The 56,117-nt window shown below is 65.5% G+C and carries 54 protein-coding genes and 1 pseudogene; 33 read left to right on the top strand and 22 right to left on the bottom strand.

What is annotated here, in order from left to right; all coding sequences use genetic code 11:
• Positions 1-46 precede the first annotated feature (46 nt).
• The 10 genes from B2W22_RS00870 to fdxA form a co-directional block, all read right to left on the bottom strand.
• Positions 47-1,030, bottom strand: coding sequence for a branched-chain amino acid ABC transporter permease (locus tag B2W22_RS00870; protein WP_175122984.1), 984 nt, complete (start codon positions 1,028-1,030; stop codon positions 47-49).
• On the bottom strand, positions 1,027-1,914 hold the full coding sequence (locus B2W22_RS00865) for a branched-chain amino acid ABC transporter permease (protein WP_175122983.1): 888 nt from the start codon (positions 1,912-1,914) through the stop codon (positions 1,027-1,029). The genes B2W22_RS00870 and B2W22_RS00865 overlap by 4 nt, the downstream gene beginning before the upstream one ends.
• Before the next feature lie 99 nt (positions 1,915-2,013).
• Complete coding sequence (locus B2W22_RS00860; RefSeq protein ID WP_056568137.1) at positions 2,014-3,228, bottom strand: ABC transporter substrate-binding protein; 1,215 nt, start codon at positions 3,226-3,228, stop codon at positions 2,014-2,016.
• A 64-nt stretch (positions 3,229-3,292) separates the two neighbouring features.
• Positions 3,293-4,003 (bottom strand): ABC transporter ATP-binding protein, encoded by a 711-nt coding sequence (locus tag B2W22_RS00855; protein WP_062840538.1) that lies wholly within the window; start codon positions 4,001-4,003, stop codon positions 3,293-3,295.
• Positions 4,000-4,773 carry an ABC transporter ATP-binding protein gene (locus tag B2W22_RS00850; protein ID WP_175122982.1) on the bottom strand — a complete coding sequence of 258 codons (774 nt, stop codon included), beginning with the start codon at positions 4,771-4,773 and terminating at the stop codon, positions 4,000-4,002. The genes B2W22_RS00855 and B2W22_RS00850 overlap by 4 nt, the downstream gene beginning before the upstream one ends.
• A 352-nt stretch (positions 4,774-5,125) precedes the next feature.
• A complete protein-coding gene (gene nth / locus B2W22_RS00845; RefSeq protein ID WP_175122981.1) occupies positions 5,126-5,761 on the bottom strand; it encodes an endonuclease III in 636 nt (211 codons plus the stop codon).
• Entirely contained in the window at positions 5,758-6,402 is a 645-nt protein-coding gene (gene rsxB / locus B2W22_RS00840; RefSeq protein ID WP_175122980.1) for an electron transport complex subunit RsxB, read from the bottom strand. The genes nth and rsxB overlap by 4 nt, the downstream gene beginning before the upstream one ends.
• A gap of 78 nt (positions 6,403-6,480) precedes the next feature.
• Entirely contained in the window at positions 6,481-7,707 is a 1,227-nt protein-coding gene (locus B2W22_RS00835) for a polyhydroxyalkanoate depolymerase (RefSeq protein WP_175122979.1), read from the bottom strand.
• Positions 7,708-7,919: 212 nt separating this feature from the next.
• Complete coding sequence (locus B2W22_RS00830) at positions 7,920-8,720, bottom strand: ferredoxin--NADP reductase (protein WP_286935919.1); 801 nt, start codon at positions 8,718-8,720, stop codon at positions 7,920-7,922.
• Positions 8,721-8,763: 43 nt separating this feature from the next.
• Complete coding sequence (gene fdxA / locus B2W22_RS00825; protein ID WP_006218015.1) at positions 8,764-9,087, bottom strand: ferredoxin FdxA; 324 nt, start codon at positions 9,085-9,087, stop codon at positions 8,764-8,766.
• 157 nt (positions 9,088-9,244) lie between these two features.
• On the opposite strand from fdxA, the gene pncB reads away from it, so the two are divergent.
• Entirely contained in the window at positions 9,245-10,420 is a 1,176-nt protein-coding gene (gene pncB / locus B2W22_RS00820; protein WP_175122977.1) for a nicotinate phosphoribosyltransferase, read from the top strand.
• A gap of 72 nt (positions 10,421-10,492) precedes the next feature.
• Positions 10,493-10,843, top strand: coding sequence for a RidA family protein (locus tag B2W22_RS00815; protein WP_056321843.1), 351 nt, complete (start codon positions 10,493-10,495; stop codon positions 10,841-10,843).
• Positions 10,844-10,949: 106 nt separating this feature from the next.
• Here B2W22_RS00815 and B2W22_RS00810 read toward each other — a convergent pair whose 3' ends face one another.
• On the bottom strand, positions 10,950-11,459 hold the full coding sequence (locus tag B2W22_RS00810; RefSeq protein WP_175122976.1) for an NAD(P)H-dependent oxidoreductase: 510 nt from the start codon (positions 11,457-11,459) through the stop codon (positions 10,950-10,952).
• On the bottom strand, positions 11,456-12,289 hold the full coding sequence (locus B2W22_RS00805; protein ID WP_175122975.1) for a zinc-dependent peptidase: 834 nt from the start codon (positions 12,287-12,289) through the stop codon (positions 11,456-11,458). The genes B2W22_RS00810 and B2W22_RS00805 overlap by 4 nt, the downstream gene beginning before the upstream one ends.
• Positions 12,290-12,397: 108 nt before the next feature.
• On the opposite strand from B2W22_RS00805, the gene B2W22_RS00800 reads away from it, so the two are divergent.
• On the top strand, positions 12,398-14,677 hold the full coding sequence (locus tag B2W22_RS00800) for a RelA/SpoT family protein (protein ID WP_286935918.1): 2,280 nt from the start codon (positions 12,398-12,400) through the stop codon (positions 14,675-14,677).
• 96 nt (positions 14,678-14,773) lie between these two features.
• Here B2W22_RS00800 and B2W22_RS00795 read toward each other — a convergent pair whose 3' ends face one another.
• Positions 14,774-16,087 carry an MFS transporter gene (locus B2W22_RS00795; protein ID WP_175122973.1) on the bottom strand — a complete coding sequence of 438 codons (1,314 nt, stop codon included), beginning with the start codon at positions 16,085-16,087 and terminating at the stop codon, positions 14,774-14,776.
• A gap of 190 nt (positions 16,088-16,277) precedes the next feature.
• Here B2W22_RS00795 and argE point away from each other — a divergent pair, with 190 nt between their 5' ends.
• From argE to B2W22_RS00760, 7 genes are all read left to right on the top strand, one after another.
• Positions 16,278-17,429, top strand: a complete 1,152-nt coding sequence (gene argE / locus B2W22_RS00790) for an acetylornithine deacetylase (protein ID WP_175122972.1) — start codon at positions 16,278-16,280, stop codon at positions 17,427-17,429.
• 120 nt (positions 17,430-17,549) lie between these two features.
• Positions 17,550-18,749, top strand: coding sequence for a tryptophan synthase subunit beta (gene trpB / locus B2W22_RS00785; RefSeq protein ID WP_175122971.1), 1,200 nt, complete (start codon positions 17,550-17,552; stop codon positions 18,747-18,749).
• A gap of 2 nt (positions 18,750-18,751) precedes the next feature.
• Entirely contained in the window at positions 18,752-19,615 is an 864-nt protein-coding gene (trpA, locus tag B2W22_RS00780) for a tryptophan synthase subunit alpha (RefSeq protein WP_175122970.1), read from the top strand.
• Between the two features lie 37 nt (positions 19,616-19,652).
• Positions 19,653-20,528, top strand: coding sequence for an acetyl-CoA carboxylase, carboxyltransferase subunit beta (gene accD, locus B2W22_RS00775; protein ID WP_175122969.1), 876 nt, complete (start codon positions 19,653-19,655; stop codon positions 20,526-20,528).
• A 287-nt stretch (positions 20,529-20,815) separates the two neighbouring features.
• Entirely contained in the window at positions 20,816-21,364 is a 549-nt protein-coding gene (locus tag B2W22_RS00770) for an acyloxyacyl hydrolase (protein ID WP_063956455.1), read from the top strand.
• 303 nt (positions 21,365-21,667) lie between these two features.
• Positions 21,668-22,675: a Bug family tripartite tricarboxylate transporter substrate binding protein gene (locus tag B2W22_RS00765; RefSeq protein ID WP_175122968.1), complete on the top strand. Its 1,008-nt coding sequence runs from the start codon at positions 21,668-21,670 to the stop codon at positions 22,673-22,675.
• A gap of 77 nt (positions 22,676-22,752) precedes the next feature.
• Positions 22,753-24,300, top strand: coding sequence for a UxaA family hydrolase (locus tag B2W22_RS00760; RefSeq protein ID WP_286935916.1), 1,548 nt, complete (start codon positions 22,753-22,755; stop codon positions 24,298-24,300).
• 67 nt (positions 24,301-24,367) lie between these two features.
• On the opposite strand, the gene B2W22_RS00755 is transcribed toward B2W22_RS00760, so the two are convergent.
• Positions 24,368-25,303, bottom strand: coding sequence for a dihydrodipicolinate synthase family protein (locus tag B2W22_RS00755; RefSeq protein ID WP_175122966.1), 936 nt, complete (start codon positions 25,301-25,303; stop codon positions 24,368-24,370).
• 171 nt (positions 25,304-25,474) lie between these two features.
• On the opposite strand from B2W22_RS00755, the gene B2W22_RS00750 reads away from it, so the two are divergent.
• Complete coding sequence (locus B2W22_RS00750) at positions 25,475-26,371, top strand: LysR family transcriptional regulator (protein ID WP_175137332.1); 897 nt, start codon at positions 25,475-25,477, stop codon at positions 26,369-26,371.
• 118 nt (positions 26,372-26,489) lie between these two features.
• Here the strand turns inward: B2W22_RS00750 and B2W22_RS00745 are convergent, their stop codons facing one another.
• Positions 26,490-29,588, bottom strand: a complete 3,099-nt coding sequence (locus B2W22_RS00745; protein ID WP_286935914.1) for an Rne/Rng family ribonuclease — start codon at positions 29,586-29,588, stop codon at positions 26,490-26,492.
• 524 nt (positions 29,589-30,112) lie between these two features.
• On the opposite strand from B2W22_RS00745, the gene B2W22_RS00740 reads away from it, so the two are divergent.
• The 4 genes from B2W22_RS00740 (at position 30,113) to msrQ (ending at position 33,528) form a co-directional block, all read left to right on the top strand.
• Positions 30,113-31,075, top strand: a complete 963-nt coding sequence (locus tag B2W22_RS00740) for an RluA family pseudouridine synthase (RefSeq protein ID WP_370647791.1) — start codon at positions 30,113-30,115, stop codon at positions 31,073-31,075.
• Position 31,076: 1 nt separating this feature from the next.
• The gene (locus tag B2W22_RS00735; protein WP_175122962.1) at positions 31,077-31,739 is read left to right on the top strand and encodes an HAD family hydrolase; all 663 of its coding nucleotides are present in this window, start codon (positions 31,077-31,079) and stop codon (positions 31,737-31,739) included.
• A gap of 167 nt (positions 31,740-31,906) precedes the next feature.
• Positions 31,907-32,869, top strand: coding sequence for a protein-methionine-sulfoxide reductase catalytic subunit MsrP (gene msrP / locus B2W22_RS00730; protein WP_286935913.1), 963 nt, complete (start codon positions 31,907-31,909; stop codon positions 32,867-32,869).
• Between the two features lie 11 nt (positions 32,870-32,880).
• On the top strand, positions 32,881-33,528 hold the full coding sequence (gene msrQ / locus B2W22_RS00725; protein WP_175122960.1) for a protein-methionine-sulfoxide reductase heme-binding subunit MsrQ: 648 nt from the start codon (positions 32,881-32,883) through the stop codon (positions 33,526-33,528).
• A gap of 26 nt (positions 33,529-33,554) precedes the next feature.
• Here the strand turns inward: msrQ and B2W22_RS00720 are convergent, their stop codons facing one another.
• From B2W22_RS00720 to B2W22_RS00710, 3 genes are read right to left on the bottom strand one after another with little or no spacing between them, the layout of a single operon-like run.
• Positions 33,555-34,340, bottom strand: coding sequence for an N-acetylmuramoyl-L-alanine amidase (locus B2W22_RS00720; protein WP_286935912.1), 786 nt, complete (start codon positions 34,338-34,340; stop codon positions 33,555-33,557).
• A 2-nt stretch (positions 34,341-34,342) separates the two neighbouring features.
• Positions 34,343-35,053: an SAM-dependent methyltransferase gene (locus B2W22_RS00715; protein ID WP_286935911.1), complete on the bottom strand. Its 711-nt coding sequence runs from the start codon at positions 35,051-35,053 to the stop codon at positions 34,343-34,345.
• Entirely contained in the window at positions 35,050-35,652 is a 603-nt protein-coding gene (locus B2W22_RS00710; RefSeq protein ID WP_286935909.1) for a Maf-like protein, read from the bottom strand. The genes B2W22_RS00715 and B2W22_RS00710 overlap by 4 nt, the downstream gene beginning before the upstream one ends.
• A gap of 72 nt (positions 35,653-35,724) precedes the next feature.
• On the opposite strand from B2W22_RS00710, the gene B2W22_RS00705 reads away from it, so the two are divergent.
• The 18 genes from B2W22_RS00705 to B2W22_RS00620 all read left to right on the top strand — a co-directional run bounded on the left by B2W22_RS00705 (position 35,725) and on the right by B2W22_RS00620 (position 52,753).
• Complete coding sequence (locus B2W22_RS00705) at positions 35,725-36,399, top strand: YceD family protein (protein WP_175123347.1); 675 nt, start codon at positions 35,725-35,727, stop codon at positions 36,397-36,399.
• A 52-nt stretch (positions 36,400-36,451) separates the two neighbouring features.
• Positions 36,452-36,634 carry a 50S ribosomal protein L32 gene (gene rpmF / locus B2W22_RS00700; RefSeq protein ID WP_006218037.1) on the top strand — a complete coding sequence of 61 codons (183 nt, stop codon included), beginning with the start codon at positions 36,452-36,454 and terminating at the stop codon, positions 36,632-36,634.
• Positions 36,635-36,693: 59 nt separating this feature from the next.
• Positions 36,694-37,761, top strand: coding sequence for a phosphate acyltransferase PlsX (gene plsX, locus B2W22_RS00695; protein ID WP_175137337.1), 1,068 nt, complete (start codon positions 36,694-36,696; stop codon positions 37,759-37,761).
• On the top strand, positions 37,761-38,747 hold the full coding sequence (locus tag B2W22_RS00690) for a beta-ketoacyl-ACP synthase III (RefSeq protein ID WP_175122955.1): 987 nt from the start codon (positions 37,761-37,763) through the stop codon (positions 38,745-38,747). Before plsX ends, B2W22_RS00690 begins: the two co-directional genes overlap by 1 nt.
• Before the next feature lie 96 nt (positions 38,748-38,843).
• Entirely contained in the window at positions 38,844-39,779 is a 936-nt protein-coding gene (gene fabD / locus B2W22_RS00685) for an ACP S-malonyltransferase (protein WP_175137339.1), read from the top strand.
• Between the two features lie 3 nt (positions 39,780-39,782).
• A complete protein-coding gene (gene fabG, locus B2W22_RS00680) occupies positions 39,783-40,535 on the top strand; it encodes a 3-oxoacyl-ACP reductase FabG (protein ID WP_175122953.1) in 753 nt (250 codons plus the stop codon).
• Between the two features lie 191 nt (positions 40,536-40,726).
• A complete protein-coding gene (gene acpP / locus B2W22_RS00675; protein ID WP_003813816.1) occupies positions 40,727-40,966 on the top strand; it encodes an acyl carrier protein in 240 nt (79 codons plus the stop codon).
• Positions 40,967-41,149: 183 nt separating this feature from the next.
• Positions 41,150-42,379, top strand: coding sequence for a beta-ketoacyl-ACP synthase II (fabF, locus tag B2W22_RS00670; protein ID WP_175122952.1), 1,230 nt, complete (start codon positions 41,150-41,152; stop codon positions 42,377-42,379).
• A gap of 492 nt (positions 42,380-42,871) precedes the next feature.
• Positions 42,872-43,471: an RNA polymerase sigma factor RpoE gene (rpoE, locus tag B2W22_RS00665; RefSeq protein WP_008161984.1), complete on the top strand. Its 600-nt coding sequence runs from the start codon at positions 42,872-42,874 to the stop codon at positions 43,469-43,471.
• Positions 43,472-43,483: 12 nt separating this feature from the next.
• The gene (locus tag B2W22_RS00660) at positions 43,484-43,990 is read left to right on the top strand and encodes a sigma-E factor negative regulatory protein (protein ID WP_105237797.1); all 507 of its coding nucleotides are present in this window, start codon (positions 43,484-43,486) and stop codon (positions 43,988-43,990) included.
• Positions 43,990-45,078: a MucB/RseB C-terminal domain-containing protein gene (locus B2W22_RS00655; protein ID WP_175122951.1), complete on the top strand. Its 1,089-nt coding sequence runs from the start codon at positions 43,990-43,992 to the stop codon at positions 45,076-45,078. Before B2W22_RS00660 ends, B2W22_RS00655 begins: the two co-directional genes overlap by 1 nt.
• A 38-nt stretch (positions 45,079-45,116) precedes the next feature.
• Positions 45,117-46,601 (top strand): DegQ family serine endoprotease, encoded by a 1,485-nt coding sequence (locus tag B2W22_RS00650; RefSeq protein ID WP_175184246.1) that lies wholly within the window; start codon positions 45,117-45,119, stop codon positions 46,599-46,601.
• 292 nt (positions 46,602-46,893) lie between these two features.
• Positions 46,894-48,687, top strand: coding sequence for a translation elongation factor 4 (lepA, locus tag B2W22_RS00645; RefSeq protein ID WP_175122949.1), 1,794 nt, complete (start codon positions 46,894-46,896; stop codon positions 48,685-48,687).
• Positions 48,688-48,709: 22 nt separating this feature from the next.
• Positions 48,710-49,597 (top strand): signal peptidase I, encoded by an 888-nt coding sequence (gene lepB, locus B2W22_RS00640; RefSeq protein WP_175122948.1) that lies wholly within the window; start codon positions 48,710-48,712, stop codon positions 49,595-49,597.
• Positions 49,598-49,599: 2 nt separating this feature from the next.
• The gene (gene rnc, locus B2W22_RS00635; protein ID WP_175122947.1) at positions 49,600-50,361 is read left to right on the top strand and encodes a ribonuclease III; all 762 of its coding nucleotides are present in this window, start codon (positions 49,600-49,602) and stop codon (positions 50,359-50,361) included.
• Complete coding sequence (gene era / locus B2W22_RS00630; protein WP_056321933.1) at positions 50,358-51,248, top strand: GTPase Era; 891 nt, start codon at positions 50,358-50,360, stop codon at positions 51,246-51,248. Before rnc ends, era begins: the two co-directional genes overlap by 4 nt.
• On the top strand, positions 51,241-51,828 hold the full coding sequence (gene recO, locus B2W22_RS00625; protein ID WP_175122946.1) for a DNA repair protein RecO: 588 nt from the start codon (positions 51,241-51,243) through the stop codon (positions 51,826-51,828). Before era ends, recO begins: the two co-directional genes overlap by 8 nt.
• Positions 51,829-51,844: 16 nt before the next feature.
• Entirely contained in the window at positions 51,845-52,753 is a 909-nt protein-coding gene (locus B2W22_RS00620; protein ID WP_286935907.1) for a LysR family transcriptional regulator, read from the top strand.
• 8 nt (positions 52,754-52,761) lie between these two features.
• Here the strand turns inward: B2W22_RS00620 and B2W22_RS00615 are convergent, their stop codons facing one another.
• From B2W22_RS00615 to B2W22_RS00600, 4 genes and pseudogenes are all read right to left on the bottom strand, one after another.
• The gene (locus tag B2W22_RS00615; RefSeq protein WP_175137344.1) at positions 52,762-53,862 is read right to left on the bottom strand and encodes a pyridoxal-phosphate dependent enzyme; all 1,101 of its coding nucleotides are present in this window, start codon (positions 53,860-53,862) and stop codon (positions 52,762-52,764) included.
• Between the two features lie 3 nt (positions 53,863-53,865).
• Positions 53,866-54,855 (bottom strand): succinylglutamate desuccinylase/aspartoacylase domain-containing protein, encoded by a 990-nt coding sequence (locus B2W22_RS00610; RefSeq protein ID WP_175137345.1) that lies wholly within the window; start codon positions 54,853-54,855, stop codon positions 53,866-53,868.
• A gap of 31 nt (positions 54,856-54,886) precedes the next feature.
• Entirely contained in the window at positions 54,887-55,843 is a 957-nt protein-coding gene (locus B2W22_RS00605) for a Bug family tripartite tricarboxylate transporter substrate binding protein (protein ID WP_175122942.1), read from the bottom strand.
• Between the two features lie 90 nt (positions 55,844-55,933).
• Positions 55,934-56,117 (bottom strand): annotated as a pseudogene (locus B2W22_RS00600) (MFS transporter); the annotation flags it as partial.

Below are 56,117 nucleotides of genomic sequence, written 5' to 3'. Positions count from 1 at the left end.
GGGCCGCGATGCGCGGCCCCGAGGGTCAATCCACCGAAGCGTCAGCTCACGCGCGGGCGGTGCGGCGGCGGTTGAAGAGGGCGCCCAGCTCGCCCACGATGCCGCGCCGGAAGGCCAGCACGCAGATCACGAAGATCAGGCCGCTGACGATCGTGACCGATTCGCCCAGACGCAGGAACCATTCGACGCCGGTCAGGTTGGCCATCATCTGGCCGAAGTCGCCCACCTTGTTTTCCAGCAGCACCACGATGAACGCGCCCAGCACGGGGCCGGTCAGGGTGCCCAGGCCGCCGATCAGCGTCATCAGGATCACCAGCCCGGACATCTGCCAGGTGGCGTCCGACAGCGTGGCCGACACGAACACCAGCGTCTTGGTGGCGCCCGCCAGGCCGGCCAGCGCGGCCGACAGCACGAAGGCCACCAGCTTGAAGCGGTCCACGTCGTAACCCAGCGAGATCGCGCGCGGCTCGTTCTCGCGCAGCGCCTGCAGCACCTGGCCGAAGGGCGAGTTCACCGTGCGCCAGATGATGAAGTAGCCAATGATGAAGATGGCCATCACCAGGTAGTACAGGTTGATGTCCTTGGACAGGTCGACCAGTCCCAGCAAGGTGCCGCGCGGCACGCTCTGCAGGCCGTCTTCGCCGCCCGTGAACTTGGCCTGCAGGAAGAAGAAGAACACCATCTGCGACAGCGCCAGCGTAATCATCGAGAAGTAGATGCCGCTGCGACGGATGGCAAGCGCGCCCATGGCCAGCCCCAGCAGCGCCGCCACGGCCACGCCGAACAGCAGCCCCAGTTCGGTGGGCAGGCCCCAGACCTTCATGCTGTGTCCGGCCGCGTAGGCCGCGCTGCCCAGAAACGCGGCATGGCCGAAGGACAGCAGCCCCGTGAAGCCCAGAAGCAGGTTGAAGGCGCACGCGAAGAGGGCGTAGCACATGACCTTCATGGCGAAGATCGGATACACGCCGGCGAAGGGAAGCAAGGCCACCACGATGGCCAGGACCGCATAGCCCAGGAATTGACGATTCATTTTTCTTTTCCGAACAGCCCGGCCGGGCGGATCAACAGAACAATGGCCATGATGATGAAGACGACCGTGCTGGACGCTTCGGGCCAGAACACCTTGGTCAGGCCCTCGATTACGCCCAGGCCCAGCCCGGTGACGATGGCGCCAAAAATGGACCCCATGCCCCCGATCACGACCACCGCGAATACGACGATGATGAGGTTCGAGCCCATCAGCGGCGAAATCTGCAGCACCGGCGCGGCCAGCACGCCGGCAAAGCCCGCCAGCGCCACGCCGAAGCCGTAGGTCAGCGTGATCATGCGCGGCACGTTCACGCCGAAGGATTCCACGAGGCGCGGGTTCTCGGTGCCGGCGCGCAGCAGGGCGCCCAGGCGGGTGCGTTCAATGACGTACCACGTGGCGAAGCAGACGATGATGGACGCCGCCACGACCCAGCCGCGATAGTTGGGCAGGATCATGAAGCCCAGGTTGGTGGCGCCGCGCAGGGCCTCGGGCGTGGGATAGGGCTGGCCCGACACGCCGTAGAAGCTGCGGAACAGCCCCTCGATCAGCAGCGTCAGCCCGAAGGTCAGCAGCAGCCCGTACAGGTGGTCGAGCTTGTAGAGATGCTTGAGCAGCAGTTTTTCAATGATGATGCCGAACAGCCCCACGATCAGCGGCGCCAGGATCAGCATGATCCAGTAGTTCAGGCCAAAGTACGAAAGCCCCATCCATGCGACGAAGGCGCCCAGCATGTAGAGAGCGCCGTGGGCGAAGTTGATGACGTTCAGCAGCCCGAAGATGACGGCAAGTCCGAGCGACAGCATTGCATAGAAGGAACCGTTGACCAGGCCCAGTAACAGCTGGCCGAACAAGGCCTGTATGGGGATGCCGAAAATGTCAGTCATCTTGTGAAAGTCCTGCGCGGTACGGAAGGAAGCGAGCTAGTCAGGAGGAATGCGGCCGGGCCATCGGCCCGGACCGCATCCGGGATCACAGTGGCCGGTTTATTTCTTGACCAGCTTGCAGGTGGACTCGGACAACTTGGTGTAGACCTCGTCGCCAGGCAGCGTCGCCACCACCTTGTAGTAGTCCCACGGGCCCTTGGATTCGGCCGGGGTCTTCACTTGCATCAGGTACATGTCGTGGACCATGCGGCCGTCTTCGCGCACGACGCCGCCTTGGGCAAAGAAGTCGTTCACCTTGTTCGACTTCATCCACTTCATCACGTCGTCGCCGTTATCCGAGCCGGTGGCCTTGACGGCGTTCAGGTAGAACATCGCCGACGAGTAATCGCCCGCCTGCAGCATGGACGGCTTGCGGCCGACCTTGGACTCGAACTTCTTGGACCAGGCGCGCGAGGCGTCGGATTGATCCCAGTACCAGCCGTCGGTCAGGTACATGCCCTTGGTGGCATCCAGGCCGAGCGAGTGCACGTCGTTGATGAACACCAGCAGGCCGGCCAGCTTCATGGTCTGCGTGACGCCGAATTCGTTGGCGGCCTTGACCGTGTTGATGGTGTCGCCGCCGGCGTTGGCCATGCCCAGGATCTGCGCCTTGGACGATTGCGCCTGCAGCAGGAAGGACGAGAAGTCCGAGGCGCCCAGCGGTGCGCGCACCTGGCCCTTCACTTCGCCGCCCGCGGCCTTGACGACCGCCATCGTGTCGCGCTCGAGCGCGTGGCCGAAGGCGTAGTCGGCAGTCAGGAAGAACCAGCTCTTGCCGCCGTCCTTCACCACTGCCGAACCCGTGCCGCGCGCCAGCGCCACGGTGTCGTAGGCGTAATGCACGGTGTAGGGCGAACATTGCGCGTTGGTCAGGTCGGACGAGCCGGCGCCCACCGCGATGAAGGGCTTCTTCTTTTCAGCGGCAACCGCTGCCATGGCCAGGCTGGTGGCCGAGTTGGTGCCGGCGATGATGACGTCGACCTTCTGCTGGTCGAACCATTCGCGGGCGCGTGCCGAGGCGACGTCGGCCTTGTTCTGGTGGTCCGCGGAGACGATTTCGATCTTCTTGCCGTTGACCGTGCCGCCGAAGTCCTCGACAGCCATGCGCACGGCTTCCAGGCCTGCCTTGCCGTCGATGTCGGAGTACACGCCCGACATGTCGGTGATGAAGCCGATGCGGATGACATCGTCGGAGATACCTTGAGCGTGGGCGGTTGCCCCCGCGAATCCCAGGCCCGCCATGGCCAGTGCAGCAGTGATGGTGTGCAGCTTCATGGGATGACTCCTCTTCCCTACAGTGTGGTGTTTGCCGGGGTTCCGGCGGATGACACAGGTTGCTTTAGACGCCCAGCAGTTCGTTGAGCGTGTCCTGTTTTTCTGAAAGTTCGGCGGCTTCGAAGTGCTCGACGATCTGGCCGTGCTCCATGACGTAGAAGCGGTCGGCCAGCGGCGCGGCGAAGCGGAAATTCTGTTCTACCATGACGATGGTGTAGCCCCGCTGCTTGAGCGCGGTGATCATGCGGGCCAGCGCCTGCACGATGACGGGCGCGAGGCCTTCGGAGATTTCGTCCAGCAGCAGCAGGTTGGCGCCGGTGCGCAGGATGCGCGCGACGGCAAGCATCTGCTGTTCGCCGCCCGACAGGCGCGTGCCGGGGGAATTGCGGCGCTCCTGCAGGTTGGGGAACATGTCGTAGATTTCGGCAAGCGACATGCCGCCGCCCAGCGAGCCGACGACGGGCGGAAGCAGCAGGTTCTCTTCGCAGGACAGGCTGGCGAAGATGCCGCGTTCCTCGGGGCAATAGCCGACGCCCAGGTGGGCGATCTTGTAGGTAGGCAGGTCGATGGCTTCGGTGCCATGGATGCGCACCGAACCCTTGCGCGAGCCGGTCAGGCCCAGGATGGCGCGCAGCGTCGTGGTGCGGCCGGCGCCGTTGCGGCCCAGCAGCGTGACGACTTCGCCCTGTCCCACGCGCATGTCCACGCCGTGCAGGATATGCGATTCCCCGTACCAGGCGTTGAGGCCCGAAATTTCGAGTGCGGGGGTGCTCATGCGTGCGCTCCTTGAAGTTCGCCGTCGGTCGTGCCCATGTAAGCCTGCATCACGGCCGGATGGCGGGAGACTTCGGCGTAGGAACCTTCGGCCAGCACCGAGCCGCGCGCCAGCACGGTGATGGTGTTGGCGATGGAGGACACGACATTCATGTTGTGTTCCACCATGAGGATGGTGCGCCCGGCGCTCACGCGCTTGATCAGTTGCGTGACGCGGTCCACGTCTTCGTGGCCCATGCCCTGGGTGGGTTCGTCCAGCAGCATCAGCTCGGGCTCCATCGCCAGCGTGGTGGCGATCTCGAGCGCGCGCTTGCGGCCGTACGGCAGGTTGACCGTGGTTTCGTCGGCAAAGCCGCCCAGGTCCACCTGTTCAAGCAGCGCACGCGCGGGCTCGTTCAGGGCGGCCAGGCGCTTGTCGCTTTGCCAGAAGTGATAGGACAGGCCGGTCTTGCGCTGCAGGCCGATCCGCACGTTCTCGAGCACGGTCAGGTGCGGGAACACCGCCGAGATCTGGAACGATCGGATGATGCCGCGCCGTGCAATCTGCGCGGGGCGCTCGCCGGTGATGTCGATGCCATTGAACTTGATGCTGCCCGACGTGGGCGCCAGGAATTTGGTCAGCAGGTTGAAGCATGTGGTCTTGCCCGCGCCGTTAGGCCCGATCAAGGCATGAATCTCGCCCCGCTTGATACGCAAATCGACCCCGTTGACCGCGACGAAGCCGCGGAACTCCTTGGTGAGGCCTTTTGTCTCCAGGATTGTGTCATCCATGTTCGCTGCACCAGCGTTGTATTTATATGGTCTCTGCCTGGCGTCATTGCGTCAGGCCCCCGCAGGGTTCGAAAACTGTTTTCGTGCGTAGTTTTCTTATGAGTTGCCGGCGAGTATGCGGACGTCGCAATCAAAATTCCATGAGGGTTTGTCATAGGTTTTGCACTGCGGAAAGGGCAATTGTCGGCATGCCGACAATGCTGTCTGCATAGGGGGAGAAAGGGAGCCCGATATGCAAATGCATTGCAGCAATTACGCGTTGATCGTCATCAAGATGTCATGCGGGAATAGGCGAGGGAAAACCCGGTTTTCCACTCGCATGATTCGCGGCCGCGTGCGCGCGCCGGATGCTTTATGCAGGGGTTTTCTGCTTGAATTCGCAGAGATCGGAAATGCCGCATTGGGGGCATTTCGGTTTGCGCGCCACACAGACGTAGCGGCCGTGCAGAATCAGCCAGTGATGCGCGTCCAGCAGATATTCCTGCGGCACGAACTTCATCAGTTTCAGCTCGACTTCCAGCACGTTTTTTCCGGGTGCAATACCGGTGCGATTCGAGACACGGAATATGTGCGTGTCCACTGCCATCGCCGCTTGCCCGAACGCGGTGTTGAGCACCACGTTGGCGGTCTTGCGGCCCACGCCGGGCAGGGCTTCAAGCGCCTCTCGCGTCTGCGGCACCTGGCCGCCATGCTGCTCGATCAGGATCTTGCAGGTGGCGATCGCGTTCTTTGCCTTCGTGCGGAAAAGGCCAATGGTCTTGATGTAGTCGGCCAGTCCTTCCTCGCCCAGCGCCGCGAGTGCCTCAGGGGTGCCGTATTGCGGAAAGAACTTGCGCGTGGCGATGTTGACCGACTTGTCCGTGGCCTGCGCCGACAGCAGCACGGCAATCAGCAACTGGAACGGCGTGTCGTATTCCAGTTCGGTGGTGGGGCTGGGGTTGGCCGCATGCAGGCGGGCAAAGATCTCTCGGCGTTTGGCGGCGTTCATGACTGCGTGGGATTGCGGCGGGCCCGGGCGCGGGCCAGTGCGGATTCGATGGCGGAGCGCTTGCGGTCTTCTTTTTGCGCGTCCTCGGAAGCGGGCGCGGCGGGGGAGGGCGCTTCCGGGATGTCGGGCGCCATCAGGCGCGCGTTGTCGGCCGCCAGGCGCTCGGCGCGCGCCAGGTGGTTGCGATGGCGCTGGCGGCTGATTGCGGCGTCTTCGCTGGTCCATGCGCGCCCGGCCGGCACCATCTCGATGCAGTCCACCGGACAGGGCGCCACGCACAGGTCACAGCCCGTGCACCAGTCGTCCAGCACGGTGTGCATGTGCTTGTTCGCGCCGACGATGGCGTCGACCGGACAGGCCTGGATGCACAGCGTACAGCCGATGCAATGCGATTCGTCGATGCGCGCGACCAGCAGCGGGCCGGGTTCGCCGCGTGACGGATCCAGCGGCAGGAGAGGCGTGCCGAGCAGCGCGGCCAGTGCGGCGACGCCGTCGTCGCCGCCGGGCGGGCAGCGGTTGATCGGCGCGGCGCCCTCGGCGATGGCGTCGGCATACGGCCGGCAGCCGTCGTAACCGCATTTGGTGCATTGCGTCTGAGGCAGCAAGGCGTCAACGCGGTCGGCTAATGAGCGACAGGACATGTAATGCCAGTAATGAAAAGGGGCCGCTCGGGCCCCGGGGTACGGATCAGGTTGCCGGCGGCCGGCGCGGGGCCGTCGTCAAGCCGATTGCCGGATGAACTCGGCAATTTTAGGACAGATCATTTCGCGCCACCGGCGGCCCGAGAAAATGCCGTAGTGGCCGCAGTTCGGCGCGGTGTAGTGCGACTTGCGGTCGGCCGGGATGTTCTTGCACAGCTTGATCGCGGCGCGCGTCTGGCCCTGGCCGGAAATGTCGTCCAGTTCGCCTTCGATGGTGAACAGCGCGACGCTCTTGATGTCGGCCGGGCGCACCAGCTTGCCGTCGACTTCCCAGGTGCCGTTGGGCAGGTCGAAGTCCTGGAACACCATGCGGATCGTGTCCAGGTAGAACTCGGCCGGCATGTCCAGCACGGCGTTGTATTCGTCGTAGAAGCGGCGGTGCGCTTCGGCGTCGCTGTCGTCGCCACGCAGCAGGTCCAGGTAGAAGTCGTAATGCGACTTCATGTGGCGGTCCGGATTCATGGCCATGAATCCCGCGTGCTGCAGGAACCCCGGATACACGCGGCGGCCGGCGCCCGGATAGCGGGGCGGCACGGGGTGGATCACCTGGTTCTCGAACCACGAATAGGGTTTGGTGGTGGCCAGGCGATTGACCTGCGTGGGCGACTGGCGCGGGTCGATGGGGCCACCCATCATCACCATGCTGCGCGGCTGGCAGGGATCGTTGGCGGACGCCATCAGGGACACGGCGGCCAGCACCGGCACCGTGGGCTGACAGACGGAAATGACGTGCACGTCCGGGCCCAGATGGCGGATGAAGTCCTGCACGTAGCGCACGTAGTCGTTCAGATGGAACGGACCAGCTGCCAGCGGCACCATGCGCGCGTCGACCCAGTCGGTCACATAGACGTCGTGGTGGGGCAGCAGGGCGCGCACGGTGTCGCGCAGCAGGGTGGCGTGGTGCCCGGAGAGCGGGGCGACCAGCAGGACCTTCGGATCGTTCTTGCCGGCCAGGCGTACGTCGCGCTGGAAGTGCACCAGGCGGCAGAAGGGCTTGTCCAGGGCAACGGCTTCGATCACGCGGGCGGACTTGCCGCCAATCTGGGTGGTGGGCAGATTCCAGGCGGGCTTCTGGTATTCCTTGCCGATACGGGTCATCAGCTCGTACCCGGCAGCCATCTGGCGGGAGATCGGGGTATAGGCGAGCGGGCTGTAGGGGCTGGAGAACAGCTGAGAACCGGCGTCCGTGAATGCAGCGAACGGAGTCAGGAAAGCGCGCTGCATTTCGTGCAATTGGTACAGCATTTCGGGGAAGTCCTTCTGGGTCGAGCGTGTGCCCCGATTATTGCTCCGGGGCGTAACGATATTTCCAATCAGCCTGAAGAATGTCCGGCAAACTGCCCTGTTTTGTTGCTAAAAAGCGACCCGTCATGTGTTACGCACCAGTTTAGGGCCGCGTTAATGCCTTGCGGTGATACCAAATGGTGGATTTACGGACTACGCCACGCGGTGGCGGATCACCAGTAATTTTCAACTGCCAGGTTGCCCGGAATGCCGCGGCGCCCGGGCTTGAACCCACGATCACCCAGCAATTTGCGTGCCTCCGCCAGCATCGCGGGGTTGCCGCACAGCATGACCTTGGCGGTCTCGGGATCCAGCGGCTGGCCGGCCAGCTGCTCCAGGCGGCCGTCGGCGATCAGCGTGGTGATGCGCGCTTGCGGCATGCCGGGCACGGGTTCGCGCGTGGCGATAGGCAGGTAGACGAGCTTGCCGGGGTCGGCGGCAAAGACGTCGGCCAGGGCCGGATCGCGGCGCCAGCCGTCGATTTCGTCGCGGTAGGCGAGTTCGGCGGCGGTGCGCACGCCGTGCACCACGATGATGCGGTTGAAGGCGCGCCAGACGGCGGGGTCGCGCAGGATGGACAGGTAGGCCGACAGGCCGGTGCCCGAGGCAAGCAGCCACAGGTCGCCGCCGGGCGCAAAGCGCTCCAGCGTCAGGAAGCCGTAGGGGGCCTTTTCGACGTAGAGCGCGTCGCCGGGCTTCAGACGCGCCATGCGCGGGCTGAACAGGCCTTCGGGGACGACGATGGAATAGAACTCCAGGCCCGGCTCATGTGGGGCCGACACCATGGAGTAGGCGCGCCAGATCGTGGGCGGACCATCGGGGTCTTCAGCGCCGGGCAGGCCGACCCGGGCGAACTGGCCCGGCAGGAACGTGAAGGCTTCGTCCCGCGTCACGCGCACGGAGAACAGTTTGTCCGGCACCCAGGTGTGGACGCTGGTGATGGTCTGGCGCGTGTATTTGGAGTCGTCGGTCATCGGGACATCGCACGAAAGCGCCGGCCTGGCCGGCGCCCGTGGATTACTTTTCCAGGTATTGCAGCTTGTCCTGCTTGCCGTTCCAGTCGTCGGCGTCGGGCAGGGGCTTCTTGGCACGGCTGATGCTGGCGAATTCCGGAGAGAGTTCGGCATTCAGCGCGATGAAATTGAGTTGGTCCTGCGGCACGTCTTCTTCGGCGTAGATCGCGTTGGCGGGGCATTCGGGGATGCAGACCGCACAGTCGATGCATTCGTCCGGGTCGATCACGAGGAAGTTCGGACCCTCACGAAAACAGTCCACCGGGCACACGTCGACGCAATCGGTGTACTTGCACTTGATACAGTTTTCGGTGACTACGTGGGTCATTCAGGAACTCCGGGGCTCGGCGGCAGATGTGTCTTAATGGGCGAATTTTACCCAATGCCGCGCGGATGTGTCGGCAATACCCGTATTGACAGCGTGGCACTTCGTGCCGAAGGCCCTGTTCTTCATGCTATGGTGTCGCGAAACGAAACGCGCAATCATGATTATTACTTCGCTGCTCGACACCGACCTGTATAAATTCAGCATGATGCAAGTGGTGCTGCATCATTTCCCCGCTGCCCAGGTCGAGTACCGGTACAAATGCCGTACAAAGGGCGTGGATTTGCGCCCCTATATGGACGAAATCCGCCAGGAAGTGCATCAGCTTTGCCAATTGCGCTTCACGGACGACGAACTTAAATATCTGGGCAACTTGCGCTTTATCAAAAGCGACTTCGTTGATTTCCTTCGTCTGTTCCACATGCCCGAGCGCTGCATCCACATCAGCGAAGGCGAGGGACCCGGTGAAATCAGCATCGAGGTCAAGGGCCCGTGGCTGCACACGATCCTGTTCGAGATCCCTGTGCTGGCCATCGTCAACGAGGTCTATTTCCGCAACACGCGCAAGCATCCGGACTGGGAAGAAGGCCGCAAGCGCCTGCAGTCCAAGATGCACCTCGTGCTGGACGATCCCGCGCTGGCCGACTTCCGCGTGGCCGAATACGGCACGCGTCGCCGCTTCTCCAAGGCCTGGCACGAAGAGATCGTCACCACCCTGAAAGCCGAGATGGGGCCGCATTTCGCGGGTTCCAGCAACGTGCTGCTCGCCAAAGAGCACGACGTGCTGCCGCTGGGCACCATGGGCCACGAATACCTGCAGGCTTGCCAGGCGCTCGGTCCGCGCCTGCGCGATTCGCAGGTGTTCGCGCTGGAAGTGTGGGCCAAGGAATACCGCGGCGACCTCGGCATCGCGTTGTCCGACGTCTACGGCATGGATGCGTTCCTGCGCGACTTCGACATGTATTTCTGCAAGCTCTTTGACGGCGCGCGCCATGATTCCGGCGATCCCTTCATCTGGGGCGAGCGTCTGCTCGAGCACTACCGCAAGAACCGCGTGGATCCGCGCGCCAAGACCCTGGTGTTCTCGGATTCGCTGACCTTCCCGCGCGCCATCGAGCTGGCGCGCCAGTTCTCGGGGCGCTGCAAGGTGTCCTTCGGCATTGGCACCAACCTCACCAACGACCTCGGCCACGAACCGCTGCAGATCGTCATGAAGATGGTCCGCTGCAACGGCCAGCCGGTGGCCAAGGTGTCGGATGCGCCCGAGAAGACGATGTGCGACGATCCCGCCTACCTGGCCTATCTGCGCCAGGTTTTCCAATTGCCGCCCGCCTGACGACGCCTACGCGCCGCACGCGGGCATCTTTGCCCAGTTCCATCCAAACCACTCGACTCTAGGGGAATTCTCATGAGCAGCATCAAGCGCTTTCACGTGACCAAGCGCCTGTCGGACATGGCCGTGTACAACGGCGTGGCCTACCTGGCAGGCCAGGTGCCGGACGATGCCACGCTGGACATCACCGGTCAGACCGAGCAAGTGCTCGCCACGATCGACCGCCTGCTGGCCGAAGCCGGCACCGACAAGACCAAGATCCTGATGGCCCAGATCTACGTGGCCAACATGAAGGAATTCGACGGCATGAACAAGGCCTGGGACGCATGGGTCGCCGACGGCAACTCGCCCCCCCGCGCCACCGTTGAAGCCCGCCTTGCCAACCCCGACTACAAGGTCGAGATCGTGGTGACGGCCGCGCTTTGATGAACGGTCAGGGCCGGCTGCGGCTGGTCTTGTGAAAAAGCCCTCTGGCGTGAGCCGAGGGCTTTTTTTGCTCTGATGTCAGACACCGGTGGTGCAGAACGCCGCCTCACGCGCCCATCAGCATCATCCCCGCCAGCAGGCCGCCCAGTTCCTCGCAGCGCACCAGATCCGCGGTCGGCACCGTCTTGGCCGCCAGGATCTGCGCCGCCGTCTGCGCGCCCATGTTCACGATGACGGCCGGCGCCACCGCCGTCAGCCGCCAGCCGGTGCAGATGCGTTCGACCTGCCGGGCCGCGCCCGAGCCGTCGCTGCCCGCGCTGATCAGGGCGGCATAGGGCAGTCCCTGGATGCGGTCCAGCACCGCGTAGTAATTGCGGTCGAAGAACTCCTTCATCTCGCCGCTCAGGCTGGCAAGATTTTCGGGGGCGCAGAAGACAAACCCCTGGCTGGCCAGCAAGGCATCGGCATCGGCATCCTGCGCGCGCCGCAGTTCGATGCGCAGATCGTCAGGCTGCTCCAGGGCAGCGGCCGCCGACGCCGCACCGCGCGCCGCGGCCTGCGCCATCTGCTGGGCCGCGCCGGTGCGCGAATGCCAGACGATCAGCAACTGCTTCACGTGTATCGCTCCAGCGGATCCTGCCGGTAATAGGCCCGCAGCATGGCATACCACTCGGGCAGCGCTTGCTGCATGGGAAGGGGATCCACGAAAAAGTGTTCCGAACTGACCGCGAAGAACTCGCCCTCGTCCGTGGCGGCGTAGGGATCCATCGGCAATTGGCCGTACCAGGCGTCCGCTTCCTCGCTCTCCGGGTCCACGTCATGCGGAATCGCCGCTTCCACGGCGTCGACCGCCGCGATGAAGCGGTCAAGGCTGTCGTCCAGCACCTGTCGCCACGCGCGCGGCTTGATGTCGGGATGCGCCGACAACGACGGCATGCCGTCCGCAAAGCCCGAGCGCAGGTCCAGCTTGTGGGCGAACTCGTGGATCACCACGTTGAAGCCGCCCTCGGACAGCTGCGTGTCTTCCCACGACAGGACCAGCGGTCCGCCTTCCCAGGCTTCGCCCGCGGCGTCCTCGATGTACTCGTGGACCACCCCGTCCTCGTCCTCGCGCGTCCGGGGGATGCGAAAGCTCGCGGGATAAACGATGATCTCGTCCCAGCCCTCGTACAGTTCGGGCGTGAGATTCAGGATGGGCAGGCAGGCCTGCGCGGCGATGGACAGCCGCATGAAGTCCGAGACCTCCAGCCCCTGCGCGCCATTGATCGTCTTGCTGGCAAGCAGCCAGGCGGCGCGCGCCTGCAATTGGGCGGCTTCGCTTTCGGTCAGCGCCGCCAGGAATGGGTAGGTGTCCAGCACCTGCCGCCAGAGTTCGGGCGGGATGCGGGCCTGCATCTCGGCGACCTCGGACGGGCGGGCGCCGCGGCCCTTCAGCCAGCGCAACATAAGCTTTGGTTCCTTCCATATGCCGGGATGCGGCAGTGTGTTCAGGGTGACTGAACCCTAGTGTAGAGTGTCGAAATATTCAACCCGATACCTGCGCTACGCCCCGTCATGTCCGCCCCGCCCGTTCCCGATGCGCCTTCGCCATTTGACGCTTCCTGGCGGCAGGAGGCCGGAGCGGGCCTGGATGCCGAGGGCCTGGCATTACTGGACCGGGTCGCCTGCTGGGCCGAGCCTCGCTTCCACGGCCAGAACGCCCTGACGGGTGAGCCGCTGGCCGGGCATGCCGCCGGCGTCGTCCGTATCCTGGCGGCCTTGCACACCGATGCCGCCACGCGCGCCGCCGCCCTCCTGGCCGCGCTGCCCACCGATCTGATGGCGCCCGCGCCCTCGTTGCGCAACGACCCTATCGCCGTCGCCTTCGGCGCGGAAATCGCGCGGCTGGTGCAGGGCGCCTACGCGTTGCTGCGCCTGGGCGTGGTGGCCCGGCAGGCCAGCGATGCGTCGGCCGAAAGCGGTTCGCAGAAGGAAATGCAGCGCAAGATGCTGCTGGCCATGGCCGCCGACCTGCGCATCGTGCTGATGCGCCTGGCGTCACGGCTGCGCACGCTGCGCTGGCACGCCGAGAGCAAGGCGCCGTGCTCGCCCAGCTTCGCCCGCGAAACGCTGGACCTGTACGCGCCGCTCGCCAACCGGTTGGGCATCTGGCAGATCAAGTGGGAAATGGAAGACCTGTCCTTCCGCTTCCTCGAACCCGAAAAATACAAGCACATTGCCCGCCTGCTCGAAGAAAAGCGGGTCGAGCGCGAGGCCTTCATCGCGGGCGCCATCACGCGCCTGCAGCAGGCGCTGGCCAAGACCGGCATCGACGCCGAGGTCAGCGGCCGGCCCAAGCACATCTACAGCATCTGGAACAAGATGCGCGTCAAGCGTCTGGATTTTTCCCAGATGTACGACCTGCGGGCGCTGCGCGTCATCGTCGACGACGTGCGCGCCTGCTACACGGCGCTGGGCATGGTGCACGAGATGTGGACGCCGCTGTCCGACGAGTTCGACGACTACATCTCGCGGCCCAAGCCCAACGGCTACCGGTCGCTGCATACGGTGGTGGCCGACGACGACGGCCGTCCCTTCGAAGTGCAGATCCGCACGCGCGAGATGCACCAGTTCGCCGAATACGGGATGGCCGCGCATTGGCGCTACAAGGAAGCGGGCGCCAAGGGCGGGCAGGTCGCGGCTTCCAGCGAATACGACCGGCAGCTTGCCTGGATGCGCCAGCTGCTGGCCTGGAACACGGATGTCGAGGGTGGCGAAAACACGCCGCCCGAGCCCGCCAAGCCCGCCACGGGCCGGGCCGCCGCGGGCAAAAGCCGCGGCGCGGTGACGGCGCCGGCGCATACCGACGAACGCATCTACGTGCTGACGCCCCAGGCGCGCGTGATCGAACTGCCCGCCGGCGCCACGCCGGTGGACTTCGCCTATCACCTGCATACCGACCTGGGCCACCGCTGCCGCGGCGCGCGCGTCGATGGGCAGATGGTGCCGCTGCAGACGCACCTGTCCACCGGCCAGACCGTGGAGATCATCTCCGCCAAGTCCGGCGGCCCGTCGCGCGACTGGCTCAATCCCCAGCTTGGCTTTCTGGCCAGCGCGCGCGCCCGCGCCAAGGTGCGGATGTGGTTCAACGCGATTGAACTGCAGCAGCGCATCACGCAGGGGCAGGCGCTTGTCGAAAAGGAATTGCAGCGCCTGGGCAAGACGGCCATCAATCTGGAACAGCTGGCCCAGAACCTGGGTTTTGCGCGGGCCGACGACCTTTACGTCGCCGCCGCCAAGGAAGAATTCAGCCTGCGCCAGATCGACGCGGTATTCCAGCAGCCGGCGCCCGCAGTCGAACCCACGCCGGCGGCCTTGCGGCACGCCAGCGCCGGCAGCGCCGAGAAAAGCGGCAAGAGCGGCGTGCTGGTGGTGGGGGTGGGGTCGCTGCTGACGCAGTTGGCCCGATGCTGCCGCCCGGCGCCGCCGGATGCGATCTCCGGCTTCGTGACGCGGGGGCGCGGCGTGTCCATCCATCGCCGCGACTGCCACAGCTATCTGGCGCTGGCTGCGCGCGAGCCCGAGCGCGTCATCGAAGTGGCGTGGGGCGAAACGGCCGACACCTTCTATCCGGTGGACATCAGCGTGCGCGCGCATGACCGCTCGGGCCTGTTGCGCGACCTGTCCGAAGTGTTTGCGCGCCTGCGTCTGAACGTCGTGGGCGTGAACACGCAGAGCAAGCAGTCGCTTGCCCATATGGTGTTCACGGTGGAGGTGCGCGGCGGCGAATCGCTGTCCCGCGCGCTGGATGCGCTGGCCGAAGTGCCAGGCGTGTCGTCGGCGATGCGCCGCTAGGCGCAGTTTCCGGCAGCGAGAACCGCTGCCGGATCATTTCCCGCCGTGCCCGCCGCTGGCGTGAAGGCCAGGCGGCAGCACGCGGCGGTTCAGGCCTCAGTGTTCCAGTTCTTCATGCGCGCGGTCGCGCATGTAGAACGCGGCGACCAGACCCAGCGCCACGCCAAACATCACGTAGTAGGCCGGCGCCATGGGCGAGCCGGTGGTCTTGATCAGCCAGGTCACGATGAACTGTGCGAAGCCGCCGAAGATCATCACGGCCACGTTATAGGCCAGCGACAGGCCAACTGAACGCACGCGCGCCGGGAACAGCTCGGCCATCACCGTGCTGAACACGCCGAAGAACGCCGACACGAAAATGCAGACCACGACCTGCACGGTCAGCAGGCGGCCGATCGACGGCGCGTCCGACAGCCAGAAGTACAGCGGGTACAGCACGATCAGGTAGCCGATCAGCGAGCCGATCACGAGCGGACGGCGGCCGATGCGGTCGGACCAGGCGCCCATGAACGGGGTCAGCACCACCATCAGGGCCGCGCCAGCCATCTGCACCAGGAAGGTCTGGTTCAGCGGCAGCATCAGCACCTTGGTCGAATAGGTGACCAGGTACGTGAACGTGATGTAGATCGACACCGTAGCCGTCACCACCAGGCCCACGCCGATCAGCGTCTCGCGGGTGTGGGTGCGCAGCATCTGGCCCAGCGACAGGCGCTTGACTTCACCGCGTTCGGCGGCCTGGCGGTCGGCTTCCTTCATCTGCTTGAAGGCGTCGGTTTCGTCGACGTTGCGGCGGATATAGATGGCGATCGGCACAATCACCAGGCCGAAGGCGAAGGGCAGGCGCCATGCCCAGTCGGCAATCTGCTGCTCGGTGAAGAACTCGGTGATGAGCGTGCCGCAAGCCGCGCCGATCAACAGGGCCAGCATCTGGCCCGCCATCTGCCACGAGCCATAGAAGCCGCGCTTGCCGTTGGGGGCCATTTCGATTAGCAGCGCCGTCGACGTGCCGAATTCGCCGCCGGCCGAGAAGCCTTGCAGGAGGCGCGCGATCAGGATGAAGATCGGGGCCAGGATGCCCGCCGCGTGGTAGGTCGGGGCCACCGTGATCAGCGCGATGGACACGGCCATCAGCGAGGTCACCAGCACCATGGCGGCCTTGCGGCCCTTGCGGTCGCCGTACAGGCCCAGGATGATGCCGCCCACCGGGCGCATGAAGAAGCCCACGCCGAAGATGGCGGTGGTCATCAGGATGGCGTTCAGTTCGCTGCCGGGGACGCTGGGGTCGGTGGGAAAGAACAATTTGGCGATGATCGGCGTCATGAACGCGAACACCAGGAAGTCATACCATTCGAGCGCGTTGCCTATTACCGCTGCCACGATGTTGCGTGTGGGGACTGCTTTGTGCTGCACGGGATCTCCTTGGGGGCTTTAATTTCCGGGCGACATTCTAGGCGGTGCCGCCCCGGCCGTCTTGCGCGTCGTCCGAAAAGCGGCCGATCGGAAGCATGCCCCTCGGAAACCGGCCATCCAGACGGCGCTCGTCCGGGACGCGGCCGCCGCCTGGCTTTACACTGCGTCTTTTCCCCACGAGAGTAGTGACATGAACGCGCGCACCTGGCTGGAAACGCTGGTTGGCTTTGACACCACCAGCCGCAATTCCAATCTTGCCCTGATCGAAACCGTCCGTGACTGGCTCAAGGGCCAGGGCGTCGAGGCATGGCTGGCGCACAACCCCGAGCGCACCAAGGCCAACCTCTTTGCCACGCTGCCGGCGCAAGACGGCAACCAGCAGGGCGGCATCGTCCTGTCGGGCCACACCGACGTGGTGCCCGTGGATGGTCAGGACTGGAGCACGGACCCGTTCAAGCTCGTCGAAAAAGACGGCCTGCTCTATGGCCGTGGCGCCTGCGACATGAAGGGCTTCATCGCCGGGTCGCTGGCCCTGGTGCCCGAATTTCTGGCCATGCCGCGCAAGAAGCCGATCCACCTGGCGTTCTCCTACGACGAGGAAGTCGGCTGCGCCGGCGCGCCGTACATGCTGGCAGACCTGCACGAGCGCGGCATCCGTCCCGAGGGCTGCGTGGTGGGTGAGCCCACCGGCATGCAGGTCGTGGTGGCCCACAAGGGGATCAACCTCTTTCGCTGCAAGGTGCACGGCAAGGCGGCCCACTCGTCGCTCACGCCGCGCGGCTGCAACGCCATCGAATACGCCGCCCGCCTGATCTGCCGCATCCGCGACCTGGCTGACAGCTTCAAGGCCAACGGCCCCTACGACCAGTTCTACGACGTGCCGTTCTCCACGATGACCACCAACCAGATCCGGGGCGGCATCGCGGTCAACACCATCCCCGAGCTGTGCGAATTCACCTACGAATTCCGCAATCTGCCGGGCATGCGTCCGGACGACATCCAGGCGGAAGTCGAAAAATACGTGCGCGAAGAGCTGCTGCCGAAGATGAAGGCCGAATTCGACGGCGCCACCATCGAGATCGAGACCGGCGCCGCCGCGCCCGCGCTGGAGGCCTCGGAAGAAGCCGCCATCACCCAGCTGGTGCGCGCCCTGACCGAAGACCGCGCCACGCGCAAGGTCGCCTACGGCACCGAAGCCGGCCTGTTCCAGGGCATCGGCATCCCCACGGTGGTCTGCGGCCCCGGCCATATCGAACAGGCCCACAAGCCCAACGAATACGTGGCCCTGGACCAGATGGCCGCGTGCGAAACCTTCCTGCGCCGCATGGGCCAGTCCCTCTGACGCGCGGGGCGCCCGGGAGCGGGCGGCACGCCGGTGCCGTCCGCGTCAGGTAAAATGCCGGGTTGCAAACCGGATTTGCGGCTGGCATTGGCCTGCCGCGATCCCGGGGGAGATGCTGTGGTGAAACCTTACGACTTTCCGGATGCCAAGGGCCATTTCGGGCCTTATGGCGGTGTTTTCGTGGCGGAAACGCTGATGCACGCGCTTGACGACCTGCGCGCGTCCTATGACCGTTACCGGGTCGATCCCGCCTTCCTCGAAGAGTTCAACTACGAGCTCAAGCATTTCGTGGGCCGGCCCAGCCCGGTCTACCATGCCCGGCGCTGGTCCGAACTCGTGGGCGGCGCCCAGATCTGGTTCAAGCGCGAAGACCTGAACCACACCGGCGCGCACAAGGTCAACAACTGCATCGGCCAGGCTCTCCTGGCCAAGCGCATGGGCAAGCCGCGTGTCATCGCCGAAACCGGCGCCGGCCAGCACGGCGTGGCCACCGCCACGGTCGCGGCCCGCTACGGCATGGAATGCGTGGTGTACATGGGCAGCGAAGACGTGCGCCGCCAGGCCTCCAACGTCTACCGCATGAAGCTTCTGGGCGCCACGGTGGTGCCCGTGAACTCCGGTTCGCGCACCCTGAAGGACGCGCTGAACGAAGCCATGCGCGACTGGGTCACCAACATCGAAAACACGTTCTACATCATCGGCACGGTGGCGGGTCCCGACCCCTATCCCCGCATGGTGCGCGACTTCCAGACCGTCATCGGCAACGAATGCCTGACGCAGATGCCCGAGGCCATCGGCCGCCAGCCCGACTACGTCGTGGCGGCGGTGGGCGGCGGCTCCAATGCCATGGGCATCTTCCATCCCTACATCCCCTACGAAAACGTGCGCCTGATCGGCGTCGAGGCGGCGGGCGAGGGCATGGACAGCGGCAAGCACGCCGCATCGCTGGCCGCGGGCCAGGTGGGCGTGCTGCACGGCAACCGCACCTACGTCATGCAGAACGCCGACGGCCAGGTTCAAGAAACGCATTCGGTCTCGGCCGGCCTGGACTACCCCGGCGTCGGTCCGGAACACGCCTGGCTCAAGGATTCGGCCCGTGCCGAGTACGTCGGCATCACCGACGACGAAGCCCTGAAGGCCTTCCACGACTGCTGCCGCATCGAAGGCATCATGCCCGCGCTGGAGTCGTCGCACGCCATCGCCCAGGCCGTCAAGATGGCCGCCACGCTGCCGCGCGACGCCGTCATCCTGGTCAATCTGTCTGGCCGCGGCGACAAGGACATGCACACCGTCGCCGAACGCGCCGGCATCGAGCTCTGAACATGACAACCCGCACCGATCGCATTGCCGCGGCTTTCGCGCGCACCGCAGAATCCGGCCGCGCAGCGGCCCTGATTCCCTACATCGCCGCCGGCGATCCTTCCCCCGCCGCCACGGTGCCGCTGATGCACGCGCTGGTTGACGCCGGCGCCGACGTCATCGAACTGGGTGTGCCGTTCTCGGATCCCATGGCCGACGGCCCGGTCATCCAGCGCGCCGCAGACCGCGCCATTGCGCAAGGCGTGGGCCTGGCCCGCGTACTGGAGCTGGTGGCCGACTTCCGCCAGCGCGACACCGAGACGCCCGTGGTCCTGATGGGCTACGCCAATCCCATCGAACGCATGGGCCAGGCCGAATTCGCCAGCCGTGCCGCGCAGGCCGGCGTGGACGGCGTGCTGGTCGTGGACTACCCGCCCGAAGAAGTCATCGAGTTCGCCGCCACCCTGGGCGAACACGGCATTGCGCCCATCTTCCTCTTGGCGCCCACCTCCACTGAAGACCGCATCAAGGCCGTCGCGGCCGTGGCACGCGGCTATGTGTACTACGTGTCGCTCAAGGGCGTGACGGGCGCTGGCTCGCTGAACACCGACGACGTCGCCGATCGCGTGGCCGTGATTCGCCGCCACGTGCGCGACATCCCGGTGGGCGTGGGCTTCGGCATCCGCGACGCCGAAAGCGCCCAGCGCGTGGCGCGCGCCGCCGATGCGGTCGTCATCGGCAGCAAACTGATTGAAACCATGGAGCAGGCGGTCGCCAACGCACCGGCTGCCCAGCAAACCGACGCCGCAGTCGCCGCCGCCAGCGGCTGGCTGCGCACCATCCGGCAGGCGCTGGATCAAGTAAAACGAGAGAACGCGTCGGCCTGAGCGGCCGGGTCGCGATCTCAAACGGGATGAATACTCAATGAGCTGGATCGATAAACTCCTGCCGCCTCGCATCAACAAAACCAGCGACAGCGGCGCCCGCCGCGTGCCCGAAGGCCTTTGGGTGAAATGCCCGTCGTGCGAATCGGTGCTGTATAGCGAAGACCTGGCAGCCAACCTCCACGTCTGCCCCAAGTGCGACCACCACATGCGGATCGGGGCTCGCGCCCGCATCGATTCGCTGCTGGACATGGAAGGCCGCGTTGAAATCGGCCAGAACACGCGTTCGGTCGACACCCTGAAGTTCAAGGACACGCGCAAGTACCCCGAGCGTCTGCAAGAGGCCGTCAAGGCAACGGGCGAGAGCGACGCGCTGGTCGTCATGAGCGGCTCGATCCGCGGCGTGCCCGCCACGCTGGCCTGCTTCGAATTCGAATTCATGGGTGGCTCGATGGGCTCGGTGGTGGGCGAGCGCTTTGCGCGCGGCGCCCAAGCGGCCCTCGACAACAAGACCCCGTTCATCTGCGTGGCCGCCTCGGGCGGCGCGCGCATGCAGGAAAGCCTGCTGTCGCTCATGCAGATGGCCAAGACCAACGCCATGCTGACCCGCCTGTCGGCCGCCGGCCTGCCGTTCATCAGCGTCCTCACCGATCCCACCATGGGCGGCGTGTCGGCCAGCTTTGCCTTCATGGGCGACGTGGTCATCGCCGAACCCAAGGCCCTGATCGGCTTTGCCGGTCCGCGCGTGATCGAACAGACCGTGCGTGAAAAGCTGCCCGAAGGCTTCCAGCGCGCCGAGTTCCTGCTGCAGAAGGGCGCCATCGACATGGTTGTCGACCGCCGCCAATTGCGCGAGGAAATCGCCCGCCTGCTGGCGCTGCTGACCAACCAGCCGGCGGACGTGGTCACCGCCTGATCGGGCCGACATTGCCGGGCTGCCGCTTGCGGCTGCATCGGCATCAATAGACATGCCGCCGGTCGCTTCTCGCGCCTGGCGGCATTTTGTTTTTCCGCAGCAGGGTGAACCCCTGGGCACGAGACTTGCTCCAGCCGCCTAGCGCAATTTCACCTGCGTGAATCCCGCGATTTTCGGAACAGTCTTTTTCACGGCGCTTTGTTGCCATATTGCGACATGCGCGCAGCGTGTTGGTCCGGATTTTGCTAATGTTCCCCGTTAGTCCAGAAATAGATGGAGTTGATCCCATGCAGTCGACGAAGAAGAAAATGCTGACGCGCCTTGCCGGCCTTGCCCTGGCAGGGGTTGCCACCTTTGCTAGCGCCCAATCGTCCGAGGGCACCCAAGGTGGCGTCAGCCTGCACTATGGCATTGGCGACCACTACAAGCGCCTGACCCTGAACTACGAGACTGCCTCGCTCTGGACCTATCAATTCGGCGGCAACTGGGGTCGTCTGGACCTGACGCCCGAATTCGGCGCGTCGTATTGGCAAGCCGACGGCTCGCGTTCGCCGGGCCACGTCTGGCAGTTCAGCGCCATCCCGATGTTCCGCTGGTGGACCGGCGAACGCTTCTACATCGAAGCGGGTATCGGCGCCACGCTGTTCTCCAGCACGCGCTTTGCCGACGAAAACATCAGCACGGCCTTCCAGTTCGGCGACCACGTTGGCGTGGGCTTCCTGGTCACGCCGAACAACCGTATCGGCGTGCGCTATTCGCACTTCTCGAACGCCAGCATCAAGCGCCCGAACCCGGGCCTGGACGTGGTGCAGCTCACCTACACGTACCAGTTCTGATCGCATGGCGCCGGTGCGGCGCGTGCTCGCGTGATTGCGCGCCCCGCTCGCAGATCTTGAAGACCACCCATCTGGGTGGTTTTTTTTTGCCTTGCCCGTGTGCGTGTCCCGCGTGTGCATCAGCGCAGAAACGACAAAAAAATTATGTTTTGACTGCCTGTCCACGTACTTGTTGGTGTTGAGTGCAATGGCCAGAATGCCCTGGCAGCACCCAAAACCACAACGAGCCGTCGCTCGGGCTTCCGATCCGCCGCTGCGCGCGCGGTCACGGCCAGATCCGGCAGGCGGCACACGGAGACTCAGATGAAACACCCCTGTACGCAGGCGCGCCGCTTGGCGCGCATGGCCGGCGCCGCTGGCCTGGCCCTTGCCCTGGCCACCGCCTCGTCCGCCGTCCTGGCCGACGACTTCCCAAACAAGCCTTTGCGCATGGTCGTCGGCTTCGCGCCGGGCGGCGGCGCGGATATCGTGGCCAGGCTGGTCGGCGCCAAGATGGCCGAGAGCCTGGGCCAGCAGGTCGTGGTGGAAAACCGCGCGGGCGCCACGGGCACGATTGCGGCCGACAATGTGGCGCGCTCCCCCGCGGACGGCTATTCGCTGTTCCTGGGATCGCAATCCACCATGGTGGTGGCGCCGTCGCTGTTCCCCACGCTGCCGTTCAAGCCCGAGACCGATTTCGAGCCGGTATCGCAGGTCGTGACCATGCCGCTGATCCTTGTGGTCAATCCGGCGCTGATCGACGTCAAGAGCGTCGGTGAACTCACCGAGCACATCCGGAAGGCCGGCAACGGTGCGCTGAGCTACGCGTCCTCCGGGCAAGGCGGCCCGCAGCACATCGCGGGCGAGCTGTACGCGCACCGGGTCGGCACGAAGGTCACGCACGTGCCGTACAAGGGCGAGTCCGCGGCCATTGCCGACGTGTTGGGCGGTCATGTGCCCTACATGTTCGCGAACCTGCCGGTGGCGCTGCCGCACATCGCGTCAGGCAAGGTCCGCCCGCTGGCCATCACCAGCCTCAAACGCGATCCGAAGGCGCCCGAGATTCCGACGCTGGCCGAATCGGGCTTCAAGGACTTCGAGGTGTCGACCTGGTACGGCGTCTTTGCGCCGGCCAAGACGCCCAAGCCCGTGGTCGACAAGCTCTCCGCATCGATCCGCACCGCGCTCGAGCAGCGCGACATGCAGGCCAAGCTGAGCGAACAGGGCTTCACCGTGGTCGGCAGCGACTCGGCCGACTTCAGCCGCTTCGTCGGCGCCGAACTGCCGCGCTGGTCGGTGCTGATCCGCGATATCGGCATCAAGCCGGAATAGCCTGGACGCTTCGCCTGGGCGCCGCTCAGCCGGGCGCCCCTAAGCCGGGCGCCCCTTCATCCATCCGAGACAACGACATGATCGACTTCACCGAAAAACGCGCCGCCGGCCCCGTCATCCGGCTGCATTCCGCCGATAACGTCGTGGTGGCGCGCGTGCCTATCGGCATCGGCACCGCCGTGCCTGCCGAGGACCTGGTCAGCCGCAGCCAGGTGCCCGCCGGGCACAAGATCGCGGCGCGCGACCTGCGCGCGGGCGAACCCATCCTGAAATACAACGTGTGCATCGGCTTTGCCGCGACGGACATTCCCGCCGGCACCTACGTGCATTCGCACAACATGGACTTCCAGGAGTTCGACCGCGACTACGCACATGCTCGTGACTATGTGCCGACGCCTGTGCTGCCTGAATCGGAGCAGGCGCAATTTCAAGGCATCGTGCGGGCGAACGGTCAGGTGGGCACGCGCAACTACATCGGCATCCTTGCCACGGTAAATTGTTCGGCCACGGTGGTGCATCGCATTGCGTCCGCCTTCACGGACGAGGTGATGGCCGCCTATCCCAACGTGGATGGCGTCGTCGCGCTAAGCCACGGCATGGGCTGCGGCATGGAAATGTCCGGCGAGCCCATGGACCTCCTGCGGCGCACGATGGGCGGGTACGCCTGTCATGCGAACTTCGCGGGCGTGCTGATCGTTGGCCTGGGCTGTGAACGCAATCAGCTCGATGCGCTGCTCAAGGACCAGGGCCTGGAAGCGGGCGCGCGGCTGCAGACGTTCATCATGCAGGAGACCGGCGGCACCCGCAAAACGATCGAAGCCGGCGTCGCCGCAGTGAAGACAATGCTGCCCGCCGCCAACGACGTGCGCCGCGAGCCGGTGTCCGCGCGTCACCTGAAGATCGGCCTGCAGTGCGGCGGCTCGGACGGCTTCTCGTCGATCACCGCCAATCCTGCGCTGGGCGCAGCCATGGACATCCTGGTGCGTCACGGCGGCACGGCCATCCTGTCCGAGACGCCGGAAATCTACGGCGTCGAACATACGCTGACGTCACGCGCGCGCAGCCGGGAAGTGGGCGAGAAGCTGGTCCAGCGCATCCGCTGGTGGAAGGAAGAGTATTCCCCGGGCCGCGACGTGCAGATCAACGGCAAGGTCAGTCCCGGCAACCAGATGGGCGGTCTGGCCAACATCTTCGAGAAGTCGCTGGGCTCGTCGATGAAGGGCGGCACTACAGCGCTGATGGAGGTCTATCGCTACGCGGAGCCGGTCCGGCAGCCCGGCATGGTGTTCATGGACACGCCGGGGTTTGATCCCGTGTCGGCAACGGGGCAGATCGCCGGCGGCGCCAACATGATCTGCTTCACGACAGGCCGCGGGTCGATGTTCGGCGCCAAGCCGGTGCCGTCGATCAAGCTTGCCACCAACACGCCGATGTACGAGCGGCTGACCGAAGACATGGACGTCAATTGCGGCGACATTCTGGACGGCACCGCCACGCTGCAGGAGGTGGCGCAGCGCATCTTCGAAGAGATTCTGCGCGTGGCCTCGGGCGCGCGCAGCAAGAGCGAGTTGCTGGGGTTGGGCGATCACGAGTTCCTGCCCTGGAACATCGGCGTCGTGAGCTGACCGCTTCCGCAACGCGTGAAGATCAGCGGACGGTCATGCGTGACCGCCCGCGCAGCGGATCGGACGCTCAGGCGTCCGACAACGAGTCGGCGCCCGGCATGTCGAAGCCGTTGGCCTGCAATGCGGTCTTCAGTGCGTCCGTCTGCGCGGCATTCAGCTCGACCAGGGGCGGACGCACCGTGGCCCACGCCGCATCGCCCGACTTCCAGGCAATTGCGGCCTTCATCGCGGGAATCATCGGGAACTGCTGGAACACGTTGCGCGTGGCGTTCAGCCCGGCCTGGCGCTCGTCGGCGTCCGCCTCCTGCCAGCGCTGCTGCAGCGCCACGATGGGACCCGGATTGACGTTGCCCGTGGCCGTGATGCAGCCCACGCCGCCTGCGCGCAGGGTCTGCAGCAGGAATGCCTCGCTGCCCGCATACACCTGGAATCCGCGCGGCGTGAAACGCTCGATCATCGCCGCCGTGTTGGCCCAGTCGCCGCCACTGTCCTTCACGCCGGCCACGATGCCGGGATAGCGGGTCAGCAGGCGGTCGATCAGATCCAGGCTGAGCGGCACCTGGCTGACGGGCGGGATGTGATACAGGTACAGGCGCAGCTTGTCGTCGCCCACGCCTTCGATCAGCTCGGCAAAGTAGCGGAACAGGCCTTCGTCGCTGACGCCCTTGTAGTAGAAGGGCGGCAGCACCAGCACGCCCATGCTCCCGCTGCGCACGGCATGCTGCGTCAACGCAATGGCGTCGGGCAGCGCGCACGCGCCCGTGCCGGGCATCAGCGCAGACGGCTCCACGCCGGCTTCCAGCAGCGCATCGAGCAGCGTGTGCTTTTCCGAGAGCGACAGCGAATTCGCCTCGGAGTTGGTGCCGAAAATGGCCAGTCCGACGGACTGTTCGCGCAGCCAGCGGCAGTGCTTCACGTAGCGCCCCAAGGCCGGGCGGTAGCGTTCATCGAACGGCGTCAGGACCGGCGAAAAGACGCCAGGAATGCGGGCAGGGGTCGTCATGTCTCTACTCGTTATTGGATGGGTGAAAAGGACGCGCCGCGGCCGCGCGGCTGCGATTTCCGATTCTGGCACCGATCCGCCCACCGAACATCTGCTGTTTAATGGGTTCAATCCATAAAATTGTTGTGGTTTGCCGCAGAGCGCGCCACACGTCCAAAAGAAGGGGAGACCGTGGATACGCGATATGTGCAGAGCTTTGTGTCGGTCATTGAAAGCGGATCGCTGGCCGAGGCGGCGCGACGGCTGGACCTGACGCCCGCCGCCATCGCCGCGCGCGTGCGCACGCTGGAAGAAGAACTGGGCGCCACGCTGGTCAAGCGCGTCGGCCGCAGCGTCAAGGCGACCGAAGCCGGCTTGAAGGTGCTGGAGCGCGCCCGCAGCGTGCTGCGCGAGGTGCGCGATCTGCGCGCCAGCGCCACGGACGATGCGCCGCTGGGCGAGCTGCGCCTGGGCGTCTCGGCCTCGGCACTGACTGGCATCATGCCCATCGTGCTGGCCCGCCTGTATCGGCGGATGCCCAAGCTGGCGGTCTTCATGGAACCCGGCACCTCCAACCATCTGTACCACCGCGTCATCAACGGCGACCTGGACGCGGCGTTCATCGTCAAGCCGCAGTTCAACCTGTCCAAGGGCTATGCGTGGAAGCTGGTGACCGAGGAGCCACTGGTGGTGCTCGCGCCGCCCGATACGCCGGGCAACGATGCGCACGAACTGATGCGCACCCAGCCCTTCATCCGCTACGACCGCAACGTCTGGGGCGGGCGCCTGGCCGACCAGTACCTGCGCCAGCACGGCATCGCGCCCCGCGAGCGGCTGGAGGTCGATGGGCTGATGGGCATTGCCTGCATGGTCTCCGAAGGCTTGGGCGTGTCGCTGGTGCCCGACTGGGCGCCGGACTCGCTCGACAGCCGCCGCGTCAGGCGGGTGCTTCTGCCCGGGCGTGCGCCGCTGCGCCGGATGGGCATCCTGTGGGCGCGCCACATGCCGCATTCGGCGCTGGCGGAAGCCTTTGTGGAAGAGGCGGGCCGGGCGCTGGATCCGCAATCGCGCCGCTCCGTGGGCGACTGAGGCATCGGTTGCGGCACGCCGCCCGCACATACTGTGGCCACAAAAAAACACCCCGCAAACCGTTTCCGGTGTGCGGGGTGTTTTGCCTGTCAGGGCCAGGCCCTGACGGCCGTGCGGCTTAGTGGCGCGTTTCGACCTGAACCAGCGGCTCGTTCGAGACGGGCGTCACCGGCTTGCGTTCGCGGCCCAGGCGGACCGGCGCGTACGAGGCGGCAATGCGCTGCTGCGTTTGCGCGTGGCGTTCCGGATCGGTTTCCACCCACTTCAGGCCGGCGGCATTGACCACGTCGTGCAAGGCTTGCGCCTTGGCGGCCGGGGCAACGGCAGGGACCACGATGGGCTGTTGCGCGCTGGCCGGCGCGACTGGCGCGGGGGCCGGTGCGACGGGAGCAGCGGCCACTGCCGGCGTCTGGACCACGGGTTCAGCGGCGGGCGCTTCCACCGGCGTCTGCACCGGCGCAGCGGGGACCGAAGCCTCGCTGGCAGGTTGCACGGCGACAGGCGGGGTCGCTTGCGGCGCGGTCTGCACGGGTTGAGCGGCAGGCTCAGCCGTGGGCTGGGCTACGGACTCAACCGCGGGCTTCACCGCGGGTTCGACGGCGGGCGCAACCACGGGCTCGGCGGCGGCCTGGACGGGCTCAGCCTTGGGGGCTTGAACCGGTTCGACCGGCGCTTGCTCGGGCTGGGCGGCGGTCTGCACGGGCTGGGCCGGGGCTTGAACCTGCTGCGCGGCGGCAGGAGCAGTTTGCTCGGCGGCCGATTGAACCGGCTCAGCAGCCTGGGCGGCGACGCCTTCGGCTTGCTGTTCGCCGGCGTCTTCGGCGCCGTCTTCCTGCAGCTCGTCGCTACCGGCCAGACCGGCTTCGTCCTGGCTGCGGCGGCCACGGCGGCTGCGGCGGCGGCGGCGTTTGCGCTCGGGGTCCGCGGCGCCTTCGGCACCTTCAGCGCCCGGGAACGCGTCGGCGGACTGTTCGTCGGCGTCAGCATTGTCCAGGGCTTCGGCAGCGGGCTTGGTATCCGACTTGGCGTCAGGCAGCGCGGTGGCGACCGTCTGGGCCAGCGCGGCGACCATGCTTTCCTGTTCGCTCATCGGCGCGTCGGATTGGCCTTCCTCGCGGCGGTTACGGCCACGGCCACGGCGGCGATTGCGGCCTGCGCCGGTGTCTTCACCGTTGAGCTCGGGCGTCTGTTCCGGACGGGCGGATGCCAGGGCTGCCTGGGTGGCGGCCTGGGTGTCGCGCTCGCCGCGGCCTTCGCCACGATTGTTGCGTTCGCCGCGTTCACCGTCCGAGCGGCGGTTGCCGCGGACGTGGTGACGGCCGCCTTCGGTGGCCTCGGCGCCTTCGCCACGGCCTTCGCCGCGGCGGTTGCGGTTGCGGTCGGAGCCGTGGCGTTCGCCGCGGCGTTCCTGGCCGTCATGGCCGCTGCGGCCCTTGCCACGCGACGAGCCTGCGCGCTTGGCGGTTTCTTCGGCGGCTACGGGGGCGGGCTTGGCGGGTTCGGAGCCGCCGGTCAGCCAGCTGACCAGACGCTTGAACAGGCCGCCCAGACCGGCGCCTGCCGCGGGCGCGGCGGGTGCGGCGGCCGGCGCTGCGGGCGTTGACACGGGGGCGGGCTGCGACGGCGTGATGCCCTTGACCAGGGCTTCCGGACGCGACTTGATTTCGCTTTCGCGCGGCTGCCAGGGCGCATCCGTGGCCGGCGCTTCCACCAGTTCGAAACTGGTCTTCAGCTCTTCCAGGCGGGGATCGTCGTGGCGCAGGCGCTCGATGTGATGGTGCGGCGTTTCCAGATGCTTGTTGGGGATCAGCATCAGGTTGACCTTCAGGCGGGCTTCCATCTTGGTGATGTCGGCACGCTTTTCATTCAACAGGTACGTGGCCACGTCGACGGGCACCTGGGCGTGGACTGCCGCAGTGTTTTCCTTCATGGCTTCTTCCTGCAGCAGGCGCAGGACGTGCAGGGCGCTGGATTCGGCGTCGCGGATCACGCCGGTGCCGTTGCAGCGCGGGCAGGTGATGTGCGAGCCTTCGTTCAGGGCCGGACGCAGGCGCTGGCGCGACAGTTCCATCAGGCCGAAACGCGAAATCTTGCCCATCTGCACGCGGGCACGGTCGAAATGGAGGGCATCACGCAGGCGCTGTTCGACGGCGCGCTGGTTCTTGCTGTCTTCCATGTCGATGAAGTCGATGACGATCAGGCCACCCAGGTCGCGCAGGCGCAACTGGCGGGCCACTTCGTCGGCCGCTTCCGAGTTGGTGCGCAGCGCGGTTTCCTCGATGTCGGCGCCGCGGGTCGAGCGGGCCGAGTTCACGTCCACGGAAACCAGGGCTTCGGTGTGGTCGATCACGATGGCGCCGCCCGAGGGCAGTTGCACCGTGCGCGAGTAGGCCGTTTCGATCTGGTGTTCGATCTGGAAGCGCGAAAAGAGGGGGATGTCGTCACGGTAGCGTTTGACGCGCTGGACGTTGTCCGGCATCACGACGCTCATGAAAGCAGTTGCCTGGTCGGCGATCTCGTCGGTGTCGATCAGGATCTCGCCGATTTCGGGCGAGAAGTAATCGCGGATCGCGCGGATGACCAGGCTGGATTCGAGATAGATCAGGATAGGCGCGGAGTTGTCGCGCGCGGCGCCGTCGATGGCGGTCCAGAGCTGCAGCAGATAGGACAGGTCCCATTGCAGTTCTTCGACGTTGCGGCCGATGCCTGCGGTGCGGGCGATGATGCTCATGCCCTGGGGCAGGTCGAGCTGTTCCATCGTGTCGCGCAGTTCCTGGCGATCCTCGCCCTCGACGCGGCGCGAAACACCACCGCCGCGGGGGTTGTTGGGCATCAGGACCAGGTAGCGGCCAGCCAGCGAGATGAACGTGGTCAGGGCTGCGCCCTTGTTGCCGCGTTCTTCCTTTTCGACCTGGACGATCAGTTCCTGGCCTTCGCGCAGGGCGTCCTGGATGCGGGCGGTACGGACATCGACGCCTTCCTTGAAGAAGCTGCGCGCAACTTCCTTGAAGGGCAGAAAGCCGTGACGGTCTTCGCCGTAGTTGACGAAGCAAGCTTCGAGGCCGGGTTCGATCCGGGTGATGACACCTTTGTAGATATTGCCTTTGCGCTGTTCGCGGCCGGCAGTCTCGATGTCAAGGTCGATGAGTTTTTGCCCATCGACGATAGCGACGCGTAATTCTTCCTGATGCGTCGCATTGAACAGCATGCGCTTCATGAGAGGGTTTCTCCGTTGTCATGACGCGCCGATATCGGCGCGTGACCTCGGGCCACTCGGGCTGCGGCTGAAGCGGGCAAGAAGGTGCGGACCGTACCTGGGCGGCGCCCAGGCGTATCCGCCGCGGGTCAGGCGGGCACGTCGTGCCGTGGGGCACGGGGTTCTGTCAGCAGGAGGGTCAGCTTCACTGAATGTGGTTTGACGGAAAAAATGCTGTGAACGGCAGCTGCGGTCGGATTGGTTGCCCACACGCAGCTGGTGCTTTAAATATGCGACGATTCTTGCAGTGCTTCAGAGCCGCTTGCGGCATGCAACGGACCTGCCGGAACAGCGGGCAAGATGAATGCCACACCACTATTCCGCAGGGCTCGGTTGCGCCGGCGACCAAGAGACCCAGGGGTTGAATGAGCAGGCAGTACAATGGCGGCCCGCGCGCTCGACGGAGTTGCGTGTTGGTTGCATCTCTACGCCAGGCGGCTAGTTCAGCCCCTTAAGGCTGTCCCGATTATATGTCGCTTTCCGCAATGCGCAAAGAAACTTCCTCCCCCGTATCCGCCTCTAAAGCAGCCCCCGCCGTCCGTATGGTTGAAGTGGGCGCCGAGCATGCCGGCCAGCGTCTGGACAACTTCCTCATGCGGCTGTGCAAGGGGGTGCCCAAGACGCACATCTACAAGGCGATCCGCGGCGGCGAAGTCCGCGTCAACAAGGGACGCATCCAGGTGGATTACCGGGTAGAGGAAGGCGACGTCGTCCGCATTCCGCCCCTGCGCCTGCCTGACCCCGGCAAGCCCCGACCCGTGCCCGCCGCCGAATTCCCGATCGTCTTCGAAGACGACGCCATGCTCGTGGTGGACAAGCCGGCCGGTGTTGCCGTTCACGGCGGCAGCGGGGTCTCGTTCGGCGTGATCGAACAACTGCGCGCCGCGCGCCCGCAGGCCAAGTTCCTGGAACTGGTGCACCGGCTGGACCGCGAGACCTCCGGCTTGTTGATGGTCGCCAAGAAGCGCAGCGCGCTGCTGGCGCTGCACGCCATGCTGCGCGAGGGCCGGAGCGACAAGCATTATTTCGCGCTGGTAGAGGGCGATTGGGTCAACGACCGCCAGCACATCAAGCTGTCCCTGACCAAATGGACCACGCAGTCCGGCGAGCGCCGCGTCAAGGTGGATCCGGACGGGCAGACGGCGCACACGATTGTCACGCTCAAACAGCGTTTTGGCGGTTACAGTCTGGTCGACGCCGAGCTGCGCACCGGACGCACCCACCAGATCCGGGTCCATCTGGCATCCAGCGGCTTTCCCATCGTTGGGGACGACAAATACGGCCACGACGACGTACGTGCGCAATTCGCGCGGCAGGGCTTCAACCGCATGTTCCTGCACGCTCACAGCCTCACCCTGCCTCACCCGCTGACGGGTGAGGTCATGACACTGACCGCCGAGCTGCCGCCAGCTTGCCGGAACATCCTGAAAACACTGGAGTCTGCCTGATATGTCGTATTCGCTGGTCGTCTTTGACTGGGATGGCACCCTGATGGATTCCACGCACAGCATCGTGGCCGCCATTCAGGGCGCTTGCCGCGATCTGGATCTGGCGGTGCCGTCCGCGTCCGAGGCAAGCTGGGTCATCGGCCTCTCGCTCGAAAGCGCGTTGCGCCGTGCCGTCCCCGAATTGACGCAGGCCATGCTGCCTCGCTTCCTTGAGCGCTACCGCACGCACTACCTGCTGCGCGATCCGGAATTGCGCCTGTTCGAGGGCATCAACGAGTTGCTGACCGACCTGGCTAGCCAGAACGTGCGGCTAGCTGTCGCCACGGGCAAGAGCCGCGTCGGCCTGACGCGCGCGCTGGCCGCGACCGGCCTGGGCCCTCTGTTCGACGCGACCCGCACCGCCGACGAGACCTTCAGCAAGCCGCACCCGGCCATGCTGCACGAACTGATGCAGGAACTGGACGTGGATCCGTCGCGGGTCATCATGGTGGGCGACACATCGCATGATCTGCAGATGGCCTGCAACGCGGGTGTGCACGGTCTGGGGGTCACCTACGGTGCGCACACCCTGAAGGAGCTTGAGGGGTGTGCCCCGCAAGCAGTGCTGGACACCGTGCCGCTCGTGCGCGAATGGCTTATGCCGCGCGTGAGTGCCGGCGCGTAGGCTCTGGCTGATGAAGGGCGGCAGGAACGTCCGCCGGTCCGCCGGGTCTATCCGGAAGGCGCTGCGCGTGCTTCGCGAGGGCGCCGCGGAATAAGATAGCCCCGTCCAGCGTCCATGGTTGACGCGGGCGCGCGCTCACGGAGCGCGGCGCCATACCGGAGATTACGATGCTGATACGCAAGCCCGACGACTTTTTGCCGTCCGAGATCACTTCCGAGGCCGTGTGGCGATCGCGCCGCGAACTCATGTTGCGCGCCGGCGCTGCCGCTGCTGCCGTCGGGCTGCCCGGCTGGGCTACGCGCGCCGCCCACGCGCAGGACGCCGACGCGCTGCCGGGCAAATCCAACCCTGCGTTCAGCATCATGGACAAGCAGACGTCACTGGCAGACATCACGTCCTACAACAATTACTACGAGTTCGGCGTAGATAAGGGCGAACCGGCCAAAAATGCTGGCAAGTTGCAGACCCGGCCGTGGACCGTGAGCGTCGAGGGCGAGGTCAACAAGCCGCGCACGTTCACCATCGAAGAGTTGCTCAAGCTCGCGCCCATGGAAGACCGCGTCTACCGCCTGCGCTGCGTCGAGGGCTGGTCCATGGTCATTCCGTGGGTTGGGTATTCGCTGTCCGAGGTGCTCAAGCAGGTGGAGCCGAATGGCAACGCCAAGTACGTCGAATTTGTCACTGCCGTTCAGCGGGAAAACATGCCGGGCGTGCGCGCTGCCATCCTGGAGTGGCCGTATGTGGAGGGGTTGCGCCTGGACGAAGCCATGCATCCGCTGGCGATGCTGGTCTTTGGCGTCTATGGGCGCGTGCTGCCCAACCAGAACGGAGCGCCCCTGCGGTTGGCCGTGCCGTGGAAGTATGGATTCAAGTCGGGCAAATCGCTGGTGAAGATCCGGCTGGTGGAAAAGCCGCCCGTCACGTCCTGGGTCAAGTCGGCCCCGCAAGAATACGGCTTCTACGCCAATGTGAACCCTAACGTCGCGCATCCTCGCTGGAGCCAGGCCACCGAGCGCCGCATCGGCGAGGACGGCCTGTTCACGCCCAAACGCAAGACGCTCATGTTCAACGGCTACGGCGATCAGGTGGCGTCGCTTTATCAGGGCATGGACCTGAAGGCCAATTACTGAGGCGCTGATCCGTGTCCGTTGCTCCTCGCGCTGCCTCGGCTGCGGCACCCAGGAAGGCGCAGCTTTCGGCCCGGACGATCGGGCGCTTCAAGCCGCTGCTCTTTCTGCTGGGCCTGGCGCCGTTCGCGCGCTGGATATGGCTGGGAATGCACGACGGCCTCACGGCAAATCCCGTTGAATTCCTGACGCGATCGTCTGGCACCTGGGCACTGGTATGCCTGCTGGTCACCCTGGCCATCACGCCGCTGCGCCGTCTGGCGGGGCAGCCCGCGCTGGTACGCGTTCGGCGCATGTGCGGATTGTTCGCGTTCTTCTACGCGGCGCTGCATTTCATGGCGTGGGTATGGTGGGACCGCGGGTTCGATCCCGCCGAAATGGTGCGTGACATCGTCGAACGTCCCTTCATCATGGTGGGATTTTCGGCCTTCGTGCTGATGACCGCTCTGGCGGCCACGTCGACGCAGTGGGCGATGCGGCGGTTGGGCAAGCGCTGGCAGACGCTGCACCGGGCCATCTATGCCATCGGCCTGCTGGCGATTCTGCACTACTGGTGGCACAAGGCGGGCAAGAATGACCTGTCCGAGCCCGCGATCTACGCCGCGGTGCTGGCCGTGCTGCTGGGTTGGCGCGTCGTTGCCTGGTGGCGCGCGCGGGCGTAGTCCGCTAGCGCGCTGGGGCGCCGTAGCTACTGCATGGCCAGCATGATGGCCGCGGTTTCCGCGTCGGGCTGGCCATCGTGCAGGGCAGGGCGGTAGTGCATCTGGAACGCGGCCAGCGTGTTGATCGTTGCGCGGTCCAAAGTGCCGTCCTGCGGACTGGCGTAGCCAAGCCGCTGCAGCTGCTTCTGAAACCATGCGACATCCGGCACGCCTTCGATCTGCAGGCGAGCCAGATGCTGGGCCGCGCCTGCCTCGTTGTACCAGCGCCCGATACCCGCGTCCGCCAGCGTCTTCCAGGGGAACAGCGGGCCCGGATCCACCTTGCGCTGCGGCGCGATGTCGCTGTGGCCCACGACGTTCTCCGGCACGATGTTGTGCCGGCGGATGATGTCGCGCAGCAGGATGGTCAGCGCCCGGACCTGGCGGTCGTCGTAGGGGTGCCAGACGCGCTCCCCGTCGCTGCCTTCGGTCCAGCCCGGATTGACGATCTCGATGCCGATCGAGGTGCTGTTCGTTGCGATGTTGCCGTACCAGGAACTGGCCCCGGCGTGCCATGCGGCGCGGTTTTCGTCGACCAGCCGATAGGCGCGGCCATCCAGGTCCAGCAGGTAATGCGCGCTGACCTTGCCCTTGGAAAGCAGGCGCAGCGACTCGGCGTCGTCGACGGTGGTGTAGTGCACGACCACGGATCGCACCCGGCTGCTCTGGCTGACGGCGGTGATCGAGGTGTCCAGATCCAGGCCGGCGGGCCCGCGCGCCGCGCAGCCGGCCAGGACCGCCGCGGCCAGCAGCGTGGAAAATAGGCGGATCATGATCAGCGCGCCAGGTACAGGAACAGCGTCGGCAGCTTGTCCAGCTGGGGCGCCGGCAACTTCTTCCAGTCGGCCACCGTATGGGTGACCACCCATTCGTCTGCCGTCGTCATCGAGCGCGCCACGCACAGCTTGGTGTCGCCCTTCAAGGTGGCGATCAGCGTGGCAAACATCGCGGCGTTGCGGTATGGGGTCTCGATCAACAACTGCGTCTGGTTGTGGCGGGCCGAGTGCTGCTCCCAGGCGCGCAGTTGCTTGGCACGTTCGCCGGGTTCCACCGGGGCATAACCATGAAAGGCGAAACGCTGCCCGTCCAGGCCGCTGGCCATCAAGCCCAGCAGAATCGAAGAGGGGCCTACCCAGGGTTTGACGGCGATCCCCATGCGGTGCGCTGCGTCCACGACCTTGGTGCCGGGGTCCGCGACGGCGGGGCAGCCTGCCTCGGAAACCAGGCCGATCTCCGCGCCGCGCTTTGCGGGGTCGAGCCATGCCTTGATCTGCGCGGCGTCGGCCTTGTCGGTGAGGGTGTGGATGGTGATTTCCTGCAGCGGCCGGGTGGTGCCGATGAGCTTCAGGAAGGCGCGAGCGGTCTTGGCGTTCTCGGCGATGTAGGTGTCCAGCCGGCCGGCCAGCGCGCGCACGTCGGCTGGCAGCCAGCGCTCGGGGGGCGCATCGCCCAGGCTGACCGGAATCAGGTGCAGGGCGCCGGTCATGCGGATGCTCCCGGGGCGTCGAGCGGATCCAGTCCGAAAGTTGCCAGCATGCGTGTCAACTCGATCAGCGGCAGGCCTATGATGGCGGTTGGATCGTCGCTTTGAATGCTTTCCATCAGGGCAATGCCCAGGCTTTCCGCCTTGGCGCTGCCTGCGGTATCGTAAGGCTCTTCGGCGCGCAGGTAGGTGTCGATGGCATGGTCGGACAGTTGGCGGAACCGGCAGCGCGTCACAATGTCGGCCTTTTCCACGCGTTGGCCGTCGGTCACGGCCAGCGCGCTGTGAAACTCCACCAGTCTGCCCGACAGCGCGCGCAGTTGCGCCTGGGCCCGCGTGAAGTCGCCCGGCTTGCCGATGGGGGCGCCGTCCACGGTGGCAACCTGGTCAGAGCCGATCACGATGCTGCCCGGATGTTTTTCCGCCACCACCATCGCCTTCGCGACGGACAGGCGCAGCGCCAGCACCTCCGGGGTTTCGCCAGGTTGTGGCGTTTCGTCTACATCGGGGGAAATCGCGGAAAAGGGCAGCCGCAGGCGGGACAACAGTTCTTTGCGGTATCGCGAGCTGGACGCGAGGATCAAGCTAGGTTTGTGGGGCATGCGGCATTTGACGGTAATACGTAAGTCACAGTATTATCTAACGTTTTGCGGCATTTTTGCAGGAACATCAACATGACACCGAAGGGAAAGCCTGGCGATGCGAGTCGCCGCGCGGACGGATCGGCCGGTGCTGGTGTGAATGCGGCGGACTCTGACGTCAAGCGCATCGACGCCTTCGCCTTTGCCCGTCTGGGTAAAAGCGCGCAGGGCAGCATCGCCTTGGTGCGTCTTGCCCGCGTGGTCGATGGCCTGCCCGAGCAACCGCTGGGCGAAGCCGGACTTGTGACCTGGTCCGTGCAAGGCGAAGAAGGCAAAACCGGCTTGCTGATGGGCCAATCGCTTTTGCGCCTGCATGTGAAGGCGAATCCGGTGGTTGTGTGCCAGCGGTGCAATGCGCCGTTTGCGTATCCGGTCGACAGCGAAGTCGTGCTGCAACTGGTCAAATCCGAAGACGACCTCGACGATGATCATTCCTTTGCCGATCAAGGCGACGATGACGACGACGAGGACGACGAAGGCGTAGGAAGGGATTCTGTGGCCCAGCAACCTGAAAAGGTGGTGGGTTCGCATCATTTTGATCTGTTGGCCCAGATCGAAGATGAGCTCATTCTGAGCATTCCGTATGTGCCCAAGCATGATGTATGCCCGGGCGCGCAGGCCAAGGCCAGCGAAGCTTCTGAAGAGGAGCCCGCTGTCAAGCGTCCGTCGCCGTTTGCGGTGCTGGAACAACTGAAGCACAAAGATTGAGATCAACATCGGGCCGCATCGCGTACAATGCGCCCCGTTTCTAGGAGTCATCATGGCCGTTCAACAAAACAAGAAGTCCCCCTCCAAGCGCGGTATGCACCGTTCGCACGATTTTCTGGTGGCCCCGTCGACCGCCATCGAACCGAACACCGGTGAAACGCACCTGCGTCACCACATCAGCCCCAACGGCTTCTACCGTGGCCGCAAGGTCCTGAAGACCAAGGCCGACGAATAAGGCCCCCGGGCCGAACTCGTACTCGGACCATTTCGGCTGAGCGCTGATACCTGGCACCCGTGATACGCATCGCCATAGACTGTATGGGCGGAGACTTCGGTCTGCCCGTCACGATTCCGGCTGCGATCGAGTTCGCCCGGCAATTTCCGGACACCCGGCTATTGCTGGTCGGGCTTCCCGACGCTATCGAAGCTGCGCTCTCCGAGCACCGCAACGTGGCGCGCGATCGCTTTGAGATCGTGGCGGCTTCCGAAGTCGTCACCATGGACGACCCGGTCGAGGTCGCCCTGCGCCGCAAAAAAGACTCCTCCATGCGCCTCGCTGCCCAGTCCGTCAAGGATGGGCGGGCGGACGCCTGCATTTCCGCGGGCAACACGGGCGCCTGGATGGCCATCTCACGTTATGTGCTCAAGACGCTGGACGGTATCGACCGCCCGGCGATCGCCACGTCCATTCCGAACCAGACGGGCCGCGCCACCACGGTGCTGGACCTGGGCGCGAATGTGGACTGCACGGCCGAGCACCTGCTGCAATTCGCCATCATGGGCGCCGCGCTGTCGCAGGCGGTGGACCATCGCGACAACCCCACCGTGGGTTTGCTGAACATTGGCGAAGAAGTCATCAAGGGCAACGAAGTCGTCAAGGAAGCCGCCGAGCTTCTGCGCGGCAGCCCGCTGAACTTCTACGGCAACGTCGAAGGCAATGACATCTTCAAGGGCACGGTCGACGTCGTCGTCTGCGACGGCTTTGTCGGCAACGTCGTGCTCAAGTCCGTGGAAGGACTGGCGAAGATGCTGTCCAGCATCATTCGCGAAGAGTTCAAGCGCAATCTGATCACGCTGATCGCCGGCGCGGTGGCCAAGCCTGTGCTGAACCGCCTGCGCAACCGCGTGGACAACCGCCGCTACAACGGCGCGGCTTTGCTCGGCTTGCGTGGCGTCGTCATCAAGAGCCACGGATCCGCGGACGTTTACGCCTTCGGTTTTGCCTTGCAACGCGCGCGCGAAGCCGTAGTGAGTAAACTGCTGGAGCGCACCGCGCAGACGGTCGCTCAAATTACCAAGCGCGTTCAATCCGGCGATCGCCCATCGGCGGCGTCGCCCAACGTGGCTGGGGATACCGCTTGATGGATACCGCAATGAAATACTCCGTGATCGCGGGCACCGGCAGCTTCCTGCCGGAACGCGTGGTTTCGAATGACGAACTGGCTGCGGAACTGGCGACGCGCGATATCGCCACCTCCGACGAATGGATTGTCGAGCGCACGGGCATCCGTCAGCGCCATCTGGCCGAGCGTGGCGTGACCACCAGCCAGCTGGCCACCGAGGCCTCGCGCCGCGCGCTGGCCGATGCGGGCGTTGATGCTTCCGAAATCGATCTCGTCATCGTGGCCACGTCCACGCCCGATTTCGTGTTTCCCAGCACGGCCTGCCTGGTGCAGGCCAACCTCGGCGCCAAGGGTTCGGCCGCGTTCGACGTGCAGGCCGTGTGCAGCGGCTTCGTCTACGCGCTCACCACCGCCGACAGCTTCATCCGCGCGGGCCGCGCGCGCTGCGCGCTGGTGATCGGCGCCGAAGTGTTCTCGCGCATCCTCGACTGGAACGACCGCAGCACCTGCGTGCTGTTCGGTGACGGCGCCGGCGCTGTTGTGCTGAAGGCCTCCGACACGCCCGGCATCCTGGCCGCGCAACTGCATGCCGACGGCAGCCAGATGAAGATCCTCAGCGCCGCGGGCAACGTGGCCTACGGCGACGTCACGGGCGATCCCTTCCTGCGCATGGACGGCCAGGCCGTCTTCAAGCAGGCCGTCACCGTCCTGGACCGCTCGGCGCGCGACACCTGCGCCGAAGCCGGCGTCACCGTTGCCGACGTCGATTGGCTGATCCCGCATCAGGCCAACGTGCGCATCCTGAATTTCCTGGCTCGCAAGCTGGACGTGCCCGTCGAGAAGGTCGTCATCACCGTCGACAGTCACGCCAACACGTCCGCGGCCAGCGTGCCGCTTGCGCTCGATGCCGCGCGCCGCGACGGCCGCGTCAAGCCGGGCCAGCTCATCCTGATGCAGGGCGTGGGCGGCGGATTCACCTGGGGCTCGGTACTGGCTCGCATGTAAGGGTGTGCCCTGGCCGCGGCGGCATGTGTGCCGCGGGCGGCCGGAGAGCACGCCTGGCATTCCACACAGACACTGAATCAATCCACACGCTCAATCATGAAAATCGCTTTTGTCTTTCCTGGCCAGGGTTCGCAAGCTGTCGGCATGCTGGACGCCTGGTCTGGCGTGGCGGCGGTCGCGGGCACCGTCGCACGGGCCTCGCAGGCGCTGGGTCAGGACCTGGGCGCGCTGATCGCGCAGGGTCCCGTCGAACAGCTCAACCTGACCACCAACACGCAGCCGGCCATGCTGACCGCCGGCGTTGCTTTTTACAACGCCTGGATCGCCGCGGGCGGCCGCAAGCCTGATGTCGTGGCCGGCCACAGCCTGGGCGAATACGCCGCGCTGACCGCCGCCGGTTCGCTGGCGCTGGAAGACGCCGTGCGCCTGGTGCGCGTGCGGGCTGACGCCATGCAGGCCGCCGTTCCGGTCGGCACCGGCGCCATGGCCGCCATCCTGGGCCTGGACGACGACGCCGTGCGCGCCGCGTGTGCGCAAGCCGCACAAGGTGAAGTGGTCGAAGCCGTCAACTTCAATGCGCCCGCGCAAGTCGTGATCGCCGGCCACAAGGCAGCAGTCGAACGCGCCTGCGAACTGGCCAAGGCTGCCGGCGCCAAGCGCGCCTTGCTGCTGCCCGTATCCGCGCCGTTCCACTCCAGCCTGCTCAAGCCCGCCGCCGACGTGCTGGCTGGCGCGCTCGCTGGCGCCGCTGTGTCCGCGCCGCAAGTGCAGGTCATCAACAACGTCGATGTGGCTTCGCCCACCGACCCCGACGCGATCCGCGATGCGCTGGTTCGTCAGGCGTGGCATCCTGTGCGCTGGGTCGAAACCCTGCGCGCCATGAAGGCGCAAGGCGTCACGCACGTCATCGAATGCGGTCCGGGCAAGGTGCTTGCTGGCCTGACCAAGCGCATCGACCCCGAACTCACCGGGCTGGCCATCACCGATCCTGCTTCGCTGGAAGCGGCGATGGCAGCCGTCAACGGAAACTGATCAATGGACAACACCTCGACCGAACTGCAGGGCAAGATCGCGCTCGTCACGGGCGCGACCCGCGGCATTGGCCGGGCGATCGCCCTGGAACTGGCCGGACGCGGCGCAACCGTCGTCGGCACCGCCACGTCCGAATCGGGCGCGGCTGGCATCACCGAAGCGCTGGCGCCGTTCGGCGGCCGCGGCGTGGTGCTGGACGTGACCGACGCCGCTGCCTGCGATGCGCTGATCGACGCGCTGGGCAAGGAAGGCGGCGGTCCGCACATCCTCGTCAATAACGCCGGCATCACCCGTGATACGCTGGCGATGCGCATGAAGGACGACGATTGGTCGGCCGTCATCGACACCAACCTGGCTTCCGTCTTCCGCCTGTCGCGCGCCGTGTTGCGCAGCATGATGAAGGCCCGCTGGGGACGCATCATCAACGTGACTTCCGTGGTGGGCTCCAGCGGTAACGCGGGCCAGGCCAATTACGCAGCCGCGAAGGCGGGTGTGGCGGGCATGGCGCGTGCTCTGGCACGTGAACTGGGCAGCCGCAACATCACCGTGAACTGCGTGGCGCCTGGCTTCATCGATACCGACATGACGCGTGCGCTGGGTGAAAACCAGACCGCGGCGCTGCTGCAACAGATTCCGCTGGGCCGTTTGGGCTCGCCGGCTGATATTGCGCATGCCGTGGCCTTTTTGTCCGGACCGCAGGCGGGTTACATTACCGGCACCACCCTGCACGTCAACGGCGGGATGTACATGCAATAAATCACGAATCACGCGCCGCCGCCGGGCAGCCGGCAAGGCGGCGCGCGATTCTCCGGAAACGCCGCACATGGTCAACCTGCGCCGGTCTCGGCGACAGAACAAATGCGCGGTGTTATTTTTGTCACGGTCAGGCGTTGCATCACTCCGCGCTTGGCTATAATTCGCGGGATTTTTCCCAATTGGAGATCTGCATGGAAAGCATCGAACAGCGCGTCAAGAAGATCGTCGCTGAACAACTTGGCGTCAACGAAGCCGAGATCAAGAACGAGTCCTCCTTCCTTGACGACCTCGGTGCCGATTCGCTCGACATGGTCGAACTGGTCATGGCCCTCGAAGACGAATTCGAGACCGAGATCCCCGACGAAGAGGCCGAAAAGATCACGACCGTGCAACAAGCGATTGACTACATCAATTCGCACGGTAAGCAGTAAGCTCAGCCTATATCGTCCTGGTTGCCCGATTTCGTCGGCCAACCTGGAATCAGGGCGGTTTCAGGAGTGCCGTGTGGTCCACCGGCAGGTCGGGCGTTGTAATGCCTCACCTGCCTTCATGTGGTCCACACGCGCAGCGCATCCCGAAAACCGCCTTTCTTTTGTCTGTTTGAGGAGTCATCCGTGAAGCGACGTGTCGTCATCACCGGCCTGGGTATCGTTTCCCCCGTAGGAAATGATCTGACCACCGCTTGGGACAATATCGTCAACGGACGTTCTGGCATCAGCCGCATCACCCGTTTCGATCCCTCGGCCATCACCACCCACATTGCTGGCGAAGTCAAAGACTTCGACATCAGTACCTATATTTCGGCCAAGGAAGCCCGCCAGATGGATACGTTCATCCATTACGGCCTGGCTGCCGGAATGCAGGCCTGGCGCGATTGCGGCCTGGAAGTCACCGAAGAAAACGCCGAGCGTATCGGCGTGATCGTGGGCTCCGGCATCGGCGGTCTGCCGCGCATCGAAGAAACCCAGGTCGATTACCTTGCCAAGGGACCTCGGCGCATTTCGCCGTTCTTCGTGCCGGGTTCGCTGATCAACCTGATTTCCGGGCATCTGTCGATCGCCTACGGCATGAAGGGCCCCAGCTACGCCGTAGTGTCGGCCTGCACGACCGGCCTGCATTGCATTGGCGATGCCGCACGCCTTATCGAATACGGCGATGCCGACGTCATGGTGGCTGGCGGCGCCGAATCCACCGTGTCGCCGCTGGGCATTGGCGGCTTTGCCGCCATGCGCGCGCTGTCGACCCGCAACGATGATCCTCAGACCGCATCGCGTCCCTGGGACCGCGACCGCGACGGCTTTGTGCTGGGCGAGGGCGCTGGCGTCCTGGTGCTGGAAGAGTACGAGCACGCCAAGAAGCGCGGCGCGCGTATCTACGGTGAACTGGCTGGCTACGGCATGAGCTCCGATGCCCACCACATCACCGCACCGGACAAGGACGGCCCGCGCCGCGGCGTGATCAACGCGCTGCGCAACGGCGGCCTGAATGCCGAAGACGTCCAGTACGTCAACGCGCATGGCACGTCCACGCCGCTGGGCGACAAGAACGAAACCGACGCGCTCAAGCTGGCGTTCGGCGACCACGCCAAGAAGCTGGTGGTCAACTCGACCAAGTCGATGACCGGCCACCTGCTGGGCGCGGCCGGCGGCATCGAAGCCGTGTTCACGACGCTCGCTGTGTACAACCAGGTCTCGCCTCCGACGATCAACATCTTCAATCAGGATCCGGAATGCGATCTGGATTACTGCGCGAACGAAGCGCGGCAGATGAAGATCGACGTGGGTCTGTCCAATTCGTTCGGCTTTGGCGGCACCAACGGCTCGATGGCCGTTCGCCGGGTCTGATTTGGACGACTTGGTCGGGGGGCGTTGGTCGTTCCGCCTACCTGTCTCGCAGCCCAGGGGAGCCGTCGCGCTCTTCGGGTTGGCGCTGGCCGCTGCGGCGGCCAGCGTGCTGACAGCGGCAGCCTGGCATGGTTATGCCTGGGCTGCGGCCGCGCTCCTGGCCCTTCTATTCCTCTTGGCCGGGCTGTTACACTCGGCTCGGAACGCCCCGTCCCCGGTAACGGCGCTACGTACCGCGACCGGGACTGGCCACTGGCAGCTATGCCGGCCGCAAGGCTGGCAGGACGCGCTGCTCCTGGACCAGCAACGGGGCCCAGCGTGGCTGACGCTTATCCTGCAGCCTTTGCCCACCGGGAGTACGGCCTTTACCACTAGCAAAATCACCCTCACCGTCTGGAAGCACACGCTGCGACCCGAATCCTGGCGCCGTCTGCGCCTCGTCGCGGGCACGGCGCGGCAGGCACGCCCGGCGCGTCCTTTGCGGGAGGCCTCATGAGCGAGCGCGAAGTCGACGCCGAGCTTGTCGCCCGCGTGCAGCGGGGCGACAAGAAGGCATTTGATCTTCTGGTGCTCAAGTACCAGCGCAAGATCCTCCGTCTGCTGGCCCGGATGATCCGCGATCCCGCCGAAATCGAGGATGTGGCGCAGGAGGCCTTCATCAAGGCTTACCGCGCCTTGCCCCAGTTCCGCGGCGAAAGCGCCTTCTACACCTGGCTGTATCGCATCGCCATCAATACGGCGCGCAACTGGCTTGCCTCGCAGGGGCGGCGCCCCAGCGCGCCCAACGCGATTGAAACGGAAGACGGTGAAACTTTTAACGAAACCGACAACCTAACGGATATAAGCACGCCGGAATCCATGGTTGCCAGCCGCGAAATCGCCGAGACGGTGAACGCGGCCATTGAGGAACTACCTGAAGAATTGCGCACCGCAATTGTCCTGCGTGAAATCGAAGGTATGAGTTACGAAGACATCGCCCAGAGCATGGATTGCCCGATCGGTACGGTGCGCTCCCGCATTTTTCGTGCGCGTGAAGCCATTGCGACCAAGTTGCGTCCGTTGCTCGACACCGATGTCGAGCGTCGCTGGTAAGGAGTGGCAGTCATGCAAACAGCAGCCAAATCCGTTGAGATCGCCGAGTCCTCCTGGGAGGAATCGGTTTCCGCCTGGATGGACGGAGAAGATTCCGACGATATTCTTCCCAGTCTGTTGTCCAAAGAGGGACGTCAGACCTGGGACACCTATCATTTGATTGGTGATTCCCTGCGCAATTCCGATCTGGCGCTGACGCCCAGCGCGGCCTTCTCGGCCCGCCTGGCGCGCGCGCTGGACGCGGAACTGCCCATCGTAGCGGCGCCTCGGCGCCGCTCGCCGTTGCGCATGGGCCTGTCCGGCCTGGCTGTCGCCGCCGCAGTGGCCACGGTCGCGTGGGTGGCGCAGCCGTACGTCACCGGCTCGCCGGCGACGGATGTGCGCGTGCTGGCCGACGCCAGCTCGCCGGCTTCGGCCTCCGACGACTCGGGCCTGCGCGACTACCTGGAGGCCCATCGCCAGATGGCTGGCCCCAGCGCGGTCCGGCAGGTGTCGTTCGATGTCGGAGCGGGACGTTGATGGCGCTTGTGCTTCCATCACGCTGGCCGGTGCTGGGACGAGCTGCCTCGTGGCAGGCTCATCGCGCCGGCTGGTTCGCCGCCACGCTCCTCACCGCTTTCCTTGCCGCGCACGGTCCCGCGGCCGCCGCTGGCGCCACGCCGGCCGGCCAGACCGAAGACGTCGTGCAGCTGCTCACGCGCATCCAGCAGGCGGCCCGCAAGCAGGACTACGCCGGCGTCTTCATGTATCAGCAGGGCGACGTCATCCAGTCCTCGCGCCTCGTGCACGTCCTCGATGGTACCGGCGAGCGCGAACGCCTCGAGATCCTTGACGGCCAGCCGCGAGAATACCTGCGTCACAACGACGACGTGCAGTGCCTGATCCCCGAACGCAAGACTGTGCTTGTCGAGCGCCGTCGCGGAGATCGCTTCCCGGGCCTGTTGCTGGGCGATCCGGCCAACCTGTCGGAACACTACAAGATCCGCACGGAACCCACGCCGCACCGCGTTGCTGGCCGCGAATGCCGGCTGATCACGATCGAACCGCTGGACAAGCTGCGTTACGGCTATCGCCTGTGCGCGGACGTCGAAACCAATCTGCTGCTGAAGGCCCAGACGCTCAATGCCGCGCGTGGCGTGGTCGAGCAGGTGTCGTTCACCTCGCTGCGATTGGGCTCCGAAGTCGATCCGCAATCGCTGTCCTCGCGCTGGAATACCCGCGACTGGAAGGTGCTCGAGGCCAACATGCAGCCCGTGGACCTGGCGGCGCAGGGTTGGCGCATTCCGGCGCCCAACGGCTTCAAGACGATCATGCAGGTCTCGCGTGCCATGAAGCGCGGATCGCCGGTCAGCCAGATGGTGCTGTCCGACGGCCTGGCGGCAATCTCGGTCTTCATCGAGCCCTATGACAGCCAGCGCAATCACCAGCCGGCGCACGGCGCGTCCCAGCGCGGCGCGATCAATGTATATGGCGCGCGCATTGCGGATTTCTGGCTGACCGCGGTGGGCGAAGTGCCCGCCGCCACGCTGGAACAACTTGCGCAGGCCACTGAGTACGTGCCTCCCGCACCCGCGGCAGCCGCACCCGCGGAGGGCGGGGCCAAATAATTCCCGCCGTTCCGCAAGCAGCAATTTCGGAGTGACATATGAAAGCAATGACGGTCTCGAACGCTTTTTTCCGGCGCTTTCTGGCGGCTGTCGCGGCGGGGGCCATGCTGTCCACCGCCTACGTGCCGGTGACGGTGGCGCAGACGGCGCCTGCCGCGGTCGGATTGCCCGACTTCACGGCCATCGTTGAAAAGGCCGATCCGGCCGTCGTCAACATCCGCACGACCGCCACGGTTCCGGTGCGCGGCGGCGGCAATGGTCCTGGCGGCAGCGATCCCTACGAACTGTTCCGCTGGTTCTTCGGTCCCGAATTCCAGCCGCCCGGACCGCAATCGCCCAGTCCGCGCCAGCGTCCGCAGCCGACGCCGCCCGAAGAGCGCACCGTGCCGCGCGGCGTGGGTTCCGGCTTCTTCGTGTCGGCCGACGGCTACATCCTGACCAACAACCACGTGGTCGTCGACGCGACGGACATCTACGTCACCCTGACCGACGGACGCGAGTTCAAGGCCAAGGTCATCGGCACGGACGAGCGCACGGACGTGGCGCTCATCAAGATCGAAGCCAAGGACATGACGCCGCTGGTGATCGGCGATCCCAAGAAGCTCAAGAAGGGGCAGTGGGTGCTCGCCATCGGCTCGCCGTTCGGCCTGGATTCCACCGTCACTTCCGGCATCGTCAGCGCCATCGGCCGCGATACCGGCGAATACCTGCCGTTCATCCAGACCGACGTGGCGGTCAACCCCGGCAATTCGGGCGGCCCGCTGATCAACCTGGACGGCGAGGTCGTGGGCATCAATTCCCAGATCATCTCGCGCAGCGGTGGATTCATGGGCATCTCGCTGGCCATTCCGATCGACGAGGCCATGCGCGTGGTGGACCAACTGCGCACGACCGGCAAGGTTACGCGTGGCCGGGTTGGCGTGCAGATCGGTGAAGTCGGCAAGGATGTGGCCGAGGCCATTGGCCTGCCCAAGGCAGAAGGCGCGCTGGTCAGCAGCGTTGAAGCCGAAGGCCCTGCCGAGCAGGCGGGTGTGCAGCCGGGCGACGTGATCCTGAAGTTCAACAAGGAACCGATCAAGCGCTGGTCCGACCTGCCGCGCATCGTCGGCGAGACCAAGCCGGGCACGCGCGCCGACATGGAAATCTGGCGCAAGGGCAAGAGCATGACGCTGTCGGTCAAGGTGGGCGAGATCCCCACCGAGAAGGCCGCTGCCGCCGGCAAGAAGCCTGCGCCGGAACCTGAGGTCACCAACGCGCTGGGCCTGGGCGTCATCGACGTCCCCGCCGATACCCAGAAGAAGCTGCGCATCAAGGGCGGCGTCCAGGTGAAGGTTGCCGATGGCGCGGCCGCGAAGGCGGGTCTGCAGGAAGGCGACATCGTGTTGGCGCTGAACGACACCGATGTCACCGGCGCAAAGCAGTTCGGCGAACTGGTCGCCAAGCTGGACAAGAGCCGCGCGACGGGCCTGCTGGTGCGCCGTGGCGACCAGACGCAATGGGTAGCGGTGCCTGCGTCCAAGTGATGACGGCCCGGACCGGCGGGCGCCTGCCCGGCGCCGCCACCGGGCAGCCAGCATGGCGGGAAACCGCCAGGTGTGGCCACCCCAGGGCGCTTTTTGTCCCGGGGCGCGCCCAGGGCAAAAAAAATGGCTCAAGACCGGCTAAAATGGCTGGTTGCCGCAAGAGGGGGCGCTTGGCGCCCCCTCAGTTTTGTCCGGGCCTAGCCCGTCAGCGCCTCACACGTCGGCCGTGCACATTCCGGCGGCGGTGTCTCCCGGCCGTGTGCCGTCTGTTCCGTCCCTTATAAATTCAAGCATGCAGCATATCCGCAACTTTTCCATCATTGCCCACATCGATCACGGCAAGTCGACCCTGGCCGATCGCCTGATCCAGCGCTGCGGCGGACTGGCGGATCGCGAGATGTCGGCGCAGGTCCTCGATTCCATGGAAATCGAGCGCGAGCGCGGCATCACCATCAAGGCCCAGACGGCCGCCCTGCATTACAAGGCGCAGGACGGCAAGATCTACAACCTGAACCTGATCGACACCCCAGGGCACGTGGACTTCTCGTATGAAGTCAGCCGGTCCCTGTCCGCCTGCGAAGGCGCACTGCTGGTGGTGGACGCATCGCAGGGCGTGGAAGCGCAGACGGTGGCCAACTGCTACACCGCTATCGAACTGGGCGTGGAAGTCGTGCCGGTGCTGAACAAGATGGACCTGCCGCAGGCTGATCCTGAAGGCGCCCGCCAGGAAGTCGAGGACGTGATCGGCATCGACGCCTCGGACGCCGTGCTGGCCAGCGCCAAGACCGGCATGGGCATCGACGAAATCCTCGAAACCATCGTGGCCCGCGTGCCCGCCCCGGAAGGCGATCCCGAAGCGCCGCTGCAGGCGCTGATCATTGATTCGTGGTTCGACAACTACGTCGGCGTGGTCATGCTGGTGCGCATCATCAATGGCGTGCTCAAGCCCAAGGACAAGATCCTGCTGATGGCGTCCGGCGCCACCCACCTGTGCGAGCAGACCGGCGTGTTCACGCCCAAGTCGCAGCAGCGTCCGCATCTATCGGCGGGCGAGGTGGGCTTCATCATCGCCGGCATCAAGCAGCTTGAAGACGCCAAGGTCGGCGACACCGTCACGCTGGCCAACAAGCCCGCCGCCAACCCGTTGCCGGGCTTCAAGGAAGTCAAGCCGCAGGTGTTCGCCGGGCTGTATCCGGTCGAAAGCTCCGAATACGACCAACTGCGCGATTCGCTCGAAAAGCTCAAGCTCAACGACGCCGCGCTGATGTTCGAACCCGAAGTGTCGCAAGCGCTGGGCTTCGGTTTCCGCTGCGGTTTCCTTGGCCTCTTGCACATGGAAATCGTGCAGGAGCGCCTGGAACGCGAATTCGACATGGACATCATCACCACCGCGCCGTCGGTGGTGTACGAAGTCGAGCAGCGCGATGGCTCCGTGATCACCGTGGAAAGCCCGTCGCGCATGCCCGAGATCGGCAAGATCCAGGACATCCGCGAGCCCATCGTGAAGGTCACGCTGTTCATGCCGCAGGACTACGTCGGTCCGGTCATGACGCTGTGCAACAACAAGCGCGGCGTGCAGGTCAACATGAGCTATCACGGCCGCCAGGTTCACCTGGTGTACGAGATTCCGCTGGCCGAGATCGTGCTGGACTTCTTCGACAAGCTGAAGTCCGTGTCGCGCGGCTATGCCTCGATGGACTACGAATTCCTGGAATACCGCTCCGCTGACGTGGTGCGTGTCGACCTGCTGATCAACAACGACCGCGTCGACGCGCTGGCCGTCATCGTCCACCGCAGCAACGCGCGGCACCGTGCGCGCGACGTGGTGACCCGCATGCGCGGCCTGATCCCGCGCCAGATGTTCGACGTAGTCATCCAGGCGGCCATCGGCGCCGAAATCATCGCGCGCGAGAACGTGAAGGCGCTGCGCAAGAACGTGCTGGCCAAGTGCTACGGCGGCGACATCTCGCGCAAGAAGAAGCTGCTGGAAAAGCAGAAGGCGGGCAAGAAGCGCATGAAGCAGGTGGGTAGCGTGGAAATTCCGCAGGAGGCGTTCCTTGCCATCCTGCAGGTGGAAGACAAATAGAACCCCAGAAGGCGATTAGCTGATGAGTTGGAACTTTGCCCTGATCCTTTTTATTCTGCTGGTGGTTACCGGCGTTATCTGGGTGCTCGATCTGGCCGTACTGCGCAAGGGGCGCGAGCGCCGCGCTCAGGCCGCGATGGCGCAATACGACGCGGCACTGGTGGGCGATGCGCAAGAGGCCGAGCGCCTGCGGCGCGAGGCCGGCGACGCCGCGCGGCGCGTGCCCTGGTGGGTCGAATACGCGGTCAGCTTCTTTCCCGTCATCCTGTTCGTGTTCATGCTGCGCTCGTTCGTGGTTGAGCCGTTCCGCATTCCGTCCGGCTCGATGCTGCCCACGCTACAGTCCGGCGACCTGATCCTGGTGAACAAGTTCAGCTATGGTCTGCGCCTGCCCGTGATCGACAAGAAGGTCATCCCCGTCGGCGAGCCCAAGCGTGGTGACGTATTTGTGTTCCGGTACCCCGTTGATCCGAACGTCGACTACATCAAGCGCGTCGTTGGCCTGCCGGGCGACGAAGTCGCATACATCGACAAGAAGCTTTATGTCAATGGCGAACTGGTCCCGCACGTGCGTGATGGTGACTATTTCGAGCCGGATCGTGTTTCGTACATCGCGCAATATAAAGAGAAGTTGGGCGACGTTGAACACAAGATCCTGCTAGAAGAGAAGGTTCCGCAGGTGTATTCCCCGGAAAGGTGGACTTTTCCGTTCCGTGAAAACTGCCAATACAGCCACAATGGGGTACGCTGCAAAGTACCCGAGGGCAATTATTTCGCCATGGGCGATAATCGGGACAACAGCGCGGACAGCCGGTATTGGGGCTTCGTTCCGGAAGCCAACATCGTCGGCCGCGCTTTCTTCATCTGGATGAACTTCAGCGATCTGAGCCGTATCGGCCGATTCAACTGATTATGTCGCTAGCCACGCTAGAAAACCGCCTGGATTACCACTTCGGTGATGCGGCCTTGCTTGAACAGGCGCTGACGCACCGTAGCCACGGCGCGCGCCATAACGAGCGGTTGGAATTCCTTGGGGATTCCGTGCTGAACTTCGTCGTGGCGGCGATGCTGTTCGAACGCTATTCAAAAATCGACGAAGGCGATCTGTCGCGTTTGCGGGCCAACCTGGTCAAGCAGGCGTCGCTGGCAGATATCGCCCAGCGGCTGGAACTGTCCCAGTACCTGCGACTGGGCGAAGGCGAACTCAAGAGCGGCGGATTCCGCCGCCCGTCCATTCTGGCCGACACGGTCGAAGCGATCTTCGGCGCTGTCTTCCTGGATGCGGGTTTCGAGGCAGCGCGCCGCGTGATCGTGCGCCAGTACCAGCCGGTGCTGGCATCGGTGGATCCCAAAACACTCGGCAAGGACGCCAAGACCTTGCTGCAGGAATTTTTGCAGGGCCGCAAGCTGGCCCTGCCGCTGTATACGGTGGTGGCCACGCACGGCGCGGCCCACAGCCAGCAGTTCGAAGTCGAGTGCGCCATTCCGGCGCTCGATATCAAGGTAATGGCGCCCGGCGCCAGCCGCCGCGCCGCTGAGCAGTCGGCCGCCAAGCTGGCGCTCGAGGCCGCGCTGGCCGTCAGCCCGGCCACCAAGGCTGCCCGCAAGTCGGGCAAGGCGCGCAAAACCGCGCAATTGTCGCTGCCCGTGGCAGTGGCTCAAGAGACTAAATGAGCGATACCCCTTTTCGTACCGGCTTCGTTGCCATCGTCGGCCGCCCCAACGTGGGCAAGTCCACGCTGACGAACGCCCTGATCGGTTCCAAGATTTCCATCGTGTCGCGCAAGGCGCAGACCACGCGCCACCGCATCCACGGTGTGCTGACGCGCGAGCACGAGCAGTTCGTGTTCGTCGATACCCCCGGTTTCCAGACGCGCCACGGTGGAGCGATGAACCGCATGATGAACCGCGTCGTCACGCAGGCCCTGGCCGACGTGGACGTGGTGGTGCATGTGGTTGAAGCCGGCAAGTGGTCCGAAGGCGACGCCAAGTTGCTGCCGCTGTTGCCCAACCCCGAACGCACGATCCTGGTCGTCTCCAAGATCGATGCGCTGAAGAACCGCGATGATCTGTTCGCGTTCGTGTCCAAGATCATGGCGCAGCATCCGTTCGGCGCCGTGGTGCCGGTCAGCGCCACCAAGAATCAGCAACTGGACCAACTGCTTGACGAAATCGCATCGCGCCTGCCGGAAGGCGAGCCGATGTTCGAGGAAGACACGCTGACCGACCGTCCCATGCGCTTCATCGCGGCCGAACTGGTGCGCGAGAAGATCTTCCGCCTGGTGGGCGACGAGCTGCCGTACGGCTGCACGGTCGTCATCGAGCAATGGGAAGAGACCGCCAAGGGCGCCACCATCAACGCCTGTGTCGTCGTCGAGCGCGACAGCCACAAGCCCATCCTGCTGGGCACGGGCGGCATGCACATGAAGCGGATCGCCACCGAGGCGCGGCAGGACATTGCCAAGCTGCTGGACAAACCCGTGCATCTGGAGGTCTACATCAAGGTGCGCAAGGGCTGGTCCGACCGCGAGGGTGCGCTGCGCGACTTGGGTTATGAGTAGACGGGCGCCACGCGTCCAGGATCGACCGGGGTTCATGCTTCACGCCACCGCGTGGCGTGAAACCTCCCTGATTGTCCAGACTTTTTCTCGCGATCATGGCTGCGTGGCCATGGTCGCCAAGGGCGCCAAGCGCCCTTATTCCGTTTTGCGCCCCGTGTTGTCGGCTTTCCAGCCGCTGCTGCTGTCCTGGACGGGCAATGGCGAGGTCAAGACGCTGACGCGCGCCGAGATCGCCGGCATCCGGCCGCTGGCCGGGGCCGCGCTCATGTCCGCCTGGTACATGAACGAACTGCTGCTGCGCCTGCTGCCGCGCGAGGACGCGCATCCCCTGTTGTTCGACGCATACGATATGGCCTTGCAGCAACTGTCTGCCGGCACCCGCGCGGCCGGGGCGCTGCGCCGCTTCGAATGGACCTTGCTGCGCGAAACGGGTTACGGCGTCGACGAGGCGCCGCCCGATTTCGACGACCCTGCCATCGAGCCCGCCTTGCGCACCGACTTGCGCGCGCGACTGGCCGAGATTCTGGCGGGCCGTCCGCTGTCCACGCGGCGCGTGCTGCTGGACCTGCAACGCATCTGATCTCCCCGCCGGCCTCATGACGTTCACGCTCAAACAGGTCGAAACCTTCCGCACCGTCTACGAGACGGAAAGCGTCACCGCCGCCGCACGGCGCCTGGACGTGTCGCCTGCGACCGTCAGCGCAACGCTGGCCGCACTGGAAGCCAGCATCGAGTTGCGCCTGTTCGAGCGCGTGCGCCAGCGCATGCAGCGCACGCCCGAGGCCACGCTACTGTATGAAGAGATCCGCCGCTTGAATGTGGGCCTGGAAAGCCTGGGACGCAAGATCCGAGCGATCCGCGGCGCGGCGCAGCCGCGGCTGCGCATCGGCTGCATCCACGCCTACAGCGGCGCGATCGTCAGCGATGCGATATCGCGTTTTCGCGTGCGCTATCCCGATACGCCGCTCTACCTGCAGATCCGCGATTCCAACACCCTGCGCGATATGGTGGTGTCCGGGGAATTGGATCTGGCGGCGGTGGCCGATGAATCCGAACTCGAAGGGCTGCGCGGGCATCGTCTGGCCAGCTTGCGCGCGGTGGCCGTGTTTCCCGCCAGCCATGCGCTGGTGCGCCTGGAATCGGTGAATTTCTCCCATCTGGCCGAAGTCGATGTGATTGCGCTGAACGCCGAAGACGGATCGCGCAAGCGGCTGGATGCGCTCTTGCGTCAGGCCGGTCAAAGCCTGCGCGTGGCGATCGAGACGCCGTATTCCAGCACCGTATGCCAGCTTGCGCTGGCCGGGCACGGGGTGGGTATCGCCAACCCGGCCACGGCGCTGGGGATGGAGGCCGTGGGCCTCACCTACCGGCCGCTCGAGGCGCCCGTGCATTTCGAATGCCACATGATCGTGCACGGCAGCCGCCCGTTGTCCGAAGCCGGCAAGTTCTGGGCGACGTGCCTGCGCGGCGCACTGGCGCCGCTGGTCGAACGGTTTGGTGTGTAGCCCGGGAATCAGCCCCGGCGGCCGTCGGACGTCAGCATCAGCACCACGTTGGATTCCGCATCCAGCTTGCCGGCCCGCCTGAGCCGCGCGACGGCCGCCAGCGCGGCGGCCGACGACAGTTCCGCGCCCAGTCCCATGCGCTCCAGGCGTTGCCGAGCCTGCCCGGCCTGCGCGTCGGAGGTCTCCACCGGCATGCCTTCCGACCGCGACAGGGCTTCCAATGCTTGCAGCGTGCACGTGCCGCCCGCAATGGAATACTGCTGCGTCGCGCTTTCCCATTGGCCGCGGGCATCGCCGGTTTCCAGCGCGCGCGACAGGCGGGGGTAGGGTTCCACGGCGTGCAGCCGGGGCAGTCGGGCAATGCGTCCGGTCTGAAGCAGGTGCTGCCAGCCCAGGAAGATGCCCCACAGCAGGTCGCCGCGCGCGGTCGGGACGACGATGTCCGTGGGCAGACCGCAGTCGTCCAGGATTTCCTGAGCGATCGGCTTGTAGCCCTCGACGCCGTACGGATGCGTGCCCACCGGCGGATTCAGGTAATTGGTGCCCGCGAACGCGCCGTGGTTGCGGCACAGGTCGGCCACGTACGGCCAGCGGCCCAGACTGTCTTCGAAGGCGCGCAGCCGTGCGCCGAAGCGCTCCATGGCCTCGCGCTGCAGCGGGGGGCAGTTGTGGGTGATGGCGATGTCGGCCTGCAAACCGGCCGCCGCGCAGTAGGCGGCCAGCGACACGCCCGCATTGCCGCTGGAGGCCGCCGCGACGCGCGTGGCGCCGGCCAGGCGCGCACGCGAGACCAGTTGCGCCGACATGCGGTCCTTGTGGCTGCCGGTGGGATTGGCGCTTTCGCACTTGAGCCATAGCGCGCCCACGCCTTCTTCGCGTGCCAAGTCGGGCGGGGACAGGCATGGAGTGCCGCCTTCGCCCAACGTCACGGCCGACAGCACAGGCAGGGGTATGGCGCCGTCCTGCGACGGCGCGTCGTATTGGCACTCCAGGGTGGCGGGGTGCCCAGCCGCCAGGCACGAAGGGCAGCCTTCGGGATAGTCGCCCGCGGGCCAGAGGGTTGCGCAGCGGATGCAGCGCAGGCCGGTCAATCTGGGGTTCATCTGCATGGGTCAGTATCTTGAAGCAAGAGATTCCAAGGGAAGAGCGGGCGCGACCTGCAGCAGGCAATCGCCGTCGTCACTGCGCGCGATGGGACGCAGGCAGACCACGGTGCCCGCCTGTCGGCTGAGCAATGGGCGCGGAGGGACGTCGGGCCGTGCCGGTTCGATCAGGCGGCCGATGGGCTGCTGCGCGGCCACGGATTGTCCCAGCTCCACGGCGGGAACGAACACGCCGGACTCGCGGGCACGCAGCGTCGCGGCGGGGGCGTCCAGGTCGTAGAGGCGGACCTGCGCGTCCTGGGCGGGGTGTGCAGTAGCGGGACGGGACAGCAATCCCAACTCTGCCAGGCAGCCCAGCAGTCCGTCGCGGCAGCGGTCCGCCAGCGATTGGCTGGTTTCCCGGCCGCCGCCGATCTCGGCCGAAAGCCGCAGCACGCCGTGACGGCTGGCCGCCGCCGGCATGGACCCGGCCTCGCCGCCGCGAAAGAACACGCAGTCGGGCAGTCCGAACGCCCGCGCAAGCGCCGGCAGACGCGCGTCATACGCGTCGTTGCCGTAGCGGGTGATGACCGATGACGGCAGGTAGCGCAGCGACGCGCCGCCGCTGTGCACGTCCACCATGGCCTGCACCTGGGGAAGCAGCCGAGCCTCCAAGGCCGCCGCGATGCTTTCGGTGTAGCCGCGCGCCGGTTCGCCCAAGAAGGCGCGGTTCAGGTTGCCGCCATCAGATGGCGACAGTCGCGTGCCGGCCAGCGACGCTTCCGCATTGACGGCGGGAAGCAGATAGACCGTGCCGCGTTGCAGAATCTCCGGCAACTGCTGCCACAGATCCAGAATCGCGGCCTGGCCTTCCCATTCGTCGCCGTGCACGCCTGCGATGAGCGCGACGGCAGGCCCCGGGCCCGCCTCGATCCGCAACACCGGGATCGTGACGCGCCGGTAAGCCGACGCATTGGTGGCGGCGGCCACGGAGAAATCCTCGCGGGTTACGTTGGCCATGCGCAGGCTCCGTTGGGTGTTTGGGCGCGGTTCAATCCAGCGTGGCGGCCTTGATGATGCTTTCCCACTTGGGCAGCTCCTTCTTGATTTGGGCCTGGACATCCTGCGGCGTGCCCCCCAGGGGTTCCTGCGAGCGGCTGCGCAACTCGCGGCTCACCGCGTCCGAGCGCAACGCCTGATTCATCGCGGCGTTCAACCGCGAGATCGCGGCAACGGGCGTGCCTGCGGGTGCAACCAGGGCGCTCCACGCGGACTGCTCGTACTCCGGATAGCCTTGTTCGGCCACCGTCGGCACGTCCGGGTTGGACGCGGCCCGCTTGCGGGTGGTGACGGCGAGCGCGCGCAGGCGGCCGTCCTTCAGGTTGCCGATCAAGGGCGGCAGGTTTTCCATCATGGAGTCCACGTGGCCGCCTAGCAGGTCCGAGAGCTGCGCGGCCGTGGCCTTGTAGGGGATCTGCCGAACCGCGGCGCCGGTCTGGGCGATGAACAGCTTGACGCCAACTTCGCTGGTCGTGCCCGGATCGGCCGAGGTCATGGTCAGGCGGTCCGGCTGCGCCCGGCTGGCTTCGATGAATCCTTTCAGATCGCGGTACGGCGACGCGGCATTCACGACGATCACATTCGGGGTCTCGGCAACGAGGCCGATGGGCTTGAGGTCACGGTCCAGGTCGTACAGCTGCTGCTTGAACAGGTACCGGTGCAGCACCAGCGTGCCGACGTGGGCATAACCGATGGTGTAGCCGTCCGCGGGGGCCCGGACCACGGCCTGCGTGCCGATGCGGCCGCCGGCGCCCACGCGGTTTTCGACGACGACTGGCTGGCCGAGCAGCCGGCTCATCTCCTGACCGATCAGGCGGGCGGTGATGTCGGCATTGCCGCCCGCGGCGGCCGGCACGATCAGCGTGATGGCGCGTTCGGGGTAATCGGCTTGCGCGTGCGGCGCGGCAAGGCAAAGCAACAGGGCGGCAAGGCAGGCAGAGCGTTTCATGACGATTCCCGAGGCGTTGAGGGCTGCGCCATTGTGCGTCCGGGAATCGGCGTTTCCGTTTGGATGAATAAGATGGTTATTCAGAAAAAGTTAAGGCAAGTCGCCGTTGCGCCGATCAGCCTGCTTGCCCAATCCATAGCCGACGGCGGCCGCACCCAACGCCACCACGGCGCCCAGCAGCGCGATCAACGCCGCGCCGTAGCCCAGCATGTCGATGCCCGCCTTCACCCAACCGCTGGCGGCATCGCCGCCGCGGTAGACCACGGTGTCGATG

This window comes from Achromobacter sp. UBA4530 (genome assembly GCF_002388205.1).
In the GTDB taxonomy this organism is placed as follows: Bacteria; Pseudomonadota; Gammaproteobacteria; order Burkholderiales; family Burkholderiaceae_B; genus Achromobacter; species Achromobacter animicus.
This window is presented reverse-complemented; position numbering and strand designations above follow the sequence as displayed.

What these genes read in the sequence shown, in the direction of transcription:
- rsxB (WP_175122980.1), bottom strand. Translation starts at nt 6,402, where the DNA reads ATGTCCTGTCGCTCATTAGCCGACCGCGTTGACGCCTTGCTGCCTCAG.
- fdxA (WP_006218015.1), bottom strand. Translation starts at nt 9,087, where the DNA reads ATGACCCACGTAGTCACCGAAAACTGTATCAAGTGCAAGTACACCGAT.
- B2W22_RS00660 (WP_105237797.1), top strand. Translation starts at nt 43,484, where the DNA reads ATGCAAACAGCAGCCAAATCCGTTGAGATCGCCGAGTCCTCCTGGGAG.
- rpmF (WP_006218037.1), top strand. Translation starts at nt 36,452, where the DNA reads ATGGCCGTTCAACAAAACAAGAAGTCCCCCTCCAAGCGCGGTATGCAC.
- B2W22_RS00800 (WP_286935918.1), top strand. Translation starts at nt 12,398, where the DNA reads ATGTCCGCCCCGCCCGTTCCCGATGCGCCTTCGCCATTTGACGCTTCC.
- B2W22_RS00690 (WP_175122955.1), top strand. Translation starts at nt 37,761, where the DNA reads ATGGATACCGCAATGAAATACTCCGTGATCGCGGGCACCGGCAGCTTC.
- nth (WP_175122981.1), bottom strand. Translation starts at nt 5,761, where the DNA reads ATGAACGCCGCCAAACGCCGAGAGATCTTTGCCCGCCTGCATGCGGCC.
- trpA (WP_175122970.1), top strand. Translation starts at nt 18,752, where the DNA reads ATGACAACCCGCACCGATCGCATTGCCGCGGCTTTCGCGCGCACCGCA.
- B2W22_RS00735 (WP_175122962.1), top strand. Translation starts at nt 31,077, where the DNA reads ATGTCGTATTCGCTGGTCGTCTTTGACTGGGATGGCACCCTGATGGAT.
- argE (WP_175122972.1), top strand. Translation starts at nt 16,278, where the DNA reads ATGAACGCGCGCACCTGGCTGGAAACGCTGGTTGGCTTTGACACCACC.
- msrP (WP_286935913.1), top strand. Translation starts at nt 31,907, where the DNA reads ATGCTGATACGCAAGCCCGACGACTTTTTGCCGTCCGAGATCACTTCC.
- lepB (WP_175122948.1), top strand. Translation starts at nt 48,710, where the DNA reads ATGAGTTGGAACTTTGCCCTGATCCTTTTTATTCTGCTGGTGGTTACC.
- era (WP_056321933.1), top strand. Translation starts at nt 50,358, where the DNA reads ATGAGCGATACCCCTTTTCGTACCGGCTTCGTTGCCATCGTCGGCCGC.
- B2W22_RS00710 (WP_286935909.1), bottom strand. Translation starts at nt 35,652, where the DNA reads ATGCCCCACAAACCTAGCTTGATCCTCGCGTCCAGCTCGCGATACCGC.
- B2W22_RS00755 (WP_175122966.1), bottom strand. Translation starts at nt 25,303, where the DNA reads ATGACGACCCCTGCCCGCATTCCTGGCGTCTTTTCGCCGGTCCTGACG.
- acpP (WP_003813816.1), top strand. Translation starts at nt 40,727, where the DNA reads ATGGAAAGCATCGAACAGCGCGTCAAGAAGATCGTCGCTGAACAACTT.
- rnc (WP_175122947.1), top strand. Translation starts at nt 49,600, where the DNA reads ATGTCGCTAGCCACGCTAGAAAACCGCCTGGATTACCACTTCGGTGAT.
- B2W22_RS00855 (WP_062840538.1), bottom strand. Translation starts at nt 4,003, where the DNA reads ATGAGCACCCCCGCACTCGAAATTTCGGGCCTCAACGCCTGGTACGGG.
- B2W22_RS00745 (WP_286935914.1), bottom strand. Translation starts at nt 29,588, where the DNA reads ATGAAGCGCATGCTGTTCAATGCGACGCATCAGGAAGAATTACGCGTC.
- fabD (WP_175137339.1), top strand. Translation starts at nt 38,844, where the DNA reads ATGAAAATCGCTTTTGTCTTTCCTGGCCAGGGTTCGCAAGCTGTCGGC.
- rpoE (WP_008161984.1), top strand. Translation starts at nt 42,872, where the DNA reads ATGAGCGAGCGCGAAGTCGACGCCGAGCTTGTCGCCCGCGTGCAGCGG.
- B2W22_RS00605 (WP_175122942.1), bottom strand. Translation starts at nt 55,843, where the DNA reads ATGAAACGCTCTGCCTGCCTTGCCGCCCTGTTGCTTTGCCTTGCCGCG.
- B2W22_RS00815 (WP_056321843.1), top strand. Translation starts at nt 10,493, where the DNA reads ATGAGCAGCATCAAGCGCTTTCACGTGACCAAGCGCCTGTCGGACATG.
- B2W22_RS00715 (WP_286935911.1), bottom strand. Translation starts at nt 35,053, where the DNA reads ATGACCGGCGCCCTGCACCTGATTCCGGTCAGCCTGGGCGATGCGCCC.
- accD (WP_175122969.1), top strand. Translation starts at nt 19,653, where the DNA reads ATGAGCTGGATCGATAAACTCCTGCCGCCTCGCATCAACAAAACCAGC.
- B2W22_RS00740 (WP_370647791.1), top strand. Translation starts at nt 30,113, where the DNA reads ATGCGCAAAGAAACTTCCTCCCCCGTATCCGCCTCTAAAGCAGCCCCC.
- lepA (WP_175122949.1), top strand. Translation starts at nt 46,894, where the DNA reads ATGCAGCATATCCGCAACTTTTCCATCATTGCCCACATCGATCACGGC.
- B2W22_RS00760 (WP_286935916.1), top strand. Translation starts at nt 22,753, where the DNA reads ATGATCGACTTCACCGAAAAACGCGCCGCCGGCCCCGTCATCCGGCTG.
- B2W22_RS00870 (WP_175122984.1), bottom strand. Translation starts at nt 1,030, where the DNA reads ATGAATCGTCAATTCCTGGGCTATGCGGTCCTGGCCATCGTGGTGGCC.
- pncB (WP_175122977.1), top strand. Translation starts at nt 9,245, where the DNA reads ATGATTATTACTTCGCTGCTCGACACCGACCTGTATAAATTCAGCATG.
- B2W22_RS00830 (WP_286935919.1), bottom strand. Translation starts at nt 8,720, where the DNA reads ATGACCGACGACTCCAAATACACGCGCCAGACCATCACCAGCGTCCAC.
- B2W22_RS00615 (WP_175137344.1), bottom strand. Translation starts at nt 53,862, where the DNA reads ATGCAGATGAACCCCAGATTGACCGGCCTGCGCTGCATCCGCTGCGCA.
- fabG (WP_175122953.1), top strand. Translation starts at nt 39,783, where the DNA reads ATGGACAACACCTCGACCGAACTGCAGGGCAAGATCGCGCTCGTCACG.
- B2W22_RS00850 (WP_175122982.1), bottom strand. Translation starts at nt 4,773, where the DNA reads ATGGATGACACAATCCTGGAGACAAAAGGCCTCACCAAGGAGTTCCGC.
- recO (WP_175122946.1), top strand. Translation starts at nt 51,241, where the DNA reads ATGAGTAGACGGGCGCCACGCGTCCAGGATCGACCGGGGTTCATGCTT.
- B2W22_RS00705 (WP_175123347.1), top strand. Translation starts at nt 35,725, where the DNA reads ATGACACCGAAGGGAAAGCCTGGCGATGCGAGTCGCCGCGCGGACGGA.
- B2W22_RS00765 (WP_175122968.1), top strand. Translation starts at nt 21,668, where the DNA reads ATGAAACACCCCTGTACGCAGGCGCGCCGCTTGGCGCGCATGGCCGGC.
- B2W22_RS00720 (WP_286935912.1), bottom strand. Translation starts at nt 34,340, where the DNA reads ATGATCCGCCTATTTTCCACGCTGCTGGCCGCGGCGGTCCTGGCCGGC.
- B2W22_RS00865 (WP_175122983.1), bottom strand. Translation starts at nt 1,914, where the DNA reads ATGACTGACATTTTCGGCATCCCCATACAGGCCTTGTTCGGCCAGCTG.
- B2W22_RS00805 (WP_175122975.1), bottom strand. Translation starts at nt 12,289, where the DNA reads ATGTTGCGCTGGCTGAAGGGCCGCGGCGCCCGCCCGTCCGAGGTCGCC.
- B2W22_RS00650 (WP_175184246.1), top strand. Translation starts at nt 45,117, where the DNA reads ATGAAAGCAATGACGGTCTCGAACGCTTTTTTCCGGCGCTTTCTGGCG.
- B2W22_RS00770 (WP_063956455.1), top strand. Translation starts at nt 20,816, where the DNA reads ATGCAGTCGACGAAGAAGAAAATGCTGACGCGCCTTGCCGGCCTTGCC.
- B2W22_RS00835 (WP_175122979.1), bottom strand. Translation starts at nt 7,707, where the DNA reads ATGCTGTACCAATTGCACGAAATGCAGCGCGCTTTCCTGACTCCGTTC.
- B2W22_RS00620 (WP_286935907.1), top strand. Translation starts at nt 51,845, where the DNA reads ATGACGTTCACGCTCAAACAGGTCGAAACCTTCCGCACCGTCTACGAG.
- B2W22_RS00860 (WP_056568137.1), bottom strand. Translation starts at nt 3,228, where the DNA reads ATGAAGCTGCACACCATCACTGCTGCACTGGCCATGGCGGGCCTGGGA.
- B2W22_RS00610 (WP_175137345.1), bottom strand. Translation starts at nt 54,855, where the DNA reads ATGGCCAACGTAACCCGCGAGGATTTCTCCGTGGCCGCCGCCACCAAT.
- B2W22_RS00655 (WP_175122951.1), top strand. Translation starts at nt 43,990, where the DNA reads ATGGCGCTTGTGCTTCCATCACGCTGGCCGGTGCTGGGACGAGCTGCC.